The sequence below is a fragment of the Neisseria sp. HMSC058F07 genome, from assembly GCF_001810035.1.
Lineage (GTDB): Bacteria > Pseudomonadota > Gammaproteobacteria > Burkholderiales > Neisseriaceae > Neisseria > Neisseria perflava.
This window is the reverse complement of record NZ_KV799696.1, coordinates 50532-108202: the sequence shown is the minus strand read 5'-3', so window position 1 is coordinate 108202 and position 57671 is coordinate 50532. Positions and strand designations below refer to the sequence as shown.

The window sequence follows — 57671 nt, the reverse complement described above, 5'->3', positions numbered from 1 at the left end:
GCAAAGAATTTTTTCATGATTTCTTCCCACGGGCCAAATTTCTCATTCGGATTAAACGTCTCAATCTCAGGGAAATCGGCTTTGTGTTTCGCCAATACTTCGGCATTGCGCGGACGCAGATAAAGATTGGCGGCCAACTCTTGAGCCGGTTCGCTCCAGAGGTTTTGCAGATAGGCTTCGGCAGCGGAGCGTGTGCCTTTTTTGTCGACTACGCTGTCCACGACGGCAACCGGTGCTTCGGAAAGAATGGTGTAGCTCGGATAAACGATTTCAAACTGGTCTTGGGTCAGCTTTTTGCTGACGTAGTTGGCCTCATTTTCAAAGGTAACCAAGACATCGCCGATATTGCGTTGACTGAAGGTCGTCGTTGCCGCGCGACCGCCGTTTTCAAATACAGGCGTGTTTTTCAGCAATGCGGCCACAAAATCTTTGGTTTTGCCTTCATCGCCGTTATTCACTTTCAAACCATAACCGTACGCACCCAAAAAGGCGTAGCGGCCGTTGCCGGTGGTTTTCGGGTTCGCCAAAACGATTTGCACGCCGTCTTTGGCCAAATCGCCCCAGTCTTGGATGTGTTTTGGATTGCCTTTGCGTACCAAGAAAACGACGTTACTGGTATAAGGCACGGCATTGTCCGGCAGACGGGTGTTCCAATCGGCTTTGACCAAACCTTTTTTCACCAAAAGCTCGATATCGGAAGTCTGGTTCATGGTCACCACATCGGCAGCCAAACCATTGGCGACAGCCAAAGCCTGCTTGCTGGAGCCGCCGTGCGACTGTTGGACTTCAACCGTTGCACCGCCGTTTTTCGCAGCATATTCTTTAACAAACAAAGGATTGTATTCTTTATAAAAATCTCGTGCGACATCATAAGAGACGTTCAACAGCTTCACATTACCGCCCTTGCCTGCGGAAGCGGCATTGTCGGCAGATTGTTCGTTTTTGGGAGAGCAGGCACTCAACGCCAGCGCGGCGGTCAATGCGGCAAAAGAAAGGGTACGGATATTCATGGTCGGCTCCTATTAAAAGTATGGCGATACTTTATCGGGATCGGAGGCAAACGGGAAATAATGTTTGCTTTTGGGTTTATCAGTTTTGGTTATATAAACCGAGGCCGTCTGAAATCAAAAAATAATTATTTATAACTATAAAATCTAAACCATATTATTTACAAAGTTAATAAAAAAGAGTACCGTTCGTATTCGCCGAATCATTAGGCGTTTTATTCAATAATCGAAAGATGGAGTGTAGAAACTATGAAACAATGGATGCTTTTAGGATTGCTGGGATTGGGCGCAGTGGCACAGGCACACGATGTTTGGGTGGCCGCACCGACACATCAGCCTGCCGGCCAAATCCTGCATGCGGATTTGGGTTACAGCCATGACTTCCCCAATGTCGAAAAAATCGCCGACGACCGCGTGCATATTTTCAAACCGCTGCAATTGACCGACAGCTCAAAGAAAACCGTTGATTTGGTGAATAAGGGCGAAAACTATCAATACGTTTCCAAAGCCGCCCTGCCCGCAGGCTCCTACTGGGTCAGCGCGACCTACCAACCGACTTTCTGGTCGAAAAACCAAGACGGCTGGAAACAGCAAACCTTGAAACAGCTGGCCGGTGCCACCTATTGCGAACAATCGCAAATGTTCGGCAAGAGCTTTGTCCAAGTGGGCAACGGCGCAGTTGATGAAGCTGTATTGACCCGCCCTATCGGCCAAGAGCTGGAACTGGTTCCGCTGAAAAATCCGAACGAAGTCAAAGCCGGCGGTATTTTGCCGGTCAAAGTCCTGTACAAAGGCGAGCCTTTGGTTAAAGCCACCGTTACCGCCAGCTCGGACACTTTGGCGGAAATGGACTTGGAATCAACCCATGACCACCGCGAGCCTCAAGGCTTCTCCGGCAAAACCGATAAAAACGGCGTGGTCAATGTGATTACGCTGATTGACGGTTTGTGGAAAATCAAAGTCGTGAACGAGACCGATTACGGCGATAAAAGCGTATGTCAGAAAGATAATACTTACGCAACGCTGATTGTGCCTGTCGGCACCAAACGCGCAGCCGCACGCCATGCCCACCATCATCATTAACAACCATTAAAAAAGGCCGTCTGAACTTTCAGACGGCCTTCATTTATTCTAATTCATAACCCAAATTTCTAAAAAAACGGGAGAATGTTTCCAACTCATCACCATTTAATTGGGTAAAACGGATACGGTTGCAGCCGGTCAAGACCACACTTCCCATCCAGTGCGCCCCAAAGACGCGCTCTAAAGGGACATTCCTCATTCGATTGATAAACGGTACTTCTGAAGAAAATTGCGTAGCAATATTCGGAGGCGCGAATTTCAAACCTAAGTCCTGCAATCTATAACGGTGTTGCGCCGTCAAAAACATATCTTCGTGGTGCAGCCGCACCAGCCATTCCATATTGGCAATTTTTTCGTCTTTCGGCGGCAAAGGCGGTCGGATTTCTACATTTAAGCCCAGCTGTCGTGGCATGGCTAAAAGCCGCTTGCTGCGCAGGCTGAAACCGCCGTTCTGCGGCTCGTCCAAATTCGGAGAAGTCTGAATCAGATGTTGTTTAGCCAAATATTGGTCGGTTCCCTTCAGGAAAAACTGCCCGTCTGCTTCGGTTTCCAACAAAATCGGCAAAGGTGCGCCGATATAATCATATTCCCGATAGGCATCCTGCCAGTTTTGACCGTTTAACACCCAGCCGTCATTTTGAACAATCAAACAATAATCAGTATCGATGTAATACATCAGTTGGTACAAAACAAACAGATTGTATTCCAGATAACCGAATGGCCGGCAAAGCTGATGTCGGATATTTTTCGGCAAACCTTGCGGACAACTCGGGCTGATCAGCAATCCACGGCTGCCGGGCAATTCGGCACAGCTGCGGATAATGGCATACATCGTGCCCTCGGTATAAGAATCTGCGCCGGTAATACCAACCACGGTAATGTCAGCAAAACTCATTATATGTTTCTCCTGTTTCAGACGGCCTTTGCTTTGTTTACGACACCTTGTTGCAGATTTCTTTCAAACGGTACAAGGCATCCAAGGCTTCGCGCGGCGTGAGGTTGTCGGGCTGAATTTGCGCCAAAGCTTCAGCCAATTCATTGGTCTGCAAATTATCAACAGGCTCAACTTCTTGTTCTTTCCCTTCCTCATCTACCCCATTTTCAGACGGCATCGCGCTGAAAATATCCAACTGTGGACGGTTGGCGGCGGCTTGGTTTTCCAAATCGTTTAAATGCTTTTGAGCCGCTTTCAAAGCGCGGTTGGGCAGGCCGGCGAGTTTGGCAACGGCGATACCGTAGCTTTTGCTGGCGGGGCCGGGTTCGATGTGGTGGAGGAAGACGATATCCTGTCCTTGCTCAAGCGCGGAGAGGTGCATATTGACTGCGGTTGCATGGGCTTCAGGCAGTTTGGTCAGCTCGAAATAGTGGGTGGCAAAGAGGCTGAAGGATTTGTTTTTTTGCAGCAAATGTTCGGCAATGGCTTGGGCAAGGGCGAGGCCGTCAAAAGTCGAAGTGCCGCGACCGACTTCGTCCATAAGGACGAGGGATTGCTCGGTGGCGTGGTGGAGGATGTAGGCGGTTTCGCTCATTTCGACCATGAAGGTGGAGCGGTTAGAGGCGAGGTCGTCGGATGCGCCGATGCGGGTGAAGATTTGGTCGATGGGGCCGATTTGGGCGGCATCGGCAGGGACGAAGCTGCCGGTGTGCGCCATGAGGACGATGTGGGCGACTTGGCGCATGTAGGTGGATTTGCCGCCCATGTTGGGGCCGGTCAGGAGCATGAGGCGGTGTTTGTGGTCGAGGCGGGTGTGGTTGGCGGTGAAGTGGCGCACTTGTTGCTCGACGACGGGATGGCGGCCGTTTTCGATATGGATGACGGGGTAGTCGGCGAACGCAGGGCAGACGAAGCCGCGTTCGGCGGCAGTGGCGGCGAAGGTGGAGAGTACGTCGAGGGCTGCGGCGGCTTTGGCTGCTTTTTGAAGCTGCGGCAAGGCCGTCTGAACTTCTTTCAGCAGAGCTTCAAACAGGCGTTTTTCCAATGCCAATGCCTGCTCTTGCGCGGTCAGGACTTTGTCTTCGAAGGTTTTGAGTTCGGGAGTGATGAAGCGTTCGGCGTTTTTCAGGGTCTGGCGGCGTTGGTAGTCGGCGGGGGCTTGTTCGGCCTGGACTTTGGATAGCTCGATGTAGAAGCCGTGGACGCGGTTGAACTCGACTTTGAGGGTGGAAAGGCCGGTGCGTTCGCGTTCGCGCGCTTCGAGGTCGAGCAGGAATTCGTCGCCGTGTTTTTGGATGTGGCGCAACTCGTCGAGTTCTGCGCAATAGCCTTGGTTGATGACGCCGCCGTCTTTGAGCCAGACGGCGGGTTCGGGCATTACGGCGGCTTTGAGGGTTTCGGCGACGGGCAGGGTTTCGGGGAAAACGGCTTTGAGGGTTTCTAAGAGACTGCTGCCCTCGGCGGACAATTCGATTTCGGATAGGGCAAACAGGCTGTCGCGCAGGGCGGCGAGGTCGCGCGGACGGGCGTTGCCGACGGCGATGCGGGCGGCGATGCGTTCGATGTCTGCGATGTTTTTCAGACGGCCTTGCAGGGTTTCGTATTGCGAACCCAGCGCGGCAACGGCTTCTTGGCGGGCGCGGATATGGGCGCGGCTGCGTAAGGGGTGGTGCAGCCAAAGTGCTAAGAGGCGGCTGCCCATGTGGGTGGCGCAGCCGTCGAGTATGGAAAACAGGGTCGGCGATTTTTTGCCGGAAAGAGTTTGCGTGATTTCAAGATTACGGCGCGTGGCAGCGTCCATGCCGATATATTGGCTGTCGGTTTCGAGCGAAATGCCGTCGAGGTGTTGCGGCATCAGGTTTTGCGTCAGGCGGATGTAGTTCAACAGCGCGCCCGCCGCGCCGACGGCGGCTTCGTGTTCTTTGCCGTCCAAACCGAAGCCGTGCAGGTCTTGGCAGCCGAAGTATTCGGTCAATAATTTCGCGCCCGCGTCGGCGGCAAACTGCCATGAATTCAGGCGCGTGATGTTGGCTGAGGTTGCCTGAAAACCATTAGGCAGGCTTTTGCCTTCGGGCAACAGGATTTCCGCCGCCTGCAAACGCGCCAGCTCGTCGGCGAGTTTATCTGCCGTCGTCAGCTTGGTTTTGAATTCACCGCTTTGTAAAGATGCCCACGCAATGGCGACGTGTTTTTTATCCGCGTTCACCGCCGCGATGCGGTTGGTTTCCTTGTCTTCCAAAAACGCCGCGTCGGTCAGCGTGCCGGGCGTCACAATGCGCACGACTTTGCGCTCCACCGGCCCTTTACCCGCGCCGACTTCACCCACCTGCTCGCACACCGCCACGCTTTTGCCCATTTTAACCAGTCGCGCCAGATACTGCTCCGCCGCATGAAACGGCACACCCGCCATCTTAATCGGCACGCCGTCCATCTGCCCGCGCGTGGTCAGGGTAATGTCCAACAGCTTTGCCGCCTCCACTGCGTCATCCAAAAACAACTCGTAAAAATCGCCCATGCGGTAAAACACCAGCTTGTCGGCGTGTTGCGATTTGATGGCGAGATACTGCTGCATCATCGGAGAGACGGTGGGTTTGGACATGGGAAAGCCTTAAAAACGCAAAAGTGTTATTGTAACAAAAGGCCGTCTGAAAACCTAAATAAGCTTTCAGACGGCCTTTTATGTATGCCAAATAAGATTAATCATAAACGAAAATAATGTCCAAGTCTTTCTTCGGCAGGAAATTTTCTTTGACTGCTTGGAAGCGGTTCTGCCCTACTTTGCGCAAGGATTTGTCCCAGCAGAGTGACAACACAGTATTGGGCTCGCGGTCTATGGTCAAAGTGAATTTACCGATAGGTTTTGCCCAGTTGGCACCTGTGGTCAGGACATAGCCCAAATGGTGATAGACCTTTGAACCTCCTTTCACATTTTTAAAGTTTTTAAGGAAGTTTTCATCCATGCAGTACTCATCTATGAATGCTTTGCTGTCTTTGGCTTTAAGCGAAGGCAGGAAGCTGCCGCCGACCAGCGGGGTGTATTGGTGTTTGATTTCGGTTACAGAGTTGGCTTTAAAGGTTTGCTTCCAGCTGTAAATAATCTGCGACGACCAATCGGGCAGTTCATCCGTCTGTTTGGGCAGCATGGATTGGACTTTGGCGGAGCGGCAGGCTCCGATTTTGCTGCCGATTTTTTCACCGTCTTGCTTTTTCGTCCATGGGTGCATCAGTTCCTGATCGCTCAAACCGCATTTTTTCAAGTCGGCGGTTACATCCACCAACGTTCCGTTACTACGTTCAAAATAGGCACGGACGTAGGCTTGCGGGCGGACAGGTTTGCCGTCGGCGTAAATGCGGAAGCTGTCAACCAAGCCCTTGGTGTCGGCAAAGTCGGAAACTGTAGCCGCAGGAACGATGGGCAAAGGAAAAAGAACAGTTTCAGTAATGTCTTGCGAGGAGGTGTTTTTAAACTTGTAATGCACGCGGATTTGCTTTTCGCTGATGTACAAATCTTCGCTCTGCATATCGATATGCGGATTTTTCAGATATTTGATGCCGCTTGTGCTGACTGTACCCATACTGTCGTTGGCATGAGCGGCCCCGGCCAGCAGAAGGAGCAAGATTAAAGCTTTTTGTTTCATGATTTAACCCCTTTGAAACATGCCGTCTGAAAAACAGGTTTCAGACGGCCTTTAACAGCAGCTTGGTTTTAAGCCAAAGCCACTTCCAAATTATCAATCAGGCGCGTGGTACCCAAACGTGCAGCGGCAAGCACCACCAATTCTTTATCGCCGACATGAGCCACTGCCAAGCTGTGTGCATGGCGGATTTCAACGTAATCGACCACCCATCCGGCATCGGTCAAACGACGGATACATTCGGCTTCAAGTTGGGCGTAATCCAGATTGCCGTTCTTCAAGGCGGCGGCAATGTTTTGCAACTCTTGATAGAGGCGGGGCGCTTCTGCGCGTTCTGCTTCACTCAAATATTGGTTGCGGCTGGAAAGTGCCAGGCCGTCTGAAGTGCGGCCGGTGTCGACCGGGACGATTTCGATATTGAAATTCAAGTCTTCGACAAAGCCTTTGATAATCACCAGCTGCTGATAGTCTTTTTTGCCGAAACAGGCGGTATCGGGTTGAACAATGTTGAACAACTTAGTCACAACGGTCGCCACGCCGCGGAAATGGCCCAGACGGAATTTGCCGCACAATTCGTTTTGCAAATGCGGAGGCTCGACATTGAAACGCTGTTCCACATTCGGATACAGCTCTTTTTCATCAGGCGCAAACACGACGGCAACGCCCTCGCCTGCCAATTTGTCGGCATCTTGTTGCAAAGTGCGCGGATATTTGTCGAAATCTTCGCCTTGTCCGAATTGCAGGCGATTGACAAAAATGCTGACCACAACGTTATCGGCACGTTTTTTCGCTTCGCGCACCAGTGCAAGATGGCCTTCGTGTAGATTGCCCATGGTCGGCACAAATGCCACTTTTCCGGCAGTTTTGCGCCACTCGCGCAATTCTTTAATCGTATGAATAATTTGCATGGTTTGAAAAATCCTTTATCTTTTCCGCTGTTTCATCAACGGAAATCACGCGCCGATTATACGCTTTTATTCATTAAAAAGGCCGTCTGAAATAAGTTTCAGACGGCCTGGTTTTTATTTTATCCGGCAAACGTATGTTCGACAGATGGGAACGTTTTTGCTTTGACTTCGTCCACATAGGCTTTGACCGCAGCTTGAACGCTGTCTTTACCCTGCATAAAGTTCTTCACGAATTTGGCTGTTTTGCCGGGGAAAATGCCGAGCATATCGTGCATCACCAAAACCTGACCGTCGCAATCCACGCCTGCGCCAATACCGATGGTTGGGCAAGAAACTGTCTCAGTCACTTTTTTCGCCAACTCTGCAGGAACGCATTCCATCAATACGATTGCCGCACCTGCCGCATCATGCGCTTTGGCGTCGTTGAGCAACGCTTCTGCCTTGTCGCCTCGGCCTTGTACTTTATAGCCACCGAATGCAAACACGGATTGCGGGGTCAGGCCGATGTGGGCGCAAACAGGGATACCGCGCATTTGCAGAAATTCAGTGGTCTCCGCCATCCAGACACCGCCTTCGAGCTTGACCATATGCGCGCCGGCCGCCATCAACTCTGCCGCCGCCGCAAATGCCTGCTCTTTACTCTGCTGATATGCGCCAAACGGCAAATCGCTGACAATCATGGCATTTTTAGTACCGCGAGCCACACATTCAGTGTGGTAGCACATATCCTGCAAGCTCACCGGCAAAGTGGACTGACGACCTTGCACCGCCATACCCAAAGAATCGCCGACCAGCAACACATCCACGCCGGCATTGTCCATCAGCGCGGCAAAGCTGGATTCATAAGCGGTCAGCATGGCGATTTTTTCGCCCTCTGCTTTCATTTTTTGCAAAGTGTTTACGGTAATCATGGTGTTTTGTGTGTTCCGCCCGACGGGCAGCCCTTTGTTGTAATGGAAACGCGGTATTATAAGGTCTGCTTTTAAAATATCAAAGCATAAGCAAAAGCCCGACTGCTTTCACAATCGGGCTTTTAATTGGTGCCGGCACCAAGAGTCGAACTCGGGACCCCCTGATTACAAGTCAGGTGCTCTACCAACTGAGCTATACCGGCTTACTGAAATGCCTTGCAGCACCATCAGTCTTTAACTGGTGCCGGCACCAAGAGTCGAACTCGGGACCCCCTGATTACAAGTCAGGTGCTCTACCAACTGAGCTATACCGGCAAGGAAGTCGGCATTATGCCGATAAGTTCCCATCTTGGCAAGCATTTTAAAACAAAGTTACTCACGAAATTATAAAAACCAATGATTTTAAAGAAAATTAAATACACACCTTATTTTCCAATCCAATACGCTCAAAGGCCGTCTGAAAACCGCCCCAGCGCAAAACATCATTGTTTCTGTTAAAATAACGCCTTTTACATCTTTCGTCTGCACCCATGCCACCCCGCCATCCTTACCGCCGCCTGCGCCCAGCCAAATCCCATCTGCCCGAAGTCGGCATCTCCGAAGAAGGCAATATCCGTTCCCTGCACTTGGGCAGCGACACCATTCAAAGCTCCATGAATGTCGATCATCCGTCCGAGCTGGTGTTGTCGTACAGCCGCGCCATGATGGGTTGGCTGCTGTTTGCAGAAACCCCGCCCAAACACATCACCCAAATCGGCTTGGGCGGCGGCTCGTTTGCCCGTTGGATAGATAGCTATCTGCCCCACACCAAGCAAACCGCCATTGACATCAATCCGCAAGTCATCGCCGTAGCGCGCAGCCTGTTTGAATTGCCGCACGAAGGCGAAAATTTTGAAATTATCGAGGCGGATGGTGCGGAATATATTAAAGTGTTCCGCCACAATACCGATGTGATTTTGGTAGATGGTTTTGACGGCGAACAGATTATCGATGCTTTGGTAGAAGAACCCTTCTTCCAAGACTGCCGCAACGCCCTTTCCCCCGACGGCGTATTTGTCACCAACTGGTGGAGCGGCGACCAGCGTTACCAACGCTTTGTCGAACGCCTGCTCAACGTCTTTGACGGCCGCGTACTCGAGCTGCCTGCCGAGAGCCACGGCAACGTAGCAGTCATGGCATTCCAAAGCAGCCCCAAAGAGCAAAATCTCGACAACCTGAAAAAACGCGCCGAAAAATTAAGCGAAAAATACGGCTTGGACTTCAAACGGATGCTTGCTGATTTGAAAGCCAACAATCAAAACAACGGCAAGAATTTTTATCTGTAAACCGTTTCAGGCCATCTGAAAAAACAAACAAGGACACACTCATGCTCAAACCTGACATCATTCAAATCCCCGGCCCGGCCGGTTTGCTGGAAACCATCTACCTGCCAAGCACACAAGAATCCGCCCGCGGCGTTGCCGTCATCAACCACCCCAATCCCCTGCAAGGCGGCACCAACACCAACAAAGTCATCCAAACCGCCGCCAAAGCCCTCAGCCAACTCGGCTTCCATTGCTATCTGCCCAATTTGCGCGGCGTAGGCAATAGCGAAGGCGAACACGATTACGGCCGCGGCGAAACGCAAGACTGTATTGCCGTTATCGACTACGCCCGCGCGCAACATCCAGACGCACCGCAATTCGCCCTGGCCGGCTTCTCATTCGGCGGCTACGTTTCCACCTTTGCCGCCCAAGAACGCACGCCTGATTTGCTGTTGCTGATGGGCGCCGCCGTCCATCACTACACCGACCGCCCGGAACCATCAGACGTTCCCAACGTCGCCAAAACATTGATGATTCATGGCGCGGAAGACGAAGTCGTTGAAATCAACAAAGCCCTGACATGGGCAGAACCACAAGGCCTGCCGGTTGTAACCATTGCCGGCTCGTCCCATTTCTTCCACGGCAAACTCATCGTTTTACGCGATACGATCACACGGTTTGCACCGGCTTTATTAGGCTAAAATACAGCTACAAAATAAAACAAGGCCGTCTGAAAGCTTTTTCAGACGGCCTTGTTTGTATGAAAACCTTATTATCAAATATCAGGCTCAAGTATTCAGAAATCCATCAAGGATTTTCTACTTAACATCTCAATTCTGAGTCAACCAATACTGCAAACCAATCAAAGTCTTACCATCTTTGATTTCATCGTTTACCAATGCATTACGCACCTCGTCCTTGCTCATCAGGACAGTTTCTGTAATTTCATCCTCATCGTTGCTCAACTCGCTGCCCAAACGCACGCCTTGCGCTTGGTAAAGATACATTTTTTCATCACAAAAACCGACTGCGGTATAAAAGGAGTACAACAGTTTGACACTGTCGGCGACATATGGCGTTTCTTCCGCCAACTCACGCAAAGCGCATTCGGCAGGATCTTCGCCTGCAATATCCAATTTACCCGCAGGCAATTCCAACGTCGCCTGATCGGCTGCATAACGCCATTGGCGCACCAAAACAACTTTGCCGTCTTCCGTTTCCGCCAATACACACGCAGCACCCGGATGGCGGATCACAACCCGTTGGCTTTCGTTGCCGTTGGGCAGGCGCACCCGATCGCGGCTGATGGTAACAAAAGAACCTTCGTAGATTGGCTCACTGCTTAATTTAGTTTCTTTCAAATCCATTTTTTACCTCATTTCCAAATTATTAAAATATTAAAGGCCGTCTGAAATCCTTTTTCAGACGGCATAGATAAGCCTTATTCCCGAGCGCGTTCAATTTCAATACCGACCTGCGCCACATCGGGCAAGATACCCGGTTTCACAATACGGACGCGCACTTTGGCCGCACCAAAATCATTTAAAATCAATTGGGCGATATATTCCGCCAAAGCTTCCAGCAGTAAAAAATCCTGTTCGGCAAGGCTGCGGCGTACGACTTCGCATACTTCGCCATAATGGATGGTATCGCCGATATCGTCGCTCGTGCCGGTACGCTCGGGAACACTGATTTCCAAATCCAAAATCAAAGTCTGTTTACGCTCGCGTTCCCAATCATATACGCCGATTAAAGTATCGGCCTTCATGCCGTACAAAAAGATTTTATCCATTTGCCTGTCCGTTTTTTTGATAGAATAACCGTTCCCATTTTAAGTAAAGCACCCAAAATGTTCAATGTACTCGCCATTATTGCCGCCTATCTTATCGGCTCCCTGTCTTTTGCCGTCATCGTATCAAAATATTACGGCATGGACGATCCGCGCACTTACGGCTCCGGCAACCCCGGTGCCACCAACGTCTTGCGCAGCGGTAAGAAAAAAGCGGCCGCACTGACCTTGCTCGGCGATGCAGTAAAAGGCTTGGTTGCCGTCATCTTGGCACGCTGTCTGCAAGATGCTTTAGATTTATCGGATGCAACGATAGCCCTGGTCGCCATTGCCGCATTGGTCGGTCATATGTGGCCAATATTTTTCAATTTTAAAGGCGGCAAAGGCGTAGCCACCGCATTGGGTGTCTTGCTCGCCCTCTCCCCTGCAACCGCCCTGCTCTGTGCCTTAATTTGGCTGGTCATGGCATTCGGTTTCAAAGTATCCTCCCTCGCTGCACTGGTCGCCACCGTCTGTGCCCCAATCTTCGCCTTCTTCATGATGCCACACGCCTCTTGGGCATGGGCAACCGTATTCATTGCAGCATTGGTGTTGTACCGCCATAAAAGCAATATTCAAAACCTGATTCAAGGCAAAGAAAGCAAAATCGGGGATAAAGCCGGAAAATCTTAAAAGTGTAGATGGCCGTCTGAAAATATATTTTTCAGACGGCCTTTATAGTTTTTATTCACGCATAATCAGTCAATCTTAATATATTCCACCGACAGAATCTCTATAACCTCACGCCCTTCCGGTGTATTCAAGACAACTTCATCGCCTTCGCGTGCTTTAATCAGGCTGCGCGCCAAAGGGGAAATCCATGAGATTTTGTTTTTAGCAGTATCGATTTCATCTACGCCGACGATTTTGACGGTTTGTTCACGACCGTCTCCGCGCAATAAGCCAACGGTGGCGCTGAAAAAAACCTGGTCCGTGGCTTCGCGCGCTTCAGGGTCGACGACAACGGCTGCTTCCAAGCGTTTGGTTAGGAAGCGGATACGGCGGTCGATTTCGCGCATACGGCGTTTGCCGTAAAGATAGTCACCATTTTCGCTGCGGTCTCCATTGCTTGCCGCCCAGTTAACGATTTGGACGATTTCCGGGCGTTCTTTGTTGACCAGGTGATAAAGTTCGTCTTTCAATGCCTGCCAACCGGTAGGCGTGATGTAATTTTTGGTTTCGGTACTCATGATGTGTTTAAAACATAATTAAAGGCCGTCTGAACGTTAATTTTCAGACGGCCTTTATTGTAAGTCAATTTACTTTATTCTTCATCATCATCGCTATCACTGATACTGATGCTGTGTTCCATTTTGCTTGGATGAACTTTCAAGCCGCCACAACCTGATTTTTCGGTAGAGAGACGGTTTAGATACACTTCATCGATATCGCCGGTTTGATAAACACCGTTGAAACATGAAGAATCAAAGGATTCGATTTTTGGATTGAGTGCTTTGACTACTGCTTCCAAGTCTTCTAAGTTTTGGAAGACGATGCCATCCGCGCCAATCTCGGTTGCGATTTCTGCTGCGCTGCGGCCGTTTGCAATCAGTTCTTCACGGGTCGGCATATCGATACCGTACACATTCGGATAGCGCACTTCGGGAGCAGCAGACGCAATGTAAACTTTGCGTGCGCCTGCCGCGCGTACCATTTCAACGATTTCACGGCTGGTCGTACCGCGCACGATGGAATCATCCACCAACAAAACGCTTTTGCCGTTAAACTCGGTTTCCATCGGGCTGAGTTTTTGGCGCACTGATTTTTTGCGTGTTGCTTGGCCGGGCATAATAAAGGTGCGGCCGATGTAGCGGTTTTTAATCAGACCTTCGCGGTAAGGTTTTTCGAGATGGACGGCAAGCTCCATCGCGCTGGGTCGGCTGGTATCGGGAATCGGCATCACGACATCGATATCATCGACAGGCAGCTCGCGTTTGATTTTTTCTGCCAAAGATACGCCCATATCCATACGGGACTGATAAACGGAAACGCCATCGATGACGGAGTCCGGGCGGGCAAAATAAACATATTCAAAAAGACAAGGGCTTAATTTGGCTTTATCGCTGCATTGACGGGAAATAATCGTGCCATCAAAACCAATAAATACGGCTTCTCCCGGCTGGATATCGCGTTCCAAATCATAGGCAAGTGCATTAAAGGCAACGGATTCGGAGGCAACGGCATAAGATTTTTTGCCGGATTCGTCAATTTGCGAACCCAAAACCAACGGACGGATACCGAAAGGATCCCGGAAAGCCAGCATGCCGTATCCTGCAATCATGGCTACTACGCCGTATGCGCCGCGCACCAAACGGTGCACTTCAGAAACGGCGTTGAAAATATTGTCGATAGTGAGTTGGTAAGAAACTGTATTTTTAGAGACTTTGCGGCGTAATTCGTGTGCGAATACATTGAGTAGGACTTCAGAATCGGAGCTGGTATTAACGTGGCGCAGGTGTTTGTTGCATACGTTTTCATAGAGCTCTTCAGTATTGGTCAGATTACCATTGTGTGCCAAAACAATGCCGAATGGGGAGCTGACATAAAACGGCTGGGCTTCTGCGCTGCTGCCCGCATTGCCTGCAGTCGGATAGCGGACATGTGCAATGCCTGCATTACCGACCAAGTCACGCATATTACGGGTACGGAACACTTCGCGCACCATGCCCTTGCCCTTGTGCATATGAAATATATTGCCTTCGGCAGTAACAATACCTGCTGCGTCCTGACCACGGTGTTGCAACATCTGCAAACCATCATACAACATCTGATTGACCGGTTCATGACTAACCAAACCTAATACACCACACATATCGTGCTTCTCCGAGTTTGAAGATTAAATGGGTAAGCCGTCATTATAAAATAATTTAGATGAGTTTGCTCAAATTGTTGACAATATGATGCTAAATTTACGCAAATAAAAACGGATTCAGACGGCCTATAGGCCGTCTGAATCCGTCAAACTCAATCATCCAATTCTTCTACTTCAGCCGCTTTACCAGAAAGATGGGGCATTGCGGTACCTTTTCTAGGCAGATAAGGCATCGCAGCATCAGCAAGTGATTCAAAATACGGAATCGTATGGGAACTTTGCCACTCTTCCGTCTTCGGCAAATCGGTATGCGAAAAAACCATCACAGCCAGTGTTACCAAAATCACACCTTTCACTGCACCGAATACGCCGCCAAGCAAACGGTTGATGCTTCCCAAACCAACGGCAGACATCAAACTGCTCAACAGCGATCGTGCCAGTTTCTGCAACAGCCATGCCAGAAAAAACACAGCGGCAAAACCCATGGCAACCCCCAAAGAATGCGGCTCAACCGATTTAAAGACCACATCGGCAAACGGAACGGCAAGCGTTCTGGCTGCAATAAACGATACCACCCACGCCACCATCGCCCCTGCTTCAGCAATAATACCCCGTGTCAACGAGATAATGATGCAGATGACGATGACAGCGGCAGCCAACAAATCGGCAACAGGCAAATTACTCACTGGTCACCTGACCGGCAATGCCATGTACACGCAATTTGTTCAAATCGCGCTCTGCATCGCGTGCATTTTTATAACTGGCTGATTTCACGCGATACACCTTACCTTTATCGGTCATCACTTCAGTAATGGTCGAATCGATACCTGCGGCTTTCATTTTACGTTGCAGGCTTTGTGCGCGTTCTTTTTCAGCATAACCAGCCTGAATAGCGGCCTTTTTAGCAGGTTTAGCTTCTGCTTTTTCTTTTTCAGCTTTAGGTTTGGCTTTTTCAGACGGCTTCTCGGCAGTTTTTACCTTATCGGCTTTTTCTGCTTTGGCCGTTTCTGGTTTAGCTTTTTCATTTTTTGGTTTTTCAACTTTGGCTTCTGCTTTCTTAGTAGGTTCGGCCTTGTCTTTTACGCTGTCTTTGCTGTTTTTGGCAGATTTACGCTCGGCAATGGCTTTCTCTGCTTTTTCCAATTGTGCTAATTTATTGCGTTCAGCAGCAGCTTCACGCTCTGCTTTTTCAGCACGCGCTTGAAGTGCACGTTTTTTAGCAGCCAATGCGTTTTCTTTTTCATCCGCTTCCTGTTGGGCTTGTGCCTTGCGTGCCGCAGCACGTTGTTCTGCCTGGCGTTGGCGGCGTTCTTCGGCTCGGCGCTCCGCAGCTTCGCGTTTGGCGGCCTCAGCTCGTTGAATACGCTCAGACTCTTCCAAACCTTTAATATTGCCGTCATCCAAAGTATCATTAATCAAAACCAACGGCTCGCCGACATCTTCGGGAGCAGACTCACGGTTTGGCTTCAATACTTCAACCGGCGCATTGTCTTCTTCGTCGCCGGCATTTTGAGGTTTGCTTTGCGCTTCGGCATCCGCATGGCGGGCTGCTTCTTCAGCCATCGCAACATCCTCTTTATTCGGCTCTAAAACAACGGCCTTGCTCGGCTCATCAGCCGTTTTGACTTGGCTCTGACCGACAGGTGCTTCTTTAAACGGTGAATTTTTATCGTCGCCGGAAGTCAGTGCCAGACCGAACAGCATACCCGATGCCACCACCAAGCCGGAGGCTAAGACCAAGCGACGGCGGTTGCGACGTTTGAGTTGTTCGTAACCGTCTAAATCGTATCCGTTTGGAGTTTCTTTTTGTTTATTGTCGGACATGATAATTTCCTCGTTAGTGTTCTTTCAAAACAGCCATTACATCGGCAACAGTATGGAATGAGCCGAAAACAACGATTCTATCATTTTCGGTTGCTTTAGCCAAAGCAGCGCGGTAGGCAGCAGCGACAGTTTCAAAAACATTTACATTGTCGATGCCGTGTTCAGCCAGTTTGGCCTGCAAAGCCTCTATCGTCATGCCGCGCGGTACATCTAAAGGCGCGATGTTCCACTCGTCAAACTGATCTTTAACGATTTCCAGCACGCCATCAATATCTTTGTCGGACAACATACTGAATACAGCAGTACGTTTTTGGGCAAAGGCAAGGTTAATCAGACTGCGGCGCAAAGCACGGGCTGCGTGCGGATTGTGGCCGACATCCAAAACCACCAGCGGACGGCCGGGCAAAACTTGGAAACGTCCAGGATTCTCAACCAACAGCAAACCGCGTTTAATCGCGCCGATATCAACCGGCAATTGTTCGTTCAAACACTCCAACACCGTCAATGCACACGCGGCATTGGACAACTGATAGGCACCGCGCAAAGCAGGAAACGGCAAGGAATTGCGGTTACGGCTTTGGCCGTCTGAAGATTGCGGATGGAAGCGGTAGTTCCACTGTACGCTTTCCATTGATGCAAAATCAAAATCTCGCTGAACCATCAACAGTTTTGCGCCAATTTCTTCTGCGTGTTTGACCAATGATTCAGGCGCAGGATTCTGACCGCACACAGCTGGTTTGCCACCACGGAACACTCCGGCTTTTTCAAAACCGACCTGCTCAACGGTATCGCCCAAAAATGCCTGATGGTCCAAATCCACGCTGGTAACGACCGAGCAGTCGCCGTCAAATACATTCACAGCATCCAATCGTCCGCCCAAACCGACTTCCAAAATCATTACGTCCACATTTTCACGCATGAAAATATCGACGGCAGCCAAAGCATTAAACTCAAAATACGTCAGCGAAATTTCGCCGCGTGCCGCTTCGATACGCTCAAATGAGGAAATAATCAATTCATCTGAAACCGGCTGAGTATTGATGGCGATTCGTTCGTTGTAACGCAGAAGGTGCGGACTGGTCAGCGTACCGACTTTAAAACCGGCTTCTTTATAAATATGCGACAAATAGGCGCATACAGAGCCTTTGCCATTTGTACCCGCCACCACGACGACAGGACATTGCGGCACCAAATTCATGCGTTTTTTCACTTCTCCCACGCGTTCCAAACCCATATCGATAAGGCCGGAACTATGGGCAGTCTCCAAATGAGAAAGCCAGTCTTGTAATGTTTTCATTGTATTTATCGCTTCAAAAGGCCGTCTGAAACGGCCGTTTAATCTATATCTGCCGCAAGTTCTGCTTTGTCTTCTTTTTCACGGCACCAGCGCGCCCACACTTTCAGACGGCGGTAGGCATCGCGGTCGGCCATATTGGGCAAGATGCAGTGTTTGACTATTTTCCCGTCAACATTCCATTGCAAAAACAAAGCATAAACCGTCAACATACTGCTGTCTTGCAAAACCGCACTTCTTCCCTCTGCCTCGTTATTCAAATAAACCGTCGCACGGTATTGGCGGTCGATGATGATTTTTCTGACCGCATTTTGAGTCTGAAAATTAACGCTGCGCCAAGCATAGGCAAAACTGCCGGCCAATGCCGCCAAACCCAGCCACATCATCCAGCCGTAAAACTCGACAAGGCATAAGGCCAACGCCGAAAGGTGTAAGGAAACAATCAGAATTTTCAAAGAACGCGAGGGCTTTAAGGCCGTCTGAAAACTTCTCACGGCTTTACATCATATTGTCGAAAACAGGCGTAATGTTCAATTCCGCCTCTTCCATATCCAAAACCATATCGTGGATTTCGGTATCGAAAAATTCCCAAAAAGCCTTCAAGCTCATGTCTTGCGGCCATTTGCTTTTATCAATGTCCCAGCCTGCCAATTCGGCTTCAAAAATCTGCTGGTAGCGTTCGTCAAAATAGGAAATGACGGATTCGGGTTCGTCAAATTGCGGCACAAGGAATACTGAGCAGTTGGTGCGCAGTTGCTCGACGGTCAGGTCGGGCATATTTTCATCGGCGGATTTCAGCCATTCCAAAAAACGGGCGGTCGGCTTCAGCACAACAGCAGTACGGTCAACAAAATACATTATTTTCAACTTTCAAAATCATTCAAACCGATCATGCCGTCTGAAATTTCAGACGGCCCGAGTTTAATGTGTCATCACCTGTTGCAGGAATTGTTTGGCACGCTCGTGTTTCGGATTGGTAAAAAATTCTTCCGGCGTTTCATCTTCCAGAATCTGGCCTTTATCGACAAAAATCACACGGTCGGCGACTTCGCGCGCAAAACCCATCTCATGGGTCACACACATCATGGTCATGCCGCTTTCCGCCAAGTCTTTCATCACTTTCAATACTTCGCCGACCATTTCAGGATCAAGTGCGGAAGTCGGCTCGTCAAACAACATCACGCGCGGCTCCATCGCCAAACCGCGTGCAATCGCCACACGCTGTTGCTGACCGCCGGAAAGCTGGCCGGGCAGCGCGTCTTTTTTATGCGCCAAGCCGACACGTTCCAAAAGCTCCATCGCTTTCTTTTCCGCCTCTTCACGGCTTTGGTTTTTCACTTTCATCGGAGAAAGAATAATATTTTCCAAGACAGTCAAATGCGGATACAGATTGAACCCTTGGAACACAAAGCCCACTTCTTCGCGCACTTTGTTCAAATCGGTTTTCGGATCGGCAACATTGATGCCGTCCACCCAAATCTCGCCGCTTTCAATGCGCTCGAGTTGGTTTACCGTACGAATCAGCGTCGATTTGCCACTGCCCGAAGGACCGCATACAACGACCACTTCGCCTTGTTTGACTTCCAGATTCACGCCGTTGATAACGTGCAAATCTTTAAAATGTTTGTGTACATTTTTGAATTTAATCATTATTTCTTTCCAAACTGCCAAAATTTTCGGGGCTTAAGTTTCGCTTGCCGCTGCCAAAGCAAAGGAATGGCCGTTTCAAGCCAAAAACGGCAGCTGACTATGCCGTCGGAGGTTCCACCTTGATTGTACCGATTGACTTTAAATTGCTCTTCCCTATCGAGACGATGCCCGGTCAATACCCAAACTGCGCCGATAATTGCCGCTTCAAAACGGTGCCGCTCAGGCGGCATATCCTTACCGGAAAAATACTGCGCCAACTTGCGCCACAAATATGAATTACCTAGAAACCCCCATTGAATAGGAGGTTGCTTAAAAATTGCCATCACTGTTTCAGACGGCCTTTTGAACCAGATAATTGCTCAATGCCACATATTTTTCAGCGGCAATGTGTTCTGCCCTGTCCTGCGGATTGATGCCGACTGCCTGCAAATCATCATCGCCGGCAAGTTCCTTCAAATTATTGCGTATGGTTTTGCGGCGTTGATGGAAAGCCAGTTTCACCAGTTTGGCAAAATGTTCAAAATCTTCCGCTTTACCAATGCGGTGTTTCACCGGAATCATGCGCACGACGGCCGAATCTACTTTCGGCGCAGGATCAAAGGATTCAGGCGGTACTTCAATCAACATTTCCATATCGAAGAAATATTGCAGCATTACGCCCAGACGGCCATAGTCGTTGGTTTTCGGCTGCGCCACCATGCGTTCGACCACTTCTTTTTGCAGCATAAAGTGCATATCGATCACATCGTCTGCCACTTCGCTCAATCGGAACAAAAGCGGCGTGGAAATATTGTACGGCAGGTTGCCGACAATTTTTTTCTTGCCTTCAATGCTGTTAAAATCAAACTGTAATACATCGCCTTCGTGTATCACCAATTTGTCTGCAAACGGCAAGGTTTTCAGACGGCGTACGATGTCGCGGTCGATTTCGCAAACATGCAGGCGGTTGAGTTTTTTCGCCAAAGGCTCGGTAATGGCTGCCAAGCCCGGGCCGATTTCAATCACGATATCATCGGGCTGCGGTCTGACCGCATTGACAATATCGCTAATAATCCGCGTATCCTGCAAAAAATTCTGCCCGAAGCGTTTCCGGGCCTTATGTTCTTTCATATCTTTCTTCAAGCAAGCTGTTTAAGGCAGTATTGTAACTGAAACAGGCGTTTTTGTCGGCACGCTTTCAGACGGCATTTGCCTAATTTTAAGCAAACGGCGGCGCTTCCAAACCCAAAGATTTCAGTAGTTGCGCGGTCTCATAAACCGGCAAACCCATCACGCCGGTAAAACTGCCCTGCAAATGCTCGACAAATACGCCGCCCAAGCCCTGAATCCCATACGCACCGGCTTTGTCCATCGGCTCGCCGCTGGCAACATAGGCTGCAATCTCCTCAGCCGTCAACGTTTTAAAGCGCACTTCGCTCGTCTGCACCACATCATGGCGCACGCCTCGCCAGTAAACGCATACAGCCGTCAGCACTTGATGCGTCCGTCCGGACAAGCGTTCCAGCATATCGACCGCATCCGCCTCGGATTCCGGTTTACCCAAAATAGCCGCACCATCCGCCACCGTCGTATCCGCCGTTAATACAGCAAACTCAGGCTCTTGATCATGAGCAGTAAACCATTGCGCTACCGCTACCTGATTTTTCTCGCAGGCCATACGGCGCACATACTCTACTGCGGCTTCGCCTTCTTTGGGGGTTTCATCAATATCCGCAGGAAGGCGGCGTACCGTGAAACCTAAATTCTCCAAAATCTCACGACGGCGCGGACTGCCCGAGGCCAGATAAATTGCGTTCATTGTATTGAACTTCCTTATTTTGAAATTTTATGCTGTCCGGACAGGCGGACATAATGCGCGGACGAATACGTCAAAAATTCCTTTTCCTCATCAGTTAGCGGACGCACTTGTTTCACAGGCGAGCCGACGTATAAAAAACCGCTTTCCAAACGCTTGCGCGGCGGCACCAAACTGCCCGCGCCTATCATCACATCATCTTCGACAACCGTATCATCCAAAATAATCGAGCCCATACCTACCAACACACGATTCCCAATTCGGCAGCCATGCAGCATGACCTTATGCCCAATCGTCACATCATCGCCGATAATCAGAGGCGAACCGTCAGGCTTCGTCGCATTCTTATGCGACACATGCAAAACACTGCCGTCCTGCACATTGCTGCGTTTGCCGATAGAAATGCTGTTCACATCGCCACGCAATACGGCATAAGGCCAAATCGATACATCTTCCGCCAGCGACACTTCGCCAATCACTACCGAAGTCTCATCTACAAAACAAGACTCATCAACCGACGGCACATAATCCAAAAACGCACGAATAGGGTTTGCCATTTCCAATATCCTTTTCTCAAAACCAAAACTGATCAGGCCGTCTGAAAACACGGCGTAAAACGATTTTATACTACAACAATACGAAATCAAGCCAGAAAATCATCAAAAGGCCGTCTGAAACAGTTTTCAGACGGCCTTACATCATAAACCCTTTATCTTGGCTTACCACTATTTATCATTAGCACCCCAACTATATTTTATGGAATAATCGTCTTCATTTGATTCTTGGAGAAGACGATGGATACACGTTCGGGAAATTATGCAGCGCCCCTACTGGTCGTCGGCTGCGTCGTCTTCGGCTTAGGCAGTTTGATCGTCAAATTTGTCGATGTCGGCCCTTACGCCATCGCATTCTGGCGCTTGCTGATCGCCGCCCCTATATTCTTTCTGCTCGGGCGTTTTTTCAGACAAAAAATGCCCACAAAAAGAAAAACAGTTGGCTACGCAATCTTATCCGGCGTTTTCCTCGCATTCGACCTCGCCCTTTGGCACGAAAGCATTCACGCCGTAGGCCCCGGCATTTCCACCTTGCTCAACAGCCTGCAGATTTTCTTTTTAGCCGCCATCGGCTTCTTCTTTTATTCGGAACGCCTAAGTACCTTACAAATTTTAAGTTTGATATTGGCCACCATAGGCGTCGCCTTAATCGGCAGCCCAGAGTTCAGTCATAACGACAATGCCGCATGGGGATTTGTCAGCGGCGTAGTGTCCGGTGCCATGCTGGCCCTGTCTATGGTTTTCGTACGCAAAACCCATGAGCAGGAAAAAGTCGGTTTGTTTCCGCTGATGATGATTTTAAGCTTCGGCGGCGCAATGGCGCTGATCATCCCATCGTTGCTATTCGATGCCGCCCATCTTTACCCCAAAACTTTAAACGATGTGATTCTAGTCTCCATCTACGGCATCGTCATGCAATGTTTTGCTTGGGCATTGATTGCTTACGCCATCCCGCTTTTATCCCTATCGCTGACCGGCCTACTACTGCTCTCCGAACCAGTTGCTGCCATGTTGATCGATTATTTCTGGCTGGATAAACCGATTAATATCGTCCAATGGAGTGGCGCCACTTTAACTTTATTGGCAATTTATTTAGGTTCGTTAAAAGACAAAAAATAGATGCAAAAAAGGCTGTCTGAAAAATTTCAGACGGCCTTTTAATCTGTTTATTGCTTATTGGATACTGGTACCGATACGGCTGAGTTCGCCAAAGTTCATCCAAACAAAGAAGGCTTTACCGACAATCAGTTTGTCATCGACAAATCCCCAGTAACGGGAATCGGCGCTGTTGTCACGGTTATCGCCCATCGCGAAATAACGGCCTTCGGGAACTTTACAGATAAAGCCATTGCCGTCTTCTGCGTATTCGCAATTTTCCAAACCGCTTGTTTCAAACGAGTAATTGCTTTCAGGCATTACTTCTGAAGTGTATTTGTTCAATACAGCAATAGATACGGAAGGCTGACCGGCCTCCTTGACTACGTCAAAATTTTTGCCGTTCAAGGCCGTCTGAAAACGCTCAAGCGTATGAATCATAGACGGATCGGTATCATCTGCGTATTGATAATTACCATTTGGTTTTTCGGAAATAATTTCACCGTTAACAGTCAAAACCTTATCACGGTATTCCACAACGTCGCCCGGAATACCGACGATACGTTTGATGTAATTCATCTCAGGCTGAAGTGGGTAATTGAACACCACGACATCGCCTCGGGCAATGTTGCCGACAGGGATAATGACCTTATTCAAAATCGGCAGGCGGATACCGTAAGAAAATTTGTTCACCAAGATAAAATCGCCTTTGACCAAGCCCGGACGCATGGAACTGGACGGAATTTGGAACGGCTCGGCAATAAAGCTGCGCAACACAAAGATAACCAAGATGATGGGGAAAAAGCCGCCCATGTAGTCGGTAAAATGTGCATTGTCTTCGCCGGTATCGCTTTTTTTCAGACGGACTTTATGGATTGCCCAAACAATACCGGTGAACACGACAAACACCAGCAATACGGCGGTAAAGCTCATAAATTCGGACAAAATGCCGAATACGCCGACCATGCACAAGAGATAACTCCATTGCAGGCCGGAGCTCCATTCGCCGTTTTCCTGACGCTCTTTGCTGCTTTTGAAGTTGAGGACCAAGCCGGCCAGCAGTACAACGATTGCTCCTAAAGTCAGATTTATACTCATTATTTATCACTCACTTGCAGAATCGCCAAGAACGCGCTTTGCGGGATTTCCACATTGCCTACTTGTTTCATGCGGCGCTTACCTGCTTTTTGTTTTTCGAGAAGTTTTTTCTTACGCGTAATATCGCCGCCGTAACATTTCGCCAAAACGTTTTTACGCAGTGCTTTGACGTTCTCACGGGCGATAATCTGACTGCCGATGGCGGCCTGTACGGCAATATCAAACATCTGGCGCGGAATCAGTTCGCGCATTTTCGATGCCAGCTCGCGACCGCGGTGAACGGCACTTTGACGGTGCACAATCAGGCTCAGGGCATCGACTTTTTCGCCGTTGACCATAATGTCGAGCTTAATCAAATCAGATGGTTGGAACTCTTTGAAATGGTAGTCCAACGAAGCATAGCCGCGCGAAGTCGATTTAAGCTTGTCGAAGAAATCCATTACGACTTCGTTCATCGGCAAATCATAAGTCAGCATGACTTGACGGCCCATGTATTGCATATTGACCTGAACGCCGCGCTTTTGGTTACACAGAGTCATGACGTTGCCGACATATTCCTGCGGCACAAGAATGGTCGCAGTGATAATCGGCTCAAGAATGGTTTCGATGGTGCTGATTTCAGGCAGTTTGGACGGGTTTTCAACTTCGATTTTCTCGCCGTTTTTCAACACGACTTCATAAACCACCGTTGGCGCAGTGGTAATCAAGTCCATGTCGAACTCGCGTTCCAAACGTTCCTGAACGATTTCCAAGTGCAACAGACCCAAGAAGCCGCAACGGAAGCCGAAGCCCAATGCCTGGGAAACTTCAGGCTCAAATTTCAACGAAGCATCGTTCAACTGCAATTTTTCCAACGCGTCACGCAAGGCTTCGTAGTCGTGGCTTTCCACCGGATAGAGACCGGCAAATACTTGGCTTTGTACTTCTTGGAAACCGGGCAGCGGCTCAGAGGCAGGGTTGGCAACCAAAGTCACCGTATCGCCGACTTTCGCCTGACCCAATTCTTTTACACCAGTAATCAAAAAGCCCACTTCTCCGGCTTTGAGTTCTTGTTTTTGAACCGATTTCGGCGTAAAAACGCCCAGCTGCTCAACCTGAGTTTCCGCCTTGGTGCTCATAAAGCGCACTTTGTCTTTCAGCTTGATGGTGCCGTTTTTCACACGAATCAACATAACTACGCCGACGTAGTTGTCAAACCAAGAATCGACAATAACCGCTTGCAACGGCGCATTTTCATCACCGGTTGGCGCAGGGATTTTGGCAACGATTTCTTCCAAAACATCTTCCACACCAATGCCGCTTTTAGCGGAACACTGCACCGCACCAACGGCATCAATGCCGATGATGTCTTCAATTTCCTGCTCCACGCGCTCGGGTTCTGCGGCAGGCAAGTCGATTTTATTCAAAACAGGCACAACTTCCACACCCAAATCAATCGCGGTATAGCAGTTCGCTACGGTTTGCGCTTCTACACCTTGAGACGCATCGACCACCAAAAGCGCGCCTTCGCAAGCCGACAGCGAACGTGATACTTCGTAAGAGAAATCGACGTGTCCCGGAGTATCAATTAGATTGAGCTGATACACCTGTCCGTCGCGTGCTTTATAGTTGAGCGCGGCGGTTTGCGCTTTAATGGTAATGCCGCGCTCTTTTTCGATGTCCATGGAATCGAGCACCTGCGTACTCATTTCGCGCAAATCCAAGCCGCCGCAGTATTGGATAAAACGGTCGGCAAGCGTCGATTTACCGTGGTCGATGTGGGCAATAATGGAGAAATTCCGTATGTTTTTCATATTGTTATTAAGATAAATGCAATTAAAGGCTGAAAGGCCGTCTGAAAAAACAGGGATTCGGTTTTCAGACGGCCTTAGAATAAGGTTGAATCGTTCCGTATTCTAACGGAAATTCAACGCTTTTGCATGATTTTATAGCGATTTGACAATCTCGGTTACCATCTTCGCCGAGCTGACGGCAGCCGTTTTCAAAAACTCTTCAAAGCTGATGTCCGCTTTCTCATCTGCCGAATCGGAGACGGCGCGAATAATCACAAACGGCACTTCCAACTGATGACAAGTCTGCGCAATCGCCGCAGCTTCCATTTCTACTGCTTTAACGTCAGGGAAATGGCTGCGGATTTCCGCGACACCTTCGCTGCTGTGCACAAAACGGTCGCCACTGACAATCAGACCTTGCGTAACAGCCGCACCTTCAAACACTTGCGCCGCCTTTTCTGCTTGGCGAATCAAGTTTGAATCCGATGCAAACACGGCAGGAAGTTGCGGCACTTGTCCCCAAACATAACCAAAAGCCGTTACGTCAACATCGTGATGCGCCACAGTTTCGCCGATAACCACATCGCCGATCTTCAATCCTTTGCCCAAACCGCCTGCACTGCCGGTATTGATGACGCAATCCGGTGCAAACTGATGAATGACCCAAGAAGTAGAAACCGCTGCATTGACCTTACCGATACCACTCAAAACCAATACCATGCGTTTTCCAGTCAATTCGCCTTCATATGCCGAGAATTTACCGAAGGACACATGCTTGACATTGGCCATACTTTCACGCAAAAGCTCGATTTCCTGTTCCATTGCGCCGACCACGGCAATTGTTTGTACTGACATCTCGTTACCTTTCCATTCACTAATCGAGCAACATTATAACAGCAGAATTTAAAATCACAGGGATACTGAAAAATCTGCTATATTCCCAACACGACACTCAATTTAAAACAGATTGCCGCTCTAGCGGGCAAAACAGCAAATAATGATTGCTTCTGTTATAATTATTCTCAATAAAATAACTCTATTTTAAATATCTAAATTCTTATGTTTGACGAAAATACTCCGGGCGCAAAAGAAGAATTGTTCGCTTGGCTACGCCATATGAACAAATACAAAGGCTCCGACCTTTTCATTACCACCAATTTCCCGCCTGCCATGAAAGTGGATGGCAAAATCACACGACTGAGCGATGAGCCGCTGAGTGCTGAAAAATGTATGGAAATCGCTTTTTCGATTATGTCTTCCAAACAAATCGAAGAATTTTCTTCCACCAACGAATGCAACTTCGCCATCAGCCTGCCCGATACCAGCCGCTTCCGTGTCAATGCAATGGTTCAACGCGGCGCAACTGCATTAGTGTTCCGCTCCATTACCAGCAATATCCCTAAATTTGAAACGCTCAATCTGCCACCGATTCTGAAAGACATCGCCCTCAGAAAACGCGGTTTGGTTATTTTTGTCGGCGGTACAGGTTCGGGCAAGTCCACTTCCCTCGCCTCCCTTATCGACTATCGAAACGAAAACAGCTTCGACCACATTATTACCATCGAAGACCCGATTGAGTTTATCCACCAACACAAAAATTGCATCATCACCCAACGTGAAATCGGTGTAGATACAGAAAATTGGCCGATTGCATTGAAAAATACCCTGCGCCAAGCGCCGGATGTTATCCTGATTGGTGAAATCCGAGACCGCGAGACCATGGACTACGCCATTTCCTTCGCGGAAACCGGCCATTTGTGTATGGCGACACTGCACGCCAACAGTACCAACCAAGCGCTGGACCGCATCATCAACTTCTTCCCCGAAGAGCGCCGTAACCAGTTGCTAACCGATTTATCGCTCAACCTGCAAGCCTTTATTTCGCAACGCCTGATTCCCCGTGAAGGCGGACGGGGACGCGTAGCGGCTGTCGAGGTTTTGCTCAATTCGCCCATTATTGCCGACTTGATTCGAAAAGGCGAAGTCCACAACATCAAAGAAATGATGAAAAAATCAACTGGCATGGGCATGATTACTTTTGACCAAGCCTTATATGATTTGTATGAAAACGGCGATATCAGCTATCAAGACGCCATTAAAAATGCCGACTCCGCCCACGATTTGCGCCTAGACATTCAATTACGAAGCCGTCGTGCGCAAAATGCCGGTCCAGATTTAGAATTGATTTAAAAGTAAAAGCTTCAAAGCATAGAAAAGGCCGTCTGAAACCTTACTATGAGTTTCAGACGGCCTTTATTCCATCAAATAATCAAGCCTGTTTCAATTTTGCATCGGCATCACGCAATGCAGTGCGCAAACCTTCCTCGATAACCGGATGGTAGAACGGCATATCCAGCATTTGCGGAATCGTCATCTTCATTTGATGCGCCCAAGCCATCAAGTGTGCCAAATGTTCGGCAGCAGGGCCGACAACTTCCGCACCAATGAAACGGCCGGTTGCTTTCTCAGCATACAAACGCATATGGCCTTTGTTTACCAACATAACGCGGCTTCGGCCTTGGTTTCGGAAGGAAACTTCGCCGATGACAAACTCGTCAGGTTGATATTTCGCTGCAACTTGCGCGTATTTCAAACCGATAGTGGCAATTTGCGGACTGGTAAATACCACGCCGATTACGCTACGGCGCAAACCGCCCTCAATATTCGGGAAAATAGCGGCATTATGACCGGCAATTTTGCCTTGGTCGGCAGCTTCGTGCAGCAGAGGCAGTTGGTTGGACGCATCGCCTGCGATAAAGATATGAGGAATGCTGGTTTGCATGGTCAGCGGATCAGCAACGGGCACGCCGCGCGTGTCTTTTTCGATATTGATATTTTCCAAACCGATATTATCCACGTTCGGACGACGGCCGGCGGCAGCCAAAGCATATTCGGCATGGAACACGCCTTTTTCGCCATCTTGTTCCCAATGAACTTCAACATTGCCTTCTGCGTCCAATTTGACTTCGGTTTTGGCATCCAAATGCAAAGTCAACTCTTCACCAAAAACAGTTTTGGCTTCTTCAGCGACAACAGGGTCGGAAATACCGCCAATAGCACCTGCCACGCCAAAAATTTCAACTTTTACGCCCAAACGGTGCAAAGCCTGACCCAACTCTAAGCCGATTACGCCGGGGCCGAATACGGCCACACTCTTAGGCAGGGTATCCCAAGAGAAAACATCATCGTTCACAATCAAGCGATCGCCCAAAACTTCCCATTGCGGGAAAATCACAGGGCGTGAGCCGGTGGCAATCACAAAACTTTTTGCAGTGATTTGCGTATGGTCATCGATTTGGACGGTGTGTTCATCAACAAATTTTGCCGTACCCATAATACGCTTGTCGGCAGGCCACTCTTCTACATCGCTGACTACAAAACCGACAAAACGGTCGCGTTCGGACTTCACGCGGTGCATGACTTCTTCGCCGTTTACCGTTACGCTGTCTTTATCCAAATGCACGCCAAACGGATCGGTATGCAAAGCATGATGGCGCGCTTCTGCTGCGGCAATCAAGAGTTTAGAAGGCATACAGCCCACGCGCGCGCAGGTCGTGCCGAACACATTATTTTCAATCAGGTAAACATTGTCTGTATGAAGTCGGGCATTGCGAAATGCGCCCATACCGGCTGTACCGCCACCCAGTACTACCACATCTGCTTGAATCTTTTTCATATTTTATCCTTACTGTCTATATCCAAACCGATATTGCCATCAGGTTATCCGTTTTCAGACGGCCTAAACTTCACAAACTATCAAAATTTAAAAATCAATAGCCAATACCTAAATATCGATTTAAAACAATAATCTCAAATTCTACTTGCGAATATAGAGTTATTCAGAACGCCGAATTGTAAACGCCGTCTGAATAACTCTATATTTTATCTTTCAGACGGCCTGTTTAAACCGTCTCAAGCATACAGGCGATTAGTTTTTAGCCAAGTAAGCTTCCAAGTCTTCGCTACCGCCGATGTATTTACCGCCGATGAATACTTGAGGAGCAGTCATCTTGCCGGTAATAGCGCGTACGGAAGTAACAGTTGCATCTTTGCCCAATACGATTTCTTCGTAAGACAAGCCTTTGTCTTGCAGAGCTTTTTTAGCTTTAGCACAGAATTGGCAGCCAGGTTTGGTGAAGATGGCAACAGACTCTTGAGCTTTCCAGTCAGGAGCAATGTATTTCAACATAGTGTCAGCGTCAGACACTTTGAAAGGATCACCTGGTTCTTCAGGTTCGATAAACATTTTTTCAACCACGCCGTCGTTAACCAGCATGGAATAACGCCAAGAGCGTTTACCGAAGCCCAAGTCTTCTTTGTCAACCAACATGCCCATGCCTTCAGTGAATTCACCGTTGCCATCAGGGATCATGTAGATGTTGTCGGCTTCTTCTTCAGCAGCCCAAGCGTTCATTACGAAAGTGTCGTTTACAGATACGCAGTAGATTGCGTCAACACCGTTTTCTTTGAACGCACCAAACAATTCGTTGTAGCGTGGCAGGTGAGAAGAAGAGCAAGTTGGAGTAAATGCGCCAGGCAGAGAGAACACGACTACTTTTTTGCCTTTGAACAAATCATCAGTAGAAACATCTTTCCAAGTGTCGCCAACGCGAGTGTGGAATACTACGGAAGGTACTTTTTGACCGGTACGATCTTGCAAAGCCATTTTTAAGCTCCTTAAAAATTCGGGTTTGAGAAATGAATCAATGCTTGCATTTTAATGCAGGCCTATCGATTTGTATAATTTATAGTTCAAATAATATTAATTACATCAAACTATCAATTCAATTAAACCGAAAACAGCTATTCCTCTAAATGAAGGCCATCTGAAATAAAACAAGTGCCTGACTGAAATTATTTTTTAGGTAAGGGCTGAACGGGCGAATCCGAAGCCACAATTTCGCCGATGGCTGTTTCCGCAATATCTTTCAAAGCATAGCGGTCTTTATCCGGCATATCTGTCGGTTTGTATTGAGGCGAGAAATCCAAACGGATACAGATTTTCTTCATCGAAACAATGCGCCATAAAGATTGAAACAGGTTTACCTCCGCATAAGACGGCAAGTCCGTCCGTTGTCCTTCGCCATCATAATAGCGCAAGGTCACTGCTTGAATCGGCGCTTTCGCATCAATCGCCGATTGAAACAGGGCTGCTTTAAACGGCAAAATACCCAAGCCGGAAGAAGTACGCGCTTCAGGGAAGAAGCTGACATTCTGTCCTGCTTTCAATGCCGCGCAAATCGCCTGGTTAATAGGCTCGATATCTCGGCGGGAATTGCGGTTGATAAACACCGTGCCGGCATTTTTACCCATTTTCCCCAAAACCGGCCAACCGCTGATTTCCTGCTTGGCAATAAAACTGCTCGGATAAACGGCGCTCATGGCAAAAATATCCAACCAAGAAACATGGTTGGCCACTACCAATGTACCGCTCACATTGCCTTGAGGCGGTACGCCGATTTCCAATTCAATATCCAAAGCATCCAATGCGCCTTTTCCCAAAACAACCACAGCATGATTGCGTTCCTCTGCATTATTGCCATCGATGGCACGCAAATTCCGGCCGGTTCGGAACAACCAAGCCGCCAAACGGCAAAGTCTGCCCAGTCGTTTAAAAAAAGGAGCTTTTTGTTTAGACATAAAATTTCTTCTGTATGGTATTCATTATTTTCAGACGGCCTCTGACATTTAAGGCCGTCTGAAACTATTTCTGGCAATTTGGACAATAAAACGTTCCACGCTGCCCCAAAGTTTCTTTAAAAATCAGCCCGCCACATTGGACACAAGGCTCATTGTGACGGCCATAGACCGTATATTCCTGCTGAAAGTAGCCGCTTTTGCCATCGCTATTGACAAAGTCCCGCAGCGTACTGCCGCCCGTTGCAATCGCCCTTTGCAGAACCGCTTTAACGGTTTCCACCAATAATGCGCATTCTTTCTTGGTCAGCTTATTTGCCGGATGCAATGGCGAAATACCTGCCTTAAACAGACTTTCATTCGCATAAATATTGCCAACACCAACCACCACCGCATTATCCATCAGCGCTAATTTGACTGCACGCTTTTGGGTTTTCAATTTCTGATACAGGTAATTTGCATCAAAATCGTCCGAGAGCGGCTCCGGCCCCAGTTTTTCCAACAGCGGATGATGCTCGGCAATACCCTCATACCACAATACCGCACCAAATTTACGCGGATCGTGATAACGCAATACGGTGCCGTCATCAAATACAAAATCTAAATGATCATGCTTATCCGGCGTGGCGATGCGCTCATCATCGGCGGTAAAAATCCGCAAACTTCCGGACATACCCAAATGAATAAGTAAAATACCCGTTTCAAAAGTAATAATCAAATACTTCGCACGCCGACTGCATGCCAAAACTTTGTGCCCAGCCAAAATTTGCGCCAAGTTTGGATGAATAGGCCATCTCAATTTAAACTGGCGAATAATGACTTTTTCTATCTTCTTGCCATCAATATGAGGCGCGATTCCGCGTAAAGTCGTTTCCACTTCAGGTAATTCAGGCATCGTTATTCTCCAAATTCATCATTAATATACAGGCCGTCTGAAAACTATTCGGCCAAACGTGCCGTACTTAAAGCAACCGTATTGCCATCAAATGCAGATTCCAATTCAGGCAAAGGATGGACACCAATCAAATGTTTCGTTAACACCATCCCATAAACCGCTGCACACTGCGGCCACCACCTATCCCCTGCCTTTTCCATAAACCGCCAAAACTTCAAAGCAGAAGGCGAATTCACAGCAGGCAGATAATCCATAAACTGCCCATATTCTATTTCAAAACCAATATCCGCAATTTTTCGTTTCAACTCAGCCAGAGCCAAGCATTGAGATTTCAAAGGCAGCTTTTCCCCATCAAACCAAGAGCTCAACCCCCACAAAGATTTAGGGTTGAACCCCGTCAAAATCAATCTGCCTTCAGGTTTTAATATCCTAAACGCCTCTTGCAACACCAAATCTGCAGATGAAACTTCCAAAAGATGGGGCATCAATAACACATCCACGGAATGCGTTTCAAATGCCAACATTTCAGCATCCATCCGCACATCGCGAGGCACTACAAGCATGTTTTCAGACGGCCTCTGCCATACACCGCCCAATTGAACCGCCACCTGCCTATTCAAATACTGCAAATGCCGTCTGAAAAAATCCGCCTCTTTTTGAGCAAGATATTGTCCCATTGGCGTTTGCATAAAAAAAACTTCCATTAAAGGCCCCCTATGCATCCCGACTTGTGTGACAGAATTTTAACACCACGGCCACATCACACAAGCAAATTCCCTGCTCGACTTGACGTTTAAATGCTGAAACGATACTATCAAAAAGACGAAATTTTATTATATATTTGATAACTTTATTTACTATGGCAAAACTAAAAACCATCGCTCTGACCGTTTCAAGCCTGTCGGCGGTTTCCGCCACAGCCTACGCACAAAACGCTACACCCAACCAAGTCGGCATGGCCATGATGCGCCTCAACTCCGCCCTGCTCGACCAAGCCAAAGCACAAACCTTCGGCTCCGGCAGCTTATGGGCATCGTTGCGTAAAGACTTCCGCATCAACGAAGTCAATACAGAACTGGTTCGCCGCCATGAAAACAAATTTGCTGCAAACAGTGCATATTTCGACCGCACCATCTCCCGCAGCAAACCTTATATGTACCATATTGCCAATGAAGTTAAAAAACGCAATATGCCCGCCGAAATCGCTTTGCTGCCCTTCATTGAAAGCGCATTCGTAACCAAAGCCAAATCACACGTCGGCGCATCCGGCCTGTGGCAATTTATGCCGGCTACCGGCCGCCACTTCGGCTTGGAAAAAACGCCTTTGTATGACGGCCGCCACGACGTTTACGCCGCTACCGATGCTGCATTGAACTACCTGCAATACCTGCACGGTATGTTCGGCGACTGGTCTTTGGCGCTTGCCGCTTACAACTGGGGCGAAGGTAACGTCGGCCGTGCCGTAAACCGCGCCCGTGCGCAAGGTTTGGAACCAACATACGAAAACCTGCGTATGCCGAACGAAACACGCAACTACGTTCCAAAACTATTGGCAGTACGCAATATCGTTGCCAATCCGCAAACCTTCGGTATGAATATCAGCGAAATCAGCAATCAGCCGTATTTCAAATCTGTCAGCATCGACAAACCTATTGATAACAGCACAATCGCTCGTTTTGCAAACATCAGCGAAAGCGAACTGTTGGCACTCAACCCAGGTTTCAATGCCCCGGTATTTATCCCTAAAAACAATCGTCGCCTGTTGTTGCCGGTTTCTGCGGTTTCTGCATTTGAAAAGAACTACCGCAATGCCAATCCAGATACCCTGATGTCTTGGGATATTTATACTTCTTTGGGCAACAAGAAGCTTAACGCCATTGCCAACGATACCGGCATGAGCGTAGCCGAACTCAAACGCCTCAACGGCCTGAGCGGTAGCGCCATTTCTGAAGGCCGCAGCATTTTGGTGGCTAAAAACTCAGTTACCCAAAGTCAAGACATTATTAACTTTATCGACAAAGACAATACGCCGGATACTTACCAATCCAATATGCCGGCTATGTCGCCGATTATTGCTTCAAGCGTAGCAGAACCGGTTAAAGTTGCTCAAACTACCGTGACCAATATTGTTGCTCCTGTTGTTCCACAGTCCAGCAAACCGGTTGACTTTATTGCACGCAGCAAAACTGAAAACGTTACTTCCGTAGCGGTAACAGAAACCAAGGCGCAGCCTCAAGTTGCAAGTGCGGAAGTAGCCGCCCCTATTGTAGCCATGACCCATATTACTGCTGAGCCTGCTGCCACAAATGTTGCTGAAGCACCAAAAGCAGCTATCCCTGCCGACTTGACTGCACCGACTGTTGCCGCAAACGATGTAGCCCCTACTCCAGCAGTTGAATCTGTTGCTGTTGCTCCGGTTCAAGAAGAGCATGATGACCTGATGGCTTTGGTACAAAGCCAACCTGCGGAGGAACCTGCAGCGACTGTTGCTGAAGCGACTTCTGAAGCCAAACAAGTTCAAACTGTTGTGACTGCCGAAAGCGCTCGTACAGCTCGTATCGCAGCCAATACCGCTAAACAACAACAACGCATCAATGCGCGTCTTGCCCGTGTAAATGGCCAACAAAACACACAAACTGCAGCACTTGCAGCAGGCACACACCGTGTGGAAGATGGTGATACGTTGTTTAATATCTCCAAACGTTACAACTTGAGCGTAGCTGATTTGATTATTGCCAACAACATCAAAGGCAACAATATCAGAAAAGGCCAAATCCTCCGTGTTACAGCTACTCCGGCAAAAGTCCGCAGCAACCCGGTTCAAAACGTTTCCTACACTGTACGTAAAGGCGATACCCTGAACACCATCGCCAGCCGTTTCAATGTTGATATTAACGATATCCGCCGTTGGAACCGCAATACCCGTACCGTATCTCCCGGTCAACGTTTGAAACTGATTGGTAGCTAATATTATCTTTAAAACAAAGGCCGTCTGAAAGATTCAGACGGCCTTTTTCTTGATGATAGATAATCAAGTTAATGTTTGATAACAAACAGAATAGTCTTTACTTAAAGATAAAAATATTTTTTGAAAATTACTGTATAAAAAAAGAGTGTGCAAAAACACACTCTCTTCTTCAAACGAATTGTCGTCAAACCCTATGCTAAATACCCTTATCCAAACATATGAATTCCGTAAAATATATTCCTATGCCGGTGAAAAAGCATCACAGAAGAAGGCATCTTCCGGTAAAGCGCAATTTTGAGTCAGCAAACTTTGCGCACTCTCGGTCATAGCTGGTGACCCACAAGCATAAACTTCGTATTGGCTCAAATCAGGATAATTTTGTGCGGCAACATTTTGCACGTACCCATTCTCCCCTTTCCAATCGGAATCAGGCTTAGAAAGAACAGGCGAGAATTTCGCATTTTTCAGACGGTCTATTAATGCTTCTGCTTCTTCCAATGCGTACAAATCCTCCTGCTGACGTGCTCCCCAGTAAAAATGAACCTGACGTTCGCTATTCTGATGAATCAAATCAAGCAAGATGCTGCGGATAGGTGCGTAACCTGTACCCGTTGCCAACAAAACAATCGGTTTATTGCTGTCCTGTTGCAAAGTGAATGTACCTAATGGCCCTTTAACGCGGACAATGCCTTTTTCTTTGATTTTAGGCTCGGCACCAAAAATCATTTCTGAGCATACGCCGTTTTCACGTTTGCGGATATGCAGGTCCAAAACACCTTCTTGGTCAGGAGAATTGGCAATTGAATAGCTGCGGCTGATATTGCCGGGAAGCAGCACATCAATATATTGTCCGGCATAAAATGCAAATGACGGCGCTTTAGGCAAAGCCAATCGCAACAAAGCAACATCATGTTTGATTTCAATCGTTTCAATGCGTACAGGCAAAGTGCGCACCGGCAAAGCATTTTGATTAAAACCCGGCACATTGATTTTGAGGTCGCTCTTTGCAGTGGTACAGCACAATAACACTTTACCTTGTGCTTTTTCTTCTTCACTGATGGCTTTATCAATATGTTTGCCCATTTCAAATTCGCCACTAATCAACTCAGCCTTACACTGCCCGCAGGCACCACTTTTGCAAGAATGAGGCAAATTTAAATTCTGACGGGTTGCGGCAGCAAGAACAGTTTCGTCCTCATTCGCCGTAAATGTAGTTTGATCTGGTAAGGTAATGGTATGTGTCATGGTATTTAGAATAAATTTATTATCAAAAACAAAGGCCGTCTGAAAATAAAACCTGTTTTCAGACGGCCTATCCTATCTATCAAGCCAATTTGGCTTTAATCAACTCTTGAACCTGAGCCGGATTGGCCTTGCCTTTACTTGCTTTCATCACTTGGCCGACAATCGCATTTAAGGCTTTTTCATTACCGGAACGGAATTGCTCAATGGCTTTCGCATTGTTTGCCAACACTTCATCCACCATCGCTTCAATTGCGCCAGTGTCAGTAATCTGTTGCAAACCATGTTTTTCGATGATTTCGGCAATACCTGCTTCAGGCTCAGCCCACATCGCTTCAAAAGCTTTTTTCGCCAATTTGCTGCTTAATGTTCCATCTGCAACTTTAGCAACCAACTCGGCAAGGCGTGGAGCTGTAATCGGGCTTTCAGCCAATTCCAAACCTTCTTTGTTCAAGGTAGCGGCAAGCTCGCCGTTCATCCAGTTCGCCGTCAATTTACCTTGGCCGCAGGCTTTGGCCGCTTCTTCAAAATAGGCAGCTTGGGCGCGGCTGGCAGTCAACAGGCGCGCATCATAGTCAGACACGCCGTAATCGGCAACAAAACGCGCCGCCATTTCATGCGGCAACTCAGGCATTTGCTCTTTGGCCTTTTGCAATTGGCCGTCTGAAATAATGACCGGCAGCAAATCCGGATCAGGGAAATAGCGGTAATCGTGCGCATCTTCTTTCAAGCGCATCACACGGGTTTCGCCTTTTTCAGGGTCAAACAGCATGGTTGCCTGCTGTACTTTACCACCATCTTCCAAGATTTCGATTTGCGCTTCCACTTCATAATTGATGGCTTGTTCCAAGAAGCGGAAAGAGTTGAGGTTTTTGATTTCACGGCGTGTACCGAACTCCGCCTGACCTTTTGGACGTACAGAAACGTTGGCATCAACACGGAACGAGCCTTCCGCCATATTACCGTCGCAAATATCCAGCCAAGTCACCAAACCGTGCAACGCTTTAGCATATGCCACAGCTTCGGCTGCAGAGCGCATTTCAGGCTCGGAGACAACTTCCAATAAAGGCGTACCGGCACGGTTTAAGTCGATACCGGTTGCACCGTTCAAACCTTCATGTACGGATTTACCTGCATCTTCTTCCATGTGCGCACGGGTAACATTGATGGTTTTAACCTCGTCGCCCACTACGATTTCCAATTTGCCATGCTCAACAATCGGCAAATCCAACTGACTGATTTGATAGCCTTTCGGTAAATCAGGATAAAAATAGTTTTTACGGTCGAACACGTTTTTCTGATTGATTTTTGCATCCAAAGCCAAACCGAGTTTGATGGCTTTTTCGACGACTTCGCGGTTCATTACCGGCAATACGCCCGGCAACGCACACTCAACCACGCTGGCGTGGGCATTAGGCTCGGCACCGAATGCAGTGGATGCGCCGCTGAAGATTTTGGATTGGGTGTTGAGTTGGACGTGGATCTCCAGTCCGATTACGGTTTCCCAAGTCATAAGGGTCTTTCTGTCGAAAAAAAGTTAATCGGTTAAATGAGTGATTCGTTTTTCAGACGGCCTGAATAAGAAACCATAACAGGCCGTCTGACAAGATAAGTCTATTTCCTACGGCGTTGGAAACCGGGCAGTTGCCAATGGAAACGGTATGCAGTCAAGCGAAACAACAATCCGCCGGCAAAGAGCAGGTTTAACGTAAAAATATTAATCCAGCCCAAATGCCCGAACAGATAAATCAGCCCGCCAATCAAAATGGCTACGCTGCCGTAAAGGTCGGTACGCAAAATCATCGGCACGTCATTGACCAAAATATCGCGCGCAATACCGCCGCCAACGGCTGTCACAAAAGCCAAAGAAATAACGCCGAACAAATTAAGTTGCAAAGCCATACCGATTTGTGCGCCGGTAATGCTGAACGCTGCCAAACCGATAGCATCGGCAATAATAAAAGCAGCAGCCAAATAGGTGCTGCGATAACGTTGCACCCTTATCAACCATGCAATGGCAAGCGTGGCAAACACGACTATCAGCGCATCGGTTTGCAAAAACACCTGCGGAATTCGGCCAATCAAGCCGTCGCGTATCATGCCGCCACCGACAGCCGTCAGTAACGCGGTAATGACGACACCGAGTACATCCAACCGCTTGTTGTAGCCGACCAAATAGCCAGAAATGGCAAACGCGGCTGTCCCAATGATTTGAATGAAGTCGGTGGCAGTCATGATTTTTAAATATCTACAATATGCAGCACCTCAATACATTCAGGCACTTTTATATGGTTTATTTTCAGACGGCCTTGAATCATCAAGGCCCTAAAAACATTATTCCGGCGCTTTAGTGTGCCAATCGCTGTTCAGTTGAACCTGATGTGCGGCACCCAAAATTTTGGCTTCGGAGAAATAATTACCGATAAATTGCACACCAATCGGCAGACCGTTTGTGCTGAAACCGGCAGGCAGGGTCAGTGCAGGCAAACCGGCAAGGTTCACGGCGATAGTGTAAATATCGGACAAGTACATTTGTACAGGGTCGTGGATGTCGCTGCCAAGTTTCGGTGCGGCAGTCGGTGCAGTCGGCGCCAAAATGAAATCACATTGACCAAAGGCCGTCTGAAAATCATTGGCAACCAGACGGCGCAATTTTTGCGCTTTCAGGTAGTACGCATCGTAGTAACCATGGCTCAATACATAAGTACCGATCATGATACGGCGTTTGACCTCGCTGCCGAAACCTTCGGCACGGGTGTTGCTGTACATTTCTTCCAAATCGCCAAATTGCGCCGCACGATGACCATAACGTACGCCGTCGAAACGGGATAAGTTGGTACTTGCTTCAGCAGAGGCGAGAACGTAATAAGCGGGAATCGACAATGATGTTTGCGGCAGGGAAACTTCAACAGTCTCCGCGCCTTGAGCTTTGAGCAAATCGATAACGCTTTGCAAGGCCGTCTGAACATCGGCATCCGCGCCTTCGCCGAAATATTCTTTAGGCAACCCGATTTTCAAACCTTTAAGCGGCTTGTCCAAATCACGGGTGTAGTCTTCTTTGTCGCGTTCCAAGCTGGTGGAATCGCGCTCGTCAAAGCTGGCCATAGCGTTCAACAAAATCGCACAGTCTTCGGCCGTTTGCGCCATAGGACCGGCTTGGTCAAAGCTGGAAGCATAAGCAACCATACCGAAGCGTGAAACCGTACCGTAAGTCGGCTTGATGCCGGTAATACCGCAATGCGATGCAGGCTGACGGATAGAACCGCCGGTATCCGAACCCAGCGCAGCTGGTGCCAAACGCGCCGCGATTACAGCTGCCGACCCGCCTGACGAACCGCCAGGAACATGTTCAAGATTCCATGGGTTTTTGGTTGCGCCGTAGAATGAAGTCTCATTGGTCGAACCCATGGCAAATTCGTCCATATTGGTACGGCCGAGAGTCACCATGCCGGCATCCAACAGGTTTTGCACCACAGTGGCAGTATAAGGAGAAACAAAGTTATCCAACATTTTGGAGCTGCATGCACTGCGCCAACCTGTTTGGCAGAAAATATCTTTATAAGCAACCGGCACACCGGTCAAAGCCGTTGCATTGCCGGCTGCGATACGCGCATCGGCTGCTTTGGCCTCAGCAAGGGTCTTATCTTGATCGATGGTCACATAGCCGTTGATGGCAGGGTTTTTCGCAGCAATAGCGGCCAAATATTCGGTCGCCAATTCGACTGCGGAAATTTGTTTGGATTGCAGCAGGCTGCTGGCTTGTTTGAGCGTGTAAGCGGTCATTGTGCCGTACTTTCTATAAAACAGTTTTTGCTTTCAAAACAGATATTGAAAACATCCGTTTAAATCAATAAATCGGGCCGTCTGAACAAAGTATCCTTTCAGACGGCCTTGCAATAGGGGCTTGCCGATAAGCAAAGGCCATCTGAAACCTTATTCTTCAATCACTTGAGGAACGATATACAGTCGGTTGCGCACTTCGGGGGCAACAGCCTGATATTCTGCGGCATGATCGGTTTCAGTCACTTTATCTTCGCGCAGGCGCAAAGCGGCTTCGTGCGGATGCGCCATGGGTTCAATGCCGTCGGTATTGACGCTTTGCATGTTTTCAACCATGGCGAAAATGTCGTTCAACTCGGCAAGCGTTTTGTTTTTTTCTTCGTCCGTTAAAGTGAGGCGCGAGAGTTTTGCGATTTTTTCCACATCATTTAAGCTTAAAGCCATAAAAAATCCTTGTCTGATAGCAATGCCTCTTAGGTTTGGGGTATCATTGCATTTCGTCTTCTATGAAGCGAAGAATTATAACCGAAAACCAAACAGGTTGGCATGGTGTTTTAATTCAGACGGCCTTTTAAGGGGGCATTTATCCGTCTTAAACCGTGTACCTGTTTTTCTTATTTTAAATAATGCTAAACACATCCGGGCTGGGCCGGAATTTCAGGAATCCTATGTTTCGTCTTTTATCTCGTTTCCTCTCCAATGATATTGCCATCGACTTGGGCACGGCCAACACGCTGATTTTTGTACGCGGCAAAGGGATTGTTTTGGATGAACCGTCTATGGTTGCGATTCAATCCGGCGCAGGCAATAAAAGTAAAATTATGGCTGTGGGCACGGAAGCCAAAAAAATGCAGGGCCGTGCGCCGCGCAATATTGAAATCGTCCGCCCGATGAGGGACGGCGTGATTGCTGATTTTGTGATTACCGAGCGTATGCTGGGTATGTTGATTAAAAAAGCCACCGAAGGACGGTCTTTGGTTCCGCCTCGTGTGGTTATCTGTGTTCCGGGCGGCTCTACCCAAGTGGAACGTAAAGCGATTTTGGATTCAGCGTTTGCCGCCGGCGCGGCAAGCGTACATTTGATTGAAGAACCGATGGCTGCCGCTTTAGGCGCAGGCTTGCCGATTGAAGATGCGGCAGGTTCGATGATTGTCGATATTGGCGGCGGTACGACTGAAATCGGTATTCTTTCACTGGGCGGCATGGCCTATTCTGCTTCTGTCCGCGCAGCCGGCGATGAATTCGATAAAAGCATCATCCATTACCTGCGCCGTCATCGCGGTGTCTTGATTGGTGAAGCTACGGCAGAAGAATTGAAGAAACAAATCGGCTCTGCATCGGGCTTTGAAACCGAAACAGCCATGCGCATTAAAGGCCGTGATCTGGCTGAAGGCACGCCTAAATCCTTGGCGGTTACATCAAATGAAATCCGTGAAGCATTGAGTGAAACGGTAAATCAAATCATCCGTGCCGTCCGTCTGGCTTTGGAACAGGCTCCACCCGAACTGGCCGGCGACATTGCCGACCGAGGCATTATGCTGACCGGCGGCGGCGCGCTTCTGCACGGTATTGATACCGTCTTAGCCGATGCAACCGGCCTGCCCGTCGGTATTGCCGACCAGCCTCTGAACTGCGTTGCCTATGGCGCCGGTAAGGCTTTGGACTATATCGGCAAATGGGATACCGTATTCACGGAAAACCCATAAGGTAGATGGTTATGGAACGCTCTTCTTTGCGCTTTGACGAGGCAAAAGGCCCTAAGCTGTTGCCTCGTTTTGTCGTTTATATCACGCTGGCTGCCGGCCTGATGGTGGCCGATTACCGCTTTTCATTGATGCAGCCTGTACGTGCGGCAGTAATGCCCATGCTCTATCCTGTTCAATGGCTGGCGAATCAACCTGTTCAACTTTATCAATATTTTGCTGACCTCTCCCAGTCCAAATCCGAGCTCTTGGAACAAAACCGCCGGCTTTTGGAAGAAAATGGCCGTCTGAAAATCGATTTGCAGCGAGATAAAGTCAATACCGATGAATTGCACGAATTGAAAAAACTGTACGGTTTGCAACAAAAAGGCATTCACAACGTTATCGGTGCGGAAGTCATTTCCAATGGTAAAGATCCGCTTTCCGAAAGACTGATTATCGGCAAGGGCAGTCAAGATGGCTTGAAAGTTGGCGATGCGGTCATCGATCAAAGCGGTTTGATCGGCCTGTTGACACAAGTTCACACACAAAGTGCGGAAATTGGGCTGATTTCGGACGGACAAAGCATTGTTCCGATAGCCGTCAGCCGTACCGGCGAACGCAATTTGGCATACGGCAATGGCAACGGTTTGGATTTGCGCTATTTCCCAACCGGTTCAGACTTGAAACCCGGCGATGTCCTGCTGACTTCCGGTTTGGACGGTACTTATCCGGCAGGGATTCCCGTTGCAACCGTCAGCAAGGTTGTCCGTGCATCGGGAACACCTTATTACGATACGCAACTGACGCCTTTGGCCGCTTTACGCAGCAGCCGTTTTGTCTTGGTACTTTCTTCCGCCCCTTCTTCCCCACGCTGATTTCATGAACGATTTTGACGATTCTTACCGTGCAGTACCGTTGCACATCATGGTGGCCAGTCTCATTGTGATGATGATACTGGACTTTATGCCGTTTTCCTTTGACGGATTCTTTTGGCTGCCTGAAATGACGGCACTGATGTTGCTGTATTGGACATTGCACCAACCGCAACGCGCAGGCATGGGACTGGCTTTTGTCATCGGCCTGATTGTCGATGCTGCAACCGCTGCGACTTTGGGCTTGCACGCCCTGTCTTACGTCGTGATGACTTATTTCATCTTAAACCGCCGTCGCCAAATCATGCTTTACGGCCACATTATGCAATTGGCCGCTGTATTGGCTGCACTGCTTCTCAATCAGGCCGTCTTAACTGTTGCCCGCTTGTTCCTTAATCATCAGGTCATCACTTTGCAAGGCTTTGTTGCCCCATTTGTCGGCGCATTACTTTGGCCGATACTCAGCCAGCTAATGTTGATTGTGACCCGTATTTACCGCTCCCACTGAAAAGATGAAACCGACTCTTCCACGCCGTCTTTCCGGTGGTCAACATACCAAGAAACCTTCCGCTCAGGCAGCACAAGCCGACGCTTTGTTGCGCCTGCTCGTTGCCTTTATCCTGATTGTCATCTTCTTTTCCATCTTGCTGGCGCGGTTCTTTTACCTGCAAGTGACTCAACACAACGAGTTTTCCGGTCAGGCATCGAGCAACCGCATCACCTTGATTCCAACGTCGCCTGTACGCGGCGAAATCGTCGATATCAACGGCGTTCCTTTGGCCAAAAACTATCCAGTCTTTTCGCTAGAAGTTATTCCCAACCGCATTGAAGGCAAGATGGAAGATGTCATTGAAGCATTGAAAAAATACGTCGATATTACGCCGACAGATTTAAAACGCTTCAAAAAATACCGCGAAAGCTATCGAAAATTTGAAAATATCCCGCTCAAGCTCAGGCTGACCGATGAAGAGGCCGCCCGCTTGTCCGTACATCTGCGCGAATTCAAAGGCGTAGAGGTCAATTCACGCACATTCCGCGAATATCCTTACGGCAAACTGACTTCCCATTTCTTAGGCTATATCGGTCGTATTAGCGACAAAGACAAAGAAATGCTGGAAGAAGAAGGCCTGACCGCCCTCTACCGCGGCAGTACGCATATCGGCAAATCCGGCTTGGAGAAATATTACGAACACCAGCTTCATGGTGTTCCAGGCTATCAGGAAGTCGAAAAAGACGCTTACGGCAACATTGTCCGCGTATTGAAAAATGTTCCGTCCAAAATGGGGCAAACCTTGCGCCTGGGCATGGATATCCGTATGCAGCAGGAAGCCGACCGCATTTTAGGTGACCGCCGTGGCGCATTGGTGGCCATCAATCCGCAAGACGGTACTGTTTTGGCATTTGTTTCTAAGCCTTCTTTCGATCCCAACCTCTTTATTGACGGCATCGACAGCGACACTTGGAAAATGCTGAATGACGATTGGAAAAAGCCTTTGATCAACCGCGTTACCCAAGGCCTTTATCCGCCGGGTTCTACATTCAAACCCTTTATGGGCATGGCCTTATTGGAAAGCGGCAAAATCACTCAAAACACCATCGTCCCCGCCCCCGGCGCATGGAGCATACCCGGCAGCCGCCATATTTTCCGCGACTCTGTCCGCAGCGGTCACGGTTTTGCCAACTTAAGCAAAGCCATTCAAGTATCCTCAGATACCTTCTTCTACCGCTTGGGTTACGAAATGGGTATCGACAAAGCCTCTCCGTATCTGGCGCAATTCGGTTTCGGCCAGAAAACCGGCATTGACCTGCCTAGTGAATATGTAGGCGTTTTGCCCAGCCGCGAATGGAAAGCCAAACGCTTTGCCAAATCTTCCGACCCTACTGCCAAAGAATGGCGCGCCGGCGAGATGGTTTCCGTCAGTATCGGCCAAGGCTACAATGCCTACACGCCTTTGCAAATGGCACATGCGACAGCATCTCTGGCCAACAACGGTGTTGTCCATCAGCCGCATTTGGTCAAAGAAATATTGGATTTCGGCGCGCGCAAAATTACCCATATCAACCCCAATCCTGAGCGTCAAATTCCATTCAAAACCGACAACTTCGAATACGTCAAACGCGCAATGGAAAAGGTATTGAAACCGGGCGGTACGGCGCACCGTATCGGTGGCGGACTCTCCTATACGATGGGTGGTAAAACAGGTACGGCCCAGGTCGTGCAAATCAAACAGGGTGGCCGCTACAATGCCGCAGCCCTGCGCGAACAACACCGCGACCACGCATGGTTTATCTCGTTTGCGCCATTGGAAAAACCTGAAATCGCCATTGCCGTTATTTTGGAAAATGGCGGTTGGGGGGCTTATGCCGCGCCATTGGCTCGTGAAATGACTGATTTTTATATGCTTAATGTCAAGCCGCAACAGTTTTCAGACGGCCTTGAATCAGATTCGGCCAAAACCGAAACAACGGACAAACATCAGCCTATTACCAGCATTTTCCAATCTGCCTACGGACTGACGCCGACAAGCCCTGCCTCACAGCCGGAGGTTCATCATGAATAACACATCAGCGTGGAAAAATTTCAAATCCACCATTGCAGCCCCGATTGACCCTTGGCTGTTTTTTGCCATGCTCGCCATCTACATCATGAGCCTGTTCCTGCTCTATTCTGCGGACGGGCAAGAGTTCGGCCAATTAGAAAATAAAACCATCCATACCGTTTTGGGCTTTGCCCTTTTATGGATTATCGCCGTATTCAAGCCACAAACGGCTGCCAAAGTTGCCCTGCCTGTTTACATTGTCGGCGTATTACTGCTGATTGGCGTTGAAGTCGCCGGCGTTACCGTCAACGGCTCGACCCGTTGGCTGAGTCTCGGCTTTACCCGTATCCAACCTTCCGAAATCATGAAAATCGGTATTCCCATGACTGTCGCGTGGTATTTCCAACGCTATGAAGGCCGTCTGAAATGGATACATTATATTGTCGCCCTCGTTCTGATTCTTGTTCCTGTCGCCCTGATTTTGAAGCAGCCAGATCTGGGGACGGCCGCGCTGATTATGGCTTCGGGTATTTTTGTCATCTTCTTTGCCGGATTGCCTTGGAAGGCTATTTTTGCTGCTATTATTGCCTTTGTGGCCGCTTTGCCGCTCTTGTGGAATTACGGCATGCACGACTATCAGAAAACCCGCGTCCTTACCCTGCTCGACCCAACCAAAGATCCGTTAGGAGCAGGCTACCACATCATCCAATCCATGATTGCCATCGGCTCGGGCGGTATATGGGGTAAAGGCTGGCTCAACGGTACGCAAACCCATTTGGACTATATTCCCGAATCAACGACTGACTTTATTTTCGCAGTATTCGGCGAAGAGTTCGGCCTGATTGGCAATATCCTTTTACTGCTGGTTTACCTTATCATTCTGTCACGCGGATTGTGGATTGCCGCGCAAGCTCAATCCCTTTACAGCCGTACTCTGGCAGGCGCATTGACCATGACCTTTTTCTGCTACGCCTTTGTAAACATGGGCATGGTCAGCGGTATTTTGCCCGTTGTCGGCGTCCCCCTTCCCCTGGTCAGCTACGGCGGTACAGCTACACTTTCCATCATGGTGGTGCTCGCCCTGTTGATGGGTATTGCCAATGAACACAAAAACCTCCGCCGTCGTAATGCGGATAACGATGACCTAACTGAAAGCGAGAAATGATATGGAATTAGGTGTAGAAATCGGCAAACTTCTCGTTGCACTTCTTGTACTGATCAACCCCTTCAGCGCACTCTCGATTTATCTTGACCTGACGCAAGACCACAGCACCAAAGAAAAACGCAGAATTGCGCGTACTGCCGCACTAGCCGTTTTCATCGTGATTGTCGTCTTTGCGCTGGGCGGCGGTATCTTGTTGAAAGTACTCGGTATCAGCGTGGGCTCTTTCCAAGTCGGCGGCGGTATTCTGGTTTTGCTGATTGCCATCTCCTTAATGAACGGCAACGATAATCCTGCCAAACCCAAAATTGATTCCCATTCAGAAGAACATCAAAGTGCGCAACAAGTCCGCCGCAATGAAAAAGCGATTGCCGTCGTTCCTATTGCCATTCCGATTACCATCGGCCCCGGCGGTATCTCCACTGTCATCATTTACTCCTCTGCCGCCAAAAATTATAGCGATATTGCCCTGATTATCATCTCCGGCTTTTTGGTCAGCCTGATTTGCTATTTCATCTTGGTTGTGGCCGGACGCATCAGCAAACGCTTGGGCACCACCGGCCTGACCATCCTCAACCGTATCATGGGCATGATGCTTGCCGCCATTTCCGTAGAGATTATTGTTGCCGGCTTAAAATCTATTTTTCCCCAACTGGTCGCTTGAAGTACAATCATCACAATAAAAGGCCGTCTGAAACATTTTCAGACGGCCTCATAAAAACATAAAAACAAAGGAGCCAACTATGTTTCACAGCACCCACGTTTTCACCGGAGAAACCATTTACCGCCGACCGGCGCAAAGCTATACCGAGTTCACCGACGAATTAAACCGCCTCCAAACCCTTCAACAAACCTTCGCCCAATCAAGTATTACCGAACGCACCGCCCTCTTACAGCAATTTGCCGACAGCCTTACCCAAAACCAAGAACGCCTCGCCGAAATGGTTTGCGAAGAAGTCGGACGCTGCCTGCACGAATGCCGTGCCGAAATCAGCAAATCCATCGAGCTTATCCGCTACTACGTCCGCCTTGCCCCCGAGCTGCTTGCCCATAAAACCATCGCCCCCCAAGCCAGCCTCAGCCAGGTCCACTTCGAGCCTTTAGGCGTTGTTTTGGCGGTCATGCCGTGGAACTATCCTGTTTGGCAGATTTTACGATTTGCCATCCCAGCCCTGTGCGCCGGCAATGCCTGCGCGGTCAAACCTGCACCCAGTGTTGCCCGCGTCAGCGAAACCCTCTTCAGCCTCGTCCCCAAAGGTTTGCCGCTTATCGGCGCATGGTTAAACCATGAAGACACGCTTAAAGCCATCGAAGATACCGATGCCATGGCATTCACCGGTTCGACCCATACCGGCCGCCTGCTGGCTGCCCATGCAGGCAAACATCTGAAAAAAACCGTCCTTGAACTGGGCGGCAGCAATCCGTTTATCATCCTGCCCGACGCCGATCTGCAACGTGCAGCCATCGATGCCTGCTATTCTCGTTTCCGCGATGCCGGACAATCCTGCAATGCCGCCAAGCGCATCGTTATTACCCAAGATATTGCCGAACAATTTATCCCGCTCTTCCTTGCCGAGTGTGCCAAACTGCAAACCGGCAATCCCAAAGACCCGAACACCACCCTTGCCCCGCTTCACCGCCAAGACTTACGTCAAACCGTACACGAGCAGGTTCAAGATGCGGTTGCACATGGCGCGCAATGTTTGAGCGGCGGCTATATCCCTGATGGAGAAAGCTGGTTTTACCCTGCCACGGTATTGGATCAAGTCAACCCCAACTGCCGCGTTTGGCACGAAGAAGTCTTCGGCCCGGTTGCCATGATTTTACGCGCCGACAATCCGGATCATGCTGTCGCGCTTGCCAATGACACACCTTTCGGCCTCGGCGCCTGTATCTACACAGCGGATACGGCAAACGCATGGCAATACGCCGAAAAAATTCAAGCAGGCTCTGTCTTTATCAACCGCCACACCAGCAGCGACCTGCGCCTTCCCTTTGGCGGAGTCAAAGCTTCAGGCTATGGACGCGAGCTATCAGAATTCGGGCTGTACGAGTTCGTCAACGTCAAAACCTATTGGCAAAAATGAACCGTTTCATTAACTCAGGCCGTCTGAAAACCTGTTTTCAGACGGCCTGATGTTGTTTAAAAAGCTGGCAAAAATATTGTATTTAATCCCATACAAATTCTGCAAAATCAAAATACTTCAAAAATAAGAAACCTATCTTAGAAAGCAATCCATATACCCACGTCTCCGTTGAATCAGCAGCTTATCGTGTTTTTCATTCCAATTACTGCATTAAGCTATTTCTAAAATACCCAATAAACAAAAATGCCGTCTGAAATACAACTTTCAGACGGCATTTTCAATTAAATACTACTTACCGGATTACAATTTCAAACCGGCCAGTTTAGTAGCATACGCATCCAAATCAGCGATTGGACGGGTAGCCACGCCGCTTTCCATTGCTGCTTTAGCAGTAGCTGTAGCAACGCGAGGCAACAGGCGGGAATCGAATGGGGTAGGAATCAGGTATTCCGCACCGAATTCAAATTTCTTACCGTAAGCGGCAACCACTTCTTCAGTTACCCCTTCCATCGCCAAATCAGCCAAAGCATACACGCAGGCGCGTTTCATTTCTTCGTTGATTGTGGTCGCGCCGACATCCAATGCGCCACGGAAGATGAATGGGAAGCACAATACGTTGTTTACTTGGTTCGGGAAGTCTGAGCGGCCGGTACCGATTACCACATCCGGACGGGTTTCTTTTGCCAATGGAGGCAGGATTTCCGGATTCGGGTTTGCCATGGCGAACACGATTGGTTTTTCGTTCATGGTGTTCAGCATTTCTGGAGTCAGCAGGTTTGCGCCGGACAGACCCAAGAAGATGTCTTTACCTTTAACGGCATCAGCCAATACGCGTTGGCCGTTATCTTCAATGGCGTAGAACTGTTTGGACTCGTCCATACGGTCTTTGTCTTCGCGGGTTTTGTAAATCACGCCTTTGGAGTCGCAAACGGTCACGTTTTCGCGTTTCAAACCCAAATCCAGCAATTGGTTCAAGCAGGCAATCGCGGCCGCACCTGCACCGGAGCACACCAAAGTTGCTTCTTCGATTTTGCGGCCGGTATAACGCAAAGCGTTCAGTACAGCGGCAGCGGTAATGATGGCGGTACCGTGTTGGTCATCGTGGAATACGGGGATTTTGCAGCGTTTGCGCAATTCGCGTTCGATGTAGAAGCACTCAGGCGCTTTGATGTCTTCGAGGTTGATACCGCCGAAAGTCGGTTCCAAAGAAGCGATGATGTCTACCAATTTTTGAGGGTCTTTTTCATCGATTTCGATGTCGAATACATCAACACCGGCGAATTTTTTGAACAATACGCCTTTGCCTTCCATTACAGGTTTACCGGCCAATGCGCCGATGTTGCCCAAACCCAACACTGCTGTACCGTTGGAAATCACGGCAACCAAATTGCCTTTGGCAGTGTATTTGTAGGCAGTTTGCGGATCGGCATGGATTTCCATACAAGGAGCGGCTACGCCCGGAGAGTACGCCAACGCCAAATCTTTAGACGTGGCCAGAGATTTGGTTGGGGTAACGGAGATTTTGCCCGGCACGGGGAATTCGTGGAACTGCAGGGCGGCTTCTTTTAATGAATTTTCCATTTATCGATCCTGTTTGCGAGAGAGATTTTACAGCGAATAAGTCTGAAACAGGCTGCTTCAGACGTTTAAATTTTCTAAAGTCGGGTTGTTAACAGTCCGGCTTTGTAAGGGACCGTAATTTTATCATGTTCTTTTGGTGGCGCATACCGATATTTATTACATTTGTTTTGATATTTCGTTTTATTTGGTTTTATGTCTAAAAACTTCTGTAATAATATTTCTTCGCCACACTACCCTTCTTTCAGACGGCATTTTATTTAAACTTAAACATTCAATCCAAAATGACTGTCCAGCGCGGTTTCAATCTGATTTTTTACCGCGTCCAGACTTTGGCTGCTGTCGATGACGGCATAGCGTTCCGGCTGTTCGTTAGCACGTTGCAGATACACTTCGCGCACCCGATTGAAAAACTCGGCTTCTTCTTGTTCAAAGCGGTCTTTCTCACGCGTTTGGTTGATGCGCGCCATCGATACTTCCAAAGGCACATCCAACAGCAAAGTTAAATCTGGACGGAAATCGCCCTGCACCCAATGCTCAAGCGTGGCAATATCTTGCAAGGGAACACCGCGTCCACCGCCTTGATAGGCAAACGTTGCATCGGTAAAGCGGTCGGAAACGACATGCGTGCCGTTTTTCAGGGCAGGCAGAATGACTGTTTCCAAGTGTTGCTGCCTGGCTGCAAACATCAGCAGGGTTTCGGTACGCAGGCCGACTTGGGTGGCAGGGTTGAGCAGGATTTCACGCAATGCTTCTCCGGCCGGAGTACCCCCCGGTTCGCGCGTAAACAATACGGGCAGTTGGTGTTTCTCAAACCATGCTTTCATTACTGCGAGGTTGGTGGACTTGCCTGCGCCGTCTATGCCGTCAAGGGTAATAAATCTAGGTTTCATATGGATATCGTCAATTTAAAGGCCGTCTGAAACTGGGATTATAAATGTTTCAGACGGCCTATTCGGTTTATTTCTTCAAAATATATTTGCGCACGGCAGCGTTGTGTTCAGAAAGATTGTGGCTGAACTCGCTCAAGCCCGTACCATCCATTTTTGAGACGAAATACAGATATTTTTCATCAGACGGATGACCCGCTGCTTCAAGCGCGGCCTTGCCGGGAAGCGCAATCGGCGTCGGCGTCAAACCGCTGCGCGTATAGGTATTGTAAGGCGTATCGCGTTGCAGGTCGGCTTTGCGGATTCTGCCTTTATACGCATCGCCCATGCCATAGATAACGGTCGGGTCGGTTTGCAGGCGCATGCCGATATTCAGGCGGTTGACGAATACTGCGGCCACATGGGCGCGGTCGTCTTCGTGTGCGGTTTCTTTTTCAATCAGACTCGCCATAATCAGCATTTCGTACGGATTTTTATAAGGCAGGCCGCTTTGACGGTCGTCCCATGCTTCTTGCAGGTTTTCCCGCATTTTACGGTAGGCGATTTTGTAAATTTGAAGATCGCTGCCACCAGCATCAATTTCGTAACTATCCGGGAAAAACTGTCCTTCAGGATTGCTGCTCAAGGCATCGGGCGCCACTTCAGCCATTAGTTTTTCATTACTCCAACCGCGCGTATCGTGGGCAATGTCGGCAGTATTGTCGATAATACGGCGCATTTGGGCAAAACGCGCGCCTTCCAAAATTTGCACGCTGACCGAATCAGGACGGCCTTTTTTAATGCGTTTTAAAATGTCCCAAGCCGATACTTTGGCAGACAGGCGGTAAGAGCCGGCATTGAGTTGGTTGTGCACGCCCATCACATATGCGGCAGCTACCAGCACATAACGGTTATAAACAATGCCGTCTTGAGCCAGTTTGCGGCTGACGGAAGAGATACCTTGGTTTTTGGTAATGGTAATACGGTATGGTTTGCCGTTGTCTTTCGGAACAAACAACAATGCGGCAACCACGGCGGCAAATGCCGTCAAAAATACGGCCAGCCATTTCAACAATTTTTTCAACATGGTAGGATTCTTGGTTTGTGAACGTGTCGGGCAACAGTATAACCGAAAACAAGCACATTAAGCCTGCCACCTTCCCCAACGTATGTTTTCCTATCCCGAAAGGCCGTCTGAAACCATGAATTCCCCTTCAAAAAACACTTGGCAAAACGGCCGTTGGCTGAATGCACGCCAAACTCATTCGCCCAATTTCAGCCCGCGCGAACCGGATGAAAACGTCTCATTGGTTGTCCTCCACAATATTTCCCTCCCTCCTTTTGAGTACAACACAGGGGCAGTGGAAAAATTGTTTACCAACCAAATCAACCCTAACGAGCATCCTTTTTTCAGCATCATCCACACCTTGCGCGTCTCCAGCCATTTTTTCATCAGCCGTAAGGGCGAAACCGTCCAATTCGTTTCCTGCGACGACATGGCCTATCATGCCGGCGTATCGTCGTTTCAAGGCAGAGAAAAATGCAATGCCTTTTCCATCGGTATCGAATTGGAAGGCTGCGATTTCGAGCCTTTTACCGAAGCACAATACACCAGCCTACAAGCCTTGCTGACCGCCATTTCCGAGCATTACCCGATTCAGGCCGTTACCGGCCATCAAGACATCGCGCCGGACAGGAAAACCGATCCTGGGCATTTCTTCGATTGGCCACGCCTTCAAAAAGCAGGTTTCCCCATCCGGCGCGGATAACTTTCAGACGGCCTGAAATGATTGGCAGACATAATGCTGTCACAACCGTTTATTTTCGTTATAATTCAGCTATTCATTCGGACGCATAAAGTCCGGCTCCAACGAACTTCCCATGCAGCAAGATTCCGCACCCTGAAAAAGACGGAATGCTGCCTTTTTAAAAAGTGATTACTCCATGATTTTCATCGTCTTAGCCCTCGCCGCTCTTTTGGCGGTCATCGGTTACAACATGTACCAGGAAAACCAATACCGCAAACAAGTGCGCGAACAATTCGGCCATTCCGATAAGGATGCGCTTTTGACCAGCAAAACCAAGCACGTCCGCGACAGCAAAGAAACTGGCGGCCAAGGTTTGTTTATCAAGAAAAACAAAAAAACCGAAGAGGCATTACGCAACCTGCAAGAGCAAGATGAAATCTACGCGGCAAAAGCCAAACTGGCTCATCCTGCCCAACTTAAAACCGATGTCGAATTGACTGTGGAAGACGACTTTTCCGCAGAAGAAAAAATCCAACACACTGTTATCGGCTTAAACAACGAAATTACCATTAGCCCTGCCGAAGCCGCTTCTGCTCCGGTTGAAACCGCTTCCGAACCTGTGGTACAAGTACCATTGATCAGCTTGGACGAATTGTCGCAAGTCGAGTTGCCTTGGTTTGACCCGCGCTTCGACTACATGGCCTACATCTCCCTGAAACAAGCCCAAGAATTGCACGCCCTGCCGCGCCTTTCCGGCACACACCGCTTCCAAATCATCGGTTGCACTATGGACGACCATTTCCGCGTTGCCGAGCCGATTCCGGGCGTTTACTACCAAGGCTTCGTCATAGGCTTGCAAGCTGTCAGCCGCAACGGTTTGGCAGCGCGTGAAGAGCTGCAACACTTCGACCAACAGGTTGATGCTTTTGCCCAACTGATGGACGGCAAAGTTTTGCATACCGACTTGGATGCGTTCACCGAAGTCGCACAAGCTCTCGACCAATTCTGTGCGCGTGTTGACCAAACCATCGCCATTCACTTGGTTTCCCATTCCAACATCAGCGGCGTAGAATTGCGTGCCGCCGTGGAAGAAACCGGTTTCAAACTGGGTGAAGACGGCGCGTTCCACTTCGGCGACAACAACAACCCTCAATTGTTCTCCATCCATACTTTGGACAACAAACCGTTTACCAATCCTCTGTTGGACAACCAAGCCTACCGCGGCTTCAGCATGCTGTTGGATATTCCGCATGTTCCTGCCGGCGAAAAAACTTTCGACAAATTTATGGACTTGGCTGTCAAACTCTCCGGCCAACTCAGCTTAGATTTGGTTAACGACCAAATGGAAGAAGTTTCCACCCAATGGCTCAAAGACGTACGCAACTACGTTTTAGCCCGTCAGGAAGAAATGCTTAAAGTCGGCATCAAACCCGGCAGCAAACAAGCCCTGCGCCTGTTCTCTTAACTTCCCCAATCAAAAAGCGGATATGCAATGACGGCATATCCGCTTTTTTTCAGGTAAAATCCCTTCATCTTCAATATTCATCGATTTTCAGACGGCCTCTCTATCATCAGGCCGTCTGAAAACTCTATTTCGATTGCTCATGAATCCGACCGCACAACGTATCAAATACCTGACCGACCTCCTCAACCGCTACGCCTACGAATATTACACCCTAGACGCGCCCAGCGTACCCGATGCCGAATACGATAAATTGTTCCGCGAGCTCGAAGCATTGGAGTTGAATCACCCTGAGTTGAAACTGCCCGATAGCCCAACCCAGCGCGTCGGTGGCGAGCCTTTGGCAGGCTTTGATGAAGTGCGCCACGAAGTGCCTATGCTGTCACTGACCAACGCCTTTTCGCCACAAGACGAAAACGGCGTGTTTGACCATGCCGAAATGTACGCTTTTGATGAGCGCGTTCGTGGCGGTTTAAATGGAGAAAAACCGGAATACGTTATCGAGCCTAAATTTGACGGTCTGGCCATCAGCCTGCTGTACCGCGACGGCGTATTGACTCAAGCGGCAACCCGTGGCGACGGCACAACAGGCGAAGACGTTACCCAAAACGTCAAAACCGTATCCAACATCCCCCTGCGCCTGTATGGAGAAAACATTCCCGAGCTTATCGAGATACGCGGCGAAGTACTGATGCTCAAAGCCGATTTTGCCGCCTTAAACGCACGACAGGCTGAAAACGGACAAAAACCTTTCGCCAATCCACGCAATGCCGCTGCCGGCAGTCTGCGTCAACTCGATTCGCGCATTACTGCACAGCGCAAACTGCATTTCTTCCCCTATTCCATCGCCCGACAGCAAGGCGGTTTTATCGCAGAAGAACACCTGCAAGAGCTGGGCTACTGTAAAGAGCTTGGCTTCAGCCTGCCCGATGGCAATTTCGGCTGTTTCCCAAATATCAATGAAGTATTAGCGTTTTACGAGCAAATGCAGCAAAAACGCCCTACTTTACCTTATGAAATCGACGGCATGGTGGTCAAAGTCAACAGCTTGGCGCAACAGCGTGAACTCGGCTTCATCTCCCGTGCGCCGCGCTGGGCCATTGCCCACAAATTCCCTGCTGAAGAAGCATTGACCATTGTCGAAGCCATTGATGTACAAATCGGGCGCACCGGCGCAGTAACCCCCGTCGCCCGCCTGCAACCTGTATTCGTCGGCGGCGTTACCGTTACCAACGCCACCCTGCACAATCAGGACGAAGTATCTCGAAAAGACGTACGCGTTGGCGACACAGTTGTCGTACGCCGCGCCGGAGACGTGATTCCCGAGGTAGTGCGCGTGATTTTTGAACGTCGCCCAATGCAGGAGAGCAATATTTCCGTTTCAGACGGCCTGCAAGACGATTTGTTTGCCGAAACACCTTCTGAAACCCGAGCCGAACCGCTTCACAAACCCTACCGCCTGCCTACCCATTGCCCTATCTGTCACAGCGAAATCGAACGCGAAGAAGGTGAAGCGGTTGCCCGATGCAGCGGCGGTATGCTTTGCCAAGCACAACGCGCGCAAGGTTTAATCCACTTCGCCTCACGCAAAGCCATGGACATTGACGGACTTGGTCAAAAACAAATCGAGCAACTGGTAACACAAGATTTGGTTCGTCATTTCGCCGACCTCTACCGCCTCGATATCCCAACCCTGCAAAAAATGAAAGAAACGGCGGACAAAGCATCAGTTAATGAAGAAGAACCATCAAACAGTGAGATTGAAGACTTTGAAAACGAGAGCGGCAATGCCCTGCTTAGCAAAACCAGTAAAAAACAGCCAACTAAATGGGCGGAAAACATCCTCGCAGGTATAGAAGCCAGCAAAACGCCTGAACTTGCGCGCTTCCTTTTTGCCCTCGGCATCCGTCACGTCGGCGAACGCACCGCCAAAACGCTGGCGCAGGCATTCGGCACACTGGGAAACGTCCGCCATGCACCCGAACCCATCCTCGCCTGCCTGCCCGATATCGGTACAGTGGTTGCCCACTCCATCGCCCACTTTTTTGCCCAAGAAGCACAACAGGCGATGATAGACGAGCTGCTGGCTGTAGGTGTTGCCCTGCAAAGCCAGGCTGTCACTATCCCGCCGTTACGCCATGCCGAGCCGCAACGCTGGATTGCCCGCCTGCCTGATTTTAAAATCAGCGAAACCAAAGCGCTGGCCTTGTGGGAACTTGCTGGTCAAAGCATAGAAGGTTTACAAAGCGACAAAGCGTTACCTGCCGATTGGCAAACATGGCGCAGTAAACCGCAAAACGCAGCCCTGCTTGAAAATATGAAAACTTTCTTTGCTCAAACACTGTCTAAGCTTCAAGATGAAACTATTTCAGACGGCATCAATGAGACCATAGCAGGTAAAACCTTTGTATTAACAGGGACTTTACCTACACTCAAACGCGACCAAGCCCAAGCCATGATTGAGGCTGCAGGCGGTAAAGTTTCCGGCAGCGTATCCAAAAAAACCGACTACGTTGTCGCCGGAGAAGCCGCAGGCAGTAAATTGGAAAAAGCCCAAACTTTGGGCGTGGCCGTATTAACCGAAGAAGAATTACTGACGTTGCTGGGATAAGACAGTATCTATGACCAATCCTCCTTTTCAAACCGCCCGATACTTTATCATGTGGTATTATTGTTACATGCGACTACATCTTTACACTTTTTGGGGTATAAACCCACAGTTAAAATAGGATAATAATATGAAACCCATTAAAAAATGCGTCTTTCCCGTTGCCGGTATGGGCACTCGTTTCTTGCCTGCAACCAAAGCCAGCCCCAAAGAAATGCTGCCTATCGTGGACAAACCTCTGATTCAATATGCAGTTGAAGAAGCGGTTGAAGCCGGCTGTACTGAAATGGTGTTCATCACCGGCCGTAACAAACGCAGTATCGAAGACCATTTCGACAAAGCATACGAGTTGGAAACCGAATTGGAATTGCGTCAAAAAGACAAACTGTTGGCGCACGTTCGCGATATCCTGCCTTCCAACATTACCTGCATGTACATCCGTCAAACTGAAGCATTGGGTTTGGGGCATGCCGTATTGTGCGCGCAAGCTGCCGTCGGTAATGAACCTTTTGCCGTTATTTTGGCAGACGATTTGATTGATGCGCCTAAAGGCGCGCTAAAACAAATGGTTGACGTGTATAACCAAAGCGGCAACAGCGTTTTAGGCGTTGAAACCATCGATCCTTCCCAAACAGGCTCTTACGGTATCGTTGAAGTTGAAAAGCTGAAAAGCTATCAACGTGTAGTCAATATTGTTGAAAAACCAAAACCGGAAGAAGCGCCTTCCAATCTTGCTGTTGTCGGCCGCTACATCCTGACTCCGCGTATTTTTGACTTGTTGACCAACCTGCCCCGCGGCGCCGGTAACGAAATCCAACTGACAGACGGTATCGCCCGCCTGCTCGACCATGAGTTTGTGTTGGCTCATGCGTTTGATGGCAAACGCTACGACTGCGGCAGCAAATTGGGTTACCTTGAAGCAACCGTGGCTTATGGTTTGAAACACCATGAAACCGGCGAACAATTCAAAGAATTACTCAAGCAATACGCTTAAGCCCAGCCATTATAAAAAGGCCGTCTGAAATTTCAGACGG

At 48.9% G+C, this 57671-nt stretch carries 54 protein-coding genes and 2 tRNA genes (1 of these 56 only partly in view); 18 read left to right on the top strand and 38 right to left on the bottom strand.

Going from position 1 to position 57671, the window contains the following annotated elements; all coding sequences use genetic code 11:
• On the bottom strand, positions 1-1004 hold the 5' portion of the coding sequence (locus HMPREF2696_RS07840; RefSeq protein ID WP_191620581.1) for a sulfate ABC transporter substrate-binding protein. 40 nt of this gene lie to the left of the window's left edge; 1004 of the gene's 1044 nt are visible here — the first part of the coding sequence; its start codon is at positions 1002-1004; its stop codon lies beyond the left edge, outside the window.
• Positions 1005-1256: 252 nt separating this feature from the next.
• On the opposite strand from HMPREF2696_RS07840, the gene HMPREF2696_RS07835 reads away from it, so the two are divergent.
• Complete coding sequence (locus tag HMPREF2696_RS07835) at positions 1257-2090, top strand: DUF4198 domain-containing protein (protein ID WP_049343971.1); 834 nt, start codon at positions 1257-1259, stop codon at positions 2088-2090.
• A 43-nt stretch (positions 2091-2133) separates the two neighbouring features.
• On the opposite strand, the gene HMPREF2696_RS07830 is transcribed toward HMPREF2696_RS07835, so the two are convergent.
• From HMPREF2696_RS07830 to HMPREF2696_RS07800, 7 genes are all read right to left on the bottom strand, one after another.
• A complete protein-coding gene (locus tag HMPREF2696_RS07830) occupies positions 2134-2985 on the bottom strand; it encodes a DUF5672 family protein (protein WP_070588279.1) in 852 nt (283 codons plus the stop codon).
• A 37-nt stretch (positions 2986-3022) separates the two neighbouring features.
• A complete protein-coding gene (gene mutS, locus HMPREF2696_RS07825; RefSeq protein WP_070588277.1) occupies positions 3023-5623 on the bottom strand; it encodes a DNA mismatch repair protein MutS in 2601 nt (866 codons plus the stop codon).
• 97 nt (positions 5624-5720) lie between these two features.
• Positions 5721-6662 carry a DUF4424 family protein gene (locus HMPREF2696_RS07820; protein WP_049336308.1) on the bottom strand — a complete coding sequence of 314 codons (942 nt, stop codon included), beginning with the start codon at positions 6660-6662 and terminating at the stop codon, positions 5721-5723.
• 68 nt (positions 6663-6730) lie between these two features.
• Positions 6731-7567, bottom strand: coding sequence for a pantoate--beta-alanine ligase (panC, locus tag HMPREF2696_RS07815; protein WP_049336306.1), 837 nt, complete (start codon positions 7565-7567; stop codon positions 6731-6733).
• A gap of 119 nt (positions 7568-7686) precedes the next feature.
• Positions 7687-8478 carry a 3-methyl-2-oxobutanoate hydroxymethyltransferase gene (gene panB, locus HMPREF2696_RS07810; RefSeq protein ID WP_049333454.1) on the bottom strand — a complete coding sequence of 264 codons (792 nt, stop codon included), beginning with the start codon at positions 8476-8478 and terminating at the stop codon, positions 7687-7689.
• A 127-nt stretch (positions 8479-8605) separates the two neighbouring features.
• A tRNA-Thr gene (locus tag HMPREF2696_RS07805) sits at positions 8606-8681 on the bottom strand.
• Positions 8682-8717: 36 nt separating this feature from the next.
• Positions 8718-8793, bottom strand: a tRNA-Thr gene (locus HMPREF2696_RS07800).
• A gap of 215 nt (positions 8794-9008) precedes the next feature.
• Between HMPREF2696_RS07800 and HMPREF2696_RS07795 the strand changes: the two genes are divergently transcribed.
• Both HMPREF2696_RS07795 and HMPREF2696_RS07790 read left to right on the top strand, forming a co-directional pair.
• Complete coding sequence (locus tag HMPREF2696_RS07795; RefSeq protein WP_003685283.1) at positions 9009-9803, top strand: polyamine aminopropyltransferase; 795 nt, start codon at positions 9009-9011, stop codon at positions 9801-9803.
• Positions 9804-9844: 41 nt separating this feature from the next.
• Positions 9845-10483, top strand: coding sequence for an alpha/beta hydrolase (locus HMPREF2696_RS07790; protein ID WP_049336520.1), 639 nt, complete (start codon positions 9845-9847; stop codon positions 10481-10483).
• 129 nt (positions 10484-10612) lie between these two features.
• On the opposite strand, the gene HMPREF2696_RS07785 is transcribed toward HMPREF2696_RS07790, so the two are convergent.
• Together HMPREF2696_RS07785 and folB are read right to left on the bottom strand one after the other, a co-directional pair.
• Complete coding sequence (locus HMPREF2696_RS07785; RefSeq protein ID WP_004520157.1) at positions 10613-11149, bottom strand: NUDIX hydrolase; 537 nt, start codon at positions 11147-11149, stop codon at positions 10613-10615.
• 74 nt (positions 11150-11223) lie between these two features.
• Complete coding sequence (gene folB, locus HMPREF2696_RS07780; protein WP_004520156.1) at positions 11224-11574, bottom strand: dihydroneopterin aldolase; 351 nt, start codon at positions 11572-11574, stop codon at positions 11224-11226.
• A 57-nt stretch (positions 11575-11631) separates the two neighbouring features.
• Between folB and plsY the strand changes: the two genes are divergently transcribed.
• Entirely contained in the window at positions 11632-12243 is a 612-nt protein-coding gene (plsY, locus tag HMPREF2696_RS07775) for a glycerol-3-phosphate 1-O-acyltransferase PlsY (RefSeq protein WP_004520155.1), read from the top strand.
• A gap of 65 nt (positions 12244-12308) precedes the next feature.
• On the opposite strand, the gene greB is transcribed toward plsY, so the two are convergent.
• The 12 genes from greB to HMPREF2696_RS07715 all read right to left on the bottom strand — a co-directional run bounded on the left by greB (position 12309) and on the right by HMPREF2696_RS07715 (position 21542).
• Positions 12309-12800, bottom strand: coding sequence for a transcription elongation factor GreB (gene greB, locus HMPREF2696_RS07770; protein WP_004520154.1), 492 nt, complete (start codon positions 12798-12800; stop codon positions 12309-12311).
• Between the two features lie 74 nt (positions 12801-12874).
• The gene (gene purF, locus HMPREF2696_RS07765) at positions 12875-14422 is read right to left on the bottom strand and encodes an amidophosphoribosyltransferase (RefSeq protein WP_004520153.1); all 1548 of its coding nucleotides are present in this window, start codon (positions 14420-14422) and stop codon (positions 12875-12877) included.
• Between the two features lie 152 nt (positions 14423-14574).
• Positions 14575-15108 carry a CvpA family protein gene (locus HMPREF2696_RS07760; protein ID WP_004520152.1) on the bottom strand — a complete coding sequence of 178 codons (534 nt, stop codon included), beginning with the start codon at positions 15106-15108 and terminating at the stop codon, positions 14575-14577.
• Entirely contained in the window at positions 15101-16246 is a 1146-nt protein-coding gene (gene ftsN, locus HMPREF2696_RS07755; RefSeq protein ID WP_049336513.1) for a cell division protein FtsN, read from the bottom strand. Before ftsN ends, HMPREF2696_RS07760 begins: the two co-directional genes overlap by 8 nt.
• Positions 16247-16259: 13 nt before the next feature.
• A complete protein-coding gene (folC, locus tag HMPREF2696_RS07750; RefSeq protein ID WP_004520149.1) occupies positions 16260-17543 on the bottom strand; it encodes a bifunctional tetrahydrofolate synthase/dihydrofolate synthase in 1284 nt (427 codons plus the stop codon).
• A gap of 38 nt (positions 17544-17581) precedes the next feature.
• Positions 17582-18034, bottom strand: a complete 453-nt coding sequence (locus tag HMPREF2696_RS07745; protein ID WP_070588276.1) for a protein YgfX — start codon at positions 18032-18034, stop codon at positions 17582-17584.
• Between the two features lie 4 nt (positions 18035-18038).
• Positions 18039-18398, bottom strand: coding sequence for a hypothetical protein (locus tag HMPREF2696_RS07740; RefSeq protein ID WP_003747228.1), 360 nt, complete (start codon positions 18396-18398; stop codon positions 18039-18041).
• Between the two features lie 63 nt (positions 18399-18461).
• Entirely contained in the window at positions 18462-19190 is a 729-nt protein-coding gene (locus tag HMPREF2696_RS07735; RefSeq protein ID WP_003747231.1) for an amino acid ABC transporter ATP-binding protein, read from the bottom strand.
• Positions 19190-19513: a hypothetical protein gene (locus HMPREF2696_RS07730; RefSeq protein ID WP_004520147.1), complete on the bottom strand. Its 324-nt coding sequence runs from the start codon at positions 19511-19513 to the stop codon at positions 19190-19192. Before HMPREF2696_RS07730 ends, HMPREF2696_RS07735 begins: the two co-directional genes overlap by 1 nt.
• Before the next feature lie 7 nt (positions 19514-19520).
• On the bottom strand, positions 19521-20300 hold the full coding sequence (gene rsmA, locus HMPREF2696_RS07725) for a 16S rRNA (adenine(1518)-N(6)/adenine(1519)-N(6))-dimethyltransferase RsmA (RefSeq protein ID WP_004520146.1): 780 nt from the start codon (positions 20298-20300) through the stop codon (positions 19521-19523).
• Between the two features lie 88 nt (positions 20301-20388).
• Positions 20389-20988 (bottom strand): Maf family protein, encoded by a 600-nt coding sequence (locus tag HMPREF2696_RS07720; RefSeq protein ID WP_049336507.1) that lies wholly within the window; start codon positions 20986-20988, stop codon positions 20389-20391.
• A gap of 14 nt (positions 20989-21002) precedes the next feature.
• A complete protein-coding gene (locus HMPREF2696_RS07715) occupies positions 21003-21542 on the bottom strand; it encodes a gamma carbonic anhydrase family protein (RefSeq protein WP_070588274.1) in 540 nt (179 codons plus the stop codon).
• Positions 21543-21779: 237 nt separating this feature from the next.
• Between HMPREF2696_RS07715 and HMPREF2696_RS07710 the strand changes: the two genes are divergently transcribed.
• Complete coding sequence (locus tag HMPREF2696_RS07710) at positions 21780-22658, top strand: DMT family transporter (RefSeq protein WP_070588272.1); 879 nt, start codon at positions 21780-21782, stop codon at positions 22656-22658.
• A 54-nt stretch (positions 22659-22712) separates the two neighbouring features.
• Here HMPREF2696_RS07710 and lepB read toward each other — a convergent pair whose 3' ends face one another.
• The 3 genes from lepB to HMPREF2696_RS07695 form a co-directional block, all read right to left on the bottom strand.
• Positions 22713-23732, bottom strand: coding sequence for a signal peptidase I (gene lepB, locus HMPREF2696_RS07705; protein ID WP_070588271.1), 1020 nt, complete (start codon positions 23730-23732; stop codon positions 22713-22715).
• Positions 23732-25525, bottom strand: coding sequence for a translation elongation factor 4 (gene lepA / locus HMPREF2696_RS07700; protein ID WP_070504767.1), 1794 nt, complete (start codon positions 25523-25525; stop codon positions 23732-23734). Before lepA ends, lepB begins: the two co-directional genes overlap by 1 nt.
• A gap of 132 nt (positions 25526-25657) precedes the next feature.
• A complete protein-coding gene (locus tag HMPREF2696_RS07695; RefSeq protein WP_004520140.1) occupies positions 25658-26359 on the bottom strand; it encodes a 5'-methylthioadenosine/adenosylhomocysteine nucleosidase in 702 nt (233 codons plus the stop codon).
• A gap of 204 nt (positions 26360-26563) precedes the next feature.
• Between HMPREF2696_RS07695 and HMPREF2696_RS07690 the strand changes: the two genes are divergently transcribed.
• Complete coding sequence (locus HMPREF2696_RS07690) at positions 26564-27694, top strand: PilT/PilU family type 4a pilus ATPase (protein WP_004520139.1); 1131 nt, start codon at positions 26564-26566, stop codon at positions 27692-27694.
• A gap of 79 nt (positions 27695-27773) precedes the next feature.
• Here HMPREF2696_RS07690 and HMPREF2696_RS07685 read toward each other — a convergent pair whose 3' ends face one another.
• The 5 genes from HMPREF2696_RS07685 to HMPREF2696_RS07665 form a co-directional block, all read right to left on the bottom strand.
• Complete coding sequence (locus HMPREF2696_RS07685; protein ID WP_004520137.1) at positions 27774-29180, bottom strand: dihydrolipoyl dehydrogenase; 1407 nt, start codon at positions 29178-29180, stop codon at positions 27774-27776.
• Positions 29181-29432: 252 nt separating this feature from the next.
• Positions 29433-30170, bottom strand: a complete 738-nt coding sequence (locus HMPREF2696_RS07680; RefSeq protein WP_004520136.1) for a redoxin family protein — start codon at positions 30168-30170, stop codon at positions 29433-29435.
• Between the two features lie 188 nt (positions 30171-30358).
• Entirely contained in the window at positions 30359-31144 is a 786-nt protein-coding gene (locus HMPREF2696_RS07675; protein WP_049336498.1) for a 1-acylglycerol-3-phosphate O-acyltransferase, read from the bottom strand.
• A gap of 64 nt (positions 31145-31208) precedes the next feature.
• On the bottom strand, positions 31209-32036 hold the full coding sequence (mutM, locus tag HMPREF2696_RS07670) for a DNA-formamidopyrimidine glycosylase (protein WP_070504764.1): 828 nt from the start codon (positions 32034-32036) through the stop codon (positions 31209-31211).
• Between the two features lie 44 nt (positions 32037-32080).
• Positions 32081-32740, bottom strand: coding sequence for a class I SAM-dependent methyltransferase (locus HMPREF2696_RS07665; protein ID WP_049336494.1), 660 nt, complete (start codon positions 32738-32740; stop codon positions 32081-32083).
• 155 nt (positions 32741-32895) lie between these two features.
• Between HMPREF2696_RS07665 and HMPREF2696_RS07660 the strand changes: the two genes are divergently transcribed.
• Positions 32896-35004, top strand: a complete 2109-nt coding sequence (locus tag HMPREF2696_RS07660) for a LysM peptidoglycan-binding domain-containing protein (protein ID WP_049336493.1) — start codon at positions 32896-32898, stop codon at positions 35002-35004.
• 240 nt (positions 35005-35244) lie between these two features.
• On the opposite strand, the gene HMPREF2696_RS07655 is transcribed toward HMPREF2696_RS07660, so the two are convergent.
• From HMPREF2696_RS07655 to gatC, 5 genes are all read right to left on the bottom strand, one after another.
• Positions 35245-36249: an FAD-binding oxidoreductase gene (locus HMPREF2696_RS07655; RefSeq protein ID WP_070588269.1), complete on the bottom strand. Its 1005-nt coding sequence runs from the start codon at positions 36247-36249 to the stop codon at positions 35245-35247.
• 79 nt (positions 36250-36328) lie between these two features.
• On the bottom strand, positions 36329-37759 hold the full coding sequence (gene gatB / locus HMPREF2696_RS07650; RefSeq protein WP_003685244.1) for an Asp-tRNA(Asn)/Glu-tRNA(Gln) amidotransferase subunit GatB: 1431 nt from the start codon (positions 37757-37759) through the stop codon (positions 36329-36331).
• Between the two features lie 101 nt (positions 37760-37860).
• Positions 37861-38481: a trimeric intracellular cation channel family protein gene (locus tag HMPREF2696_RS07645; RefSeq protein ID WP_070588268.1), complete on the bottom strand. Its 621-nt coding sequence runs from the start codon at positions 38479-38481 to the stop codon at positions 37861-37863.
• A gap of 99 nt (positions 38482-38580) precedes the next feature.
• Positions 38581-40029: an Asp-tRNA(Asn)/Glu-tRNA(Gln) amidotransferase subunit GatA gene (gatA, locus tag HMPREF2696_RS07640; RefSeq protein WP_070588267.1), complete on the bottom strand. Its 1449-nt coding sequence runs from the start codon at positions 40027-40029 to the stop codon at positions 38581-38583.
• A gap of 150 nt (positions 40030-40179) precedes the next feature.
• Complete coding sequence (gene gatC, locus HMPREF2696_RS07635) at positions 40180-40470, bottom strand: Asp-tRNA(Asn)/Glu-tRNA(Gln) amidotransferase subunit GatC (protein ID WP_003685110.1); 291 nt, start codon at positions 40468-40470, stop codon at positions 40180-40182.
• Positions 40471-40694: 224 nt separating this feature from the next.
• Here gatC and HMPREF2696_RS07630 point away from each other — a divergent pair, with 224 nt between their 5' ends.
• From HMPREF2696_RS07630 to HMPREF2696_RS07600, 7 genes are all read left to right on the top strand, one after another.
• On the top strand, positions 40695-41732 hold the full coding sequence (locus HMPREF2696_RS07630; protein WP_039862245.1) for a rod shape-determining protein: 1038 nt from the start codon (positions 40695-40697) through the stop codon (positions 41730-41732).
• An 11-nt stretch (positions 41733-41743) separates the two neighbouring features.
• Positions 41744-42586: a rod shape-determining protein MreC gene (mreC, locus tag HMPREF2696_RS07625; protein ID WP_070588265.1), complete on the top strand. Its 843-nt coding sequence runs from the start codon at positions 41744-41746 to the stop codon at positions 42584-42586.
• Positions 42587-42590: 4 nt separating this feature from the next.
• Positions 42591-43091, top strand: coding sequence for a rod shape-determining protein MreD (gene mreD, locus HMPREF2696_RS07620; RefSeq protein ID WP_070588264.1), 501 nt, complete (start codon positions 42591-42593; stop codon positions 43089-43091).
• Between the two features lie 4 nt (positions 43092-43095).
• On the top strand, positions 43096-45144 hold the full coding sequence (gene mrdA, locus HMPREF2696_RS07615; RefSeq protein WP_070588263.1) for a penicillin-binding protein 2: 2049 nt from the start codon (positions 43096-43098) through the stop codon (positions 45142-45144).
• The gene (rodA, locus tag HMPREF2696_RS07610) at positions 45137-46288 is read left to right on the top strand and encodes a rod shape-determining protein RodA (protein WP_070588261.1); all 1152 of its coding nucleotides are present in this window, start codon (positions 45137-45139) and stop codon (positions 46286-46288) included. The genes mrdA and rodA overlap by 8 nt, the downstream gene beginning before the upstream one ends.
• Position 46289: 1 nt before the next feature.
• Positions 46290-46949: a MarC family protein gene (locus HMPREF2696_RS07605; protein ID WP_070588260.1), complete on the top strand. Its 660-nt coding sequence runs from the start codon at positions 46290-46292 to the stop codon at positions 46947-46949.
• Positions 46950-47028: 79 nt separating this feature from the next.
• Positions 47029-48372, top strand: a complete 1344-nt coding sequence (locus HMPREF2696_RS07600) for an aldehyde dehydrogenase family protein (protein ID WP_070588259.1) — start codon at positions 47029-47031, stop codon at positions 48370-48372.
• A 300-nt stretch (positions 48373-48672) separates the two neighbouring features.
• Here HMPREF2696_RS07600 and HMPREF2696_RS07595 read toward each other — a convergent pair whose 3' ends face one another.
• The 3 genes from HMPREF2696_RS07595 to mltG form a co-directional block, all read right to left on the bottom strand.
• Positions 48673-49953 carry a malic enzyme-like NAD(P)-binding protein gene (locus HMPREF2696_RS07595; RefSeq protein ID WP_083300561.1) on the bottom strand — a complete coding sequence of 427 codons (1281 nt, stop codon included), beginning with the start codon at positions 49951-49953 and terminating at the stop codon, positions 48673-48675.
• Positions 49954-50216: 263 nt separating this feature from the next.
• The gene (gene tmk / locus HMPREF2696_RS07590) at positions 50217-50843 is read right to left on the bottom strand and encodes a dTMP kinase (RefSeq protein WP_004520117.1); all 627 of its coding nucleotides are present in this window, start codon (positions 50841-50843) and stop codon (positions 50217-50219) included.
• Between the two features lie 67 nt (positions 50844-50910).
• A complete protein-coding gene (gene mltG / locus HMPREF2696_RS07585; protein ID WP_004520116.1) occupies positions 50911-51906 on the bottom strand; it encodes an endolytic transglycosylase MltG in 996 nt (331 codons plus the stop codon).
• Between the two features lie 115 nt (positions 51907-52021).
• Here mltG and ampD point away from each other — a divergent pair, with 115 nt between their 5' ends.
• The 4 genes from ampD to galU all read left to right on the top strand — a co-directional run bounded on the left by ampD (position 52022) and on the right by galU (position 57631).
• The gene (gene ampD, locus HMPREF2696_RS07580; RefSeq protein ID WP_039862241.1) at positions 52022-52588 is read left to right on the top strand and encodes a 1,6-anhydro-N-acetylmuramyl-L-alanine amidase AmpD; all 567 of its coding nucleotides are present in this window, start codon (positions 52022-52024) and stop codon (positions 52586-52588) included.
• A gap of 175 nt (positions 52589-52763) precedes the next feature.
• Complete coding sequence (locus HMPREF2696_RS07575; protein ID WP_004520113.1) at positions 52764-54032, top strand: cell division protein ZipA C-terminal FtsZ-binding domain-containing protein; 1269 nt, start codon at positions 52764-52766, stop codon at positions 54030-54032.
• A 139-nt stretch (positions 54033-54171) separates the two neighbouring features.
• Positions 54172-56640, top strand: a complete 2469-nt coding sequence (ligA, locus tag HMPREF2696_RS07570) for an NAD-dependent DNA ligase LigA (protein WP_004520112.1) — start codon at positions 54172-54174, stop codon at positions 56638-56640.
• 127 nt (positions 56641-56767) lie between these two features.
• Positions 56768-57631 (top strand): UTP--glucose-1-phosphate uridylyltransferase GalU, encoded by an 864-nt coding sequence (gene galU / locus HMPREF2696_RS07565; protein WP_004520111.1) that lies wholly within the window; start codon positions 56768-56770, stop codon positions 57629-57631.
• Positions 57632-57671: the final 40 nt, after the last annotated feature.

What these genes read in the sequence shown, in the direction of transcription:
- HMPREF2696_RS07835 (WP_049343971.1), top strand. Translation starts at nt 1,257, where the DNA reads ATGAAACAATGGATGCTTTTAGGATTGCTGGGATTGGGCGCAGTGGCA.
- HMPREF2696_RS07830 (WP_070588279.1), bottom strand. Translation starts at nt 2,985, where the DNA reads ATGAGTTTTGCTGACATTACCGTGGTTGGTATTACCGGCGCAGATTCT.
- mutS (WP_070588277.1), bottom strand. Translation starts at nt 5,623, where the DNA reads ATGTCCAAACCCACCGTCTCTCCGATGATGCAGCAGTATCTCGCCATC.
- HMPREF2696_RS07820 (WP_049336308.1), bottom strand. Translation starts at nt 6,662, where the DNA reads ATGAAACAAAAAGCTTTAATCTTGCTCCTTCTGCTGGCCGGGGCCGCT.
- panC (WP_049336306.1), bottom strand. Translation starts at nt 7,567, where the DNA reads ATGCAAATTATTCATACGATTAAAGAATTGCGCGAGTGGCGCAAAACT.
- panB (WP_049333454.1), bottom strand. Translation starts at nt 8,478, where the DNA reads ATGATTACCGTAAACACTTTGCAAAAAATGAAAGCAGAGGGCGAAAAA.
- HMPREF2696_RS07795 (WP_003685283.1), top strand. Translation starts at nt 9,009, where the DNA reads ATGCCACCCCGCCATCCTTACCGCCGCCTGCGCCCAGCCAAATCCCAT.
- HMPREF2696_RS07790 (WP_049336520.1), top strand. Translation starts at nt 9,845, where the DNA reads ATGCTCAAACCTGACATCATTCAAATCCCCGGCCCGGCCGGTTTGCTG.
- HMPREF2696_RS07785 (WP_004520157.1), bottom strand. Translation starts at nt 11,149, where the DNA reads ATGGATTTGAAAGAAACTAAATTAAGCAGTGAGCCAATCTACGAAGGT.
- folB (WP_004520156.1), bottom strand. Translation starts at nt 11,574, where the DNA reads ATGGATAAAATCTTTTTGTACGGCATGAAGGCCGATACTTTAATCGGC.
- plsY (WP_004520155.1), top strand. Translation starts at nt 11,632, where the DNA reads ATGTTCAATGTACTCGCCATTATTGCCGCCTATCTTATCGGCTCCCTG.
- greB (WP_004520154.1), bottom strand. Translation starts at nt 12,800, where the DNA reads ATGAGTACCGAAACCAAAAATTACATCACGCCTACCGGTTGGCAGGCA.
- purF (WP_004520153.1), bottom strand. Translation starts at nt 14,422, where the DNA reads ATGTGTGGTGTATTAGGTTTGGTTAGTCATGAACCGGTCAATCAGATG.
- ftsN (WP_049336513.1), bottom strand. Translation starts at nt 16,246, where the DNA reads ATGTCCGACAATAAACAAAAAGAAACTCCAAACGGATACGATTTAGAC.
- folC (WP_004520149.1), bottom strand. Translation starts at nt 17,543, where the DNA reads ATGAAAACATTACAAGACTGGCTTTCTCATTTGGAGACTGCCCATAGT.
- HMPREF2696_RS07740 (WP_003747228.1), bottom strand. Translation starts at nt 18,398, where the DNA reads ATGTATTTTGTTGACCGTACTGCTGTTGTGCTGAAGCCGACCGCCCGT.
- HMPREF2696_RS07735 (WP_003747231.1), bottom strand. Translation starts at nt 19,190, where the DNA reads ATGATTAAATTCAAAAATGTACACAAACATTTTAAAGATTTGCACGTT.
- HMPREF2696_RS07730 (WP_004520147.1), bottom strand. Translation starts at nt 19,513, where the DNA reads ATGGCAATTTTTAAGCAACCTCCTATTCAATGGGGGTTTCTAGGTAAT.
- rsmA (WP_004520146.1), bottom strand. Translation starts at nt 20,300, where the DNA reads ATGAAAGAACATAAGGCCCGGAAACGCTTCGGGCAGAATTTTTTGCAG.
- HMPREF2696_RS07720 (WP_049336507.1), bottom strand. Translation starts at nt 20,988, where the DNA reads ATGAACGCAATTTATCTGGCCTCGGGCAGTCCGCGCCGTCGTGAGATT.
- HMPREF2696_RS07715 (WP_070588274.1), bottom strand. Translation starts at nt 21,542, where the DNA reads ATGGCAAACCCTATTCGTGCGTTTTTGGATTATGTGCCGTCGGTTGAT.
- HMPREF2696_RS07710 (WP_070588272.1), top strand. Translation starts at nt 21,780, where the DNA reads ATGGATACACGTTCGGGAAATTATGCAGCGCCCCTACTGGTCGTCGGC.
- lepB (WP_070588271.1), bottom strand. Translation starts at nt 23,732, where the DNA reads ATGAGTATAAATCTGACTTTAGGAGCAATCGTTGTACTGCTGGCCGGC.
- lepA (WP_070504767.1), bottom strand. Translation starts at nt 25,525, where the DNA reads ATGAAAAACATACGGAATTTCTCCATTATTGCCCACATCGACCACGGT.
- HMPREF2696_RS07695 (WP_004520140.1), bottom strand. Translation starts at nt 26,359, where the DNA reads ATGTCAGTACAAACAATTGCCGTGGTCGGCGCAATGGAACAGGAAATC.
- HMPREF2696_RS07690 (WP_004520139.1), top strand. Translation starts at nt 26,564, where the DNA reads ATGTTTGACGAAAATACTCCGGGCGCAAAAGAAGAATTGTTCGCTTGG.
- HMPREF2696_RS07685 (WP_004520137.1), bottom strand. Translation starts at nt 29,180, where the DNA reads ATGAAAAAGATTCAAGCAGATGTGGTAGTACTGGGTGGCGGTACAGCC.
- HMPREF2696_RS07680 (WP_004520136.1), bottom strand. Translation starts at nt 30,170, where the DNA reads ATGGCTTTGCAAGATCGTACCGGTCAAAAAGTACCTTCCGTAGTATTC.
- HMPREF2696_RS07675 (WP_049336498.1), bottom strand. Translation starts at nt 31,144, where the DNA reads ATGTCTAAACAAAAAGCTCCTTTTTTTAAACGACTGGGCAGACTTTGC.
- mutM (WP_070504764.1), bottom strand. Translation starts at nt 32,036, where the DNA reads ATGCCTGAATTACCTGAAGTGGAAACGACTTTACGCGGAATCGCGCCT.
- HMPREF2696_RS07665 (WP_049336494.1), bottom strand. Translation starts at nt 32,740, where the DNA reads ATGGAAGTTTTTTTTATGCAAACGCCAATGGGACAATATCTTGCTCAA.
- HMPREF2696_RS07660 (WP_049336493.1), top strand. Translation starts at nt 32,896, where the DNA reads ATGGCAAAACTAAAAACCATCGCTCTGACCGTTTCAAGCCTGTCGGCG.
- HMPREF2696_RS07655 (WP_070588269.1), bottom strand. Translation starts at nt 36,249, where the DNA reads ATGACACATACCATTACCTTACCAGATCAAACTACATTTACGGCGAAT.
- gatB (WP_003685244.1), bottom strand. Translation starts at nt 37,759, where the DNA reads ATGACTTGGGAAACCGTAATCGGACTGGAGATCCACGTCCAACTCAAC.
- HMPREF2696_RS07645 (WP_070588268.1), bottom strand. Translation starts at nt 38,481, where the DNA reads ATGACTGCCACCGACTTCATTCAAATCATTGGGACAGCCGCGTTTGCC.
- gatA (WP_070588267.1), bottom strand. Translation starts at nt 40,029, where the DNA reads ATGACCGCTTACACGCTCAAACAAGCCAGCAGCCTGCTGCAATCCAAA.
- gatC (WP_003685110.1), bottom strand. Translation starts at nt 40,470, where the DNA reads ATGGCTTTAAGCTTAAATGATGTGGAAAAAATCGCAAAACTCTCGCGC.
- HMPREF2696_RS07630 (WP_039862245.1), top strand. Translation starts at nt 40,695, where the DNA reads ATGTTTCGTCTTTTATCTCGTTTCCTCTCCAATGATATTGCCATCGAC.
- mreC (WP_070588265.1), top strand. Translation starts at nt 41,744, where the DNA reads ATGGAACGCTCTTCTTTGCGCTTTGACGAGGCAAAAGGCCCTAAGCTG.
- mreD (WP_070588264.1), top strand. Translation starts at nt 42,591, where the DNA reads ATGAACGATTTTGACGATTCTTACCGTGCAGTACCGTTGCACATCATG.
- mrdA (WP_070588263.1), top strand. Translation starts at nt 43,096, where the DNA reads ATGAAACCGACTCTTCCACGCCGTCTTTCCGGTGGTCAACATACCAAG.
- rodA (WP_070588261.1), top strand. Translation starts at nt 45,137, where the DNA reads ATGAATAACACATCAGCGTGGAAAAATTTCAAATCCACCATTGCAGCC.
- HMPREF2696_RS07605 (WP_070588260.1), top strand. Translation starts at nt 46,290, where the DNA reads ATGGAATTAGGTGTAGAAATCGGCAAACTTCTCGTTGCACTTCTTGTA.
- HMPREF2696_RS07600 (WP_070588259.1), top strand. Translation starts at nt 47,029, where the DNA reads ATGTTTCACAGCACCCACGTTTTCACCGGAGAAACCATTTACCGCCGA.
- HMPREF2696_RS07595 (WP_083300561.1), bottom strand. Translation starts at nt 49,953, where the DNA reads ATGGAAAATTCATTAAAAGAAGCCGCCCTGCAGTTCCACGAATTCCCC.
- tmk (WP_004520117.1), bottom strand. Translation starts at nt 50,843, where the DNA reads ATGAAACCTAGATTTATTACCCTTGACGGCATAGACGGCGCAGGCAAG.
- mltG (WP_004520116.1), bottom strand. Translation starts at nt 51,906, where the DNA reads ATGTTGAAAAAATTGTTGAAATGGCTGGCCGTATTTTTGACGGCATTT.
- ampD (WP_039862241.1), top strand. Translation starts at nt 52,022, where the DNA reads ATGAATTCCCCTTCAAAAAACACTTGGCAAAACGGCCGTTGGCTGAAT.
- HMPREF2696_RS07575 (WP_004520113.1), top strand. Translation starts at nt 52,764, where the DNA reads ATGATTTTCATCGTCTTAGCCCTCGCCGCTCTTTTGGCGGTCATCGGT.
- ligA (WP_004520112.1), top strand. Translation starts at nt 54,172, where the DNA reads ATGAATCCGACCGCACAACGTATCAAATACCTGACCGACCTCCTCAAC.
- galU (WP_004520111.1), top strand. Translation starts at nt 56,768, where the DNA reads ATGAAACCCATTAAAAAATGCGTCTTTCCCGTTGCCGGTATGGGCACT.